At 42.6% G+C, this 57671-nt stretch carries 53 protein-coding genes and 1 riboswitch (2 of these 54 cut by a window edge); of the genes, 16 read left to right on the forward strand and 37 right to left on the reverse strand.

All coding sequences use genetic code 11. From position 1 onward, the window contains the following. The 23 genes from CUU64_RS01265 to CUU64_RS01375 form a co-directional block, all read right to left on the reverse strand. A protein-coding gene (locus CUU64_RS01265; protein ID WP_101631462.1) for a PRK06851 family protein crosses the window boundary here: on the reverse strand, positions 1–61 show its 5' end (the start). It extends 1043 nt beyond the left edge of the window; the window shows 61 of its 1104 coding nt (coding positions 1–61); it begins with the start codon at positions 59–61; its stop codon lies beyond the left edge, outside the window. Between the two features lie 210 nt (positions 62–271). Then, entirely contained in the window at positions 272–751 is a 480-nt protein-coding gene (gene ybaK, locus CUU64_RS01270; protein WP_101631463.1) for a Cys-tRNA(Pro) deacylase, read from the reverse strand. 59 nt (positions 752–810) lie between these two features. Continuing rightward, positions 811–1443 (reverse strand): ATP-binding protein, encoded by a 633-nt coding sequence (locus CUU64_RS01275; protein WP_257985348.1) that lies wholly within the window; start codon positions 1441–1443, stop codon positions 811–813. Positions 1444–1514: 71 nt separating this feature from the next. Next, the gene (locus CUU64_RS01280) at positions 1515–2009 is read right to left on the reverse strand and encodes an ECF transporter S component (protein ID WP_101631465.1); all 495 of its coding nucleotides are present in this window, start codon (positions 2007–2009) and stop codon (positions 1515–1517) included. Between the two features lie 4 nt (positions 2010–2013). Further along, positions 2014–2595 (reverse strand): cob(I)yrinic acid a,c-diamide adenosyltransferase, encoded by a 582-nt coding sequence (locus CUU64_RS01285; RefSeq protein WP_101631466.1) that lies wholly within the window; start codon positions 2593–2595, stop codon positions 2014–2016. A gap of 12 nt (positions 2596–2607) precedes the next feature. Beyond that, a complete protein-coding gene (locus CUU64_RS01290) occupies positions 2608–3048 on the reverse strand; it encodes a bifunctional adenosylcobinamide kinase/adenosylcobinamide-phosphate guanylyltransferase (RefSeq protein ID WP_101631467.1) in 441 nt (146 codons plus the stop codon). Further along, positions 2973–3617, reverse strand: coding sequence for a histidine phosphatase family protein (locus CUU64_RS01295; RefSeq protein ID WP_101631468.1), 645 nt, complete (start codon positions 3615–3617; stop codon positions 2973–2975). Before CUU64_RS01295 ends, CUU64_RS01290 begins: the two co-directional genes overlap by 76 nt. Then, positions 3575–4360 (reverse strand): adenosylcobinamide-GDP ribazoletransferase, encoded by a 786-nt coding sequence (gene cobS, locus CUU64_RS01300; protein WP_180954420.1) that lies wholly within the window; start codon positions 4358–4360, stop codon positions 3575–3577. The genes CUU64_RS01295 and cobS overlap by 43 nt, the downstream gene beginning before the upstream one ends. After that, complete coding sequence (locus CUU64_RS01305) at positions 4357–5871, reverse strand: cobyric acid synthase (RefSeq protein ID WP_101631469.1); 1515 nt, start codon at positions 5869–5871, stop codon at positions 4357–4359. The genes cobS and CUU64_RS01305 overlap by 4 nt, the downstream gene beginning before the upstream one ends. Then, a complete protein-coding gene (locus CUU64_RS01310; protein ID WP_257985349.1) occupies positions 5868–6452 on the reverse strand; it encodes a bifunctional adenosylcobinamide kinase/adenosylcobinamide-phosphate guanylyltransferase in 585 nt (194 codons plus the stop codon). The genes CUU64_RS01305 and CUU64_RS01310 overlap by 4 nt, the downstream gene beginning before the upstream one ends. Continuing rightward, positions 6413–7534 (reverse strand): threonine-phosphate decarboxylase CobD, encoded by a 1122-nt coding sequence (gene cobD / locus CUU64_RS01315; protein WP_101631470.1) that lies wholly within the window; start codon positions 7532–7534, stop codon positions 6413–6415. The genes CUU64_RS01310 and cobD overlap by 40 nt, the downstream gene beginning before the upstream one ends. After that, positions 7509–8474 carry an adenosylcobinamide-phosphate synthase CbiB gene (gene cbiB / locus CUU64_RS01320; protein ID WP_101631568.1) on the reverse strand — a complete coding sequence of 322 codons (966 nt, stop codon included), beginning with the start codon at positions 8472–8474 and terminating at the stop codon, positions 7509–7511. Before cbiB ends, cobD begins: the two co-directional genes overlap by 26 nt. Continuing rightward, entirely contained in the window at positions 8474–9952 is a 1479-nt protein-coding gene (locus tag CUU64_RS01325) for an adenosylcobinamide amidohydrolase (RefSeq protein ID WP_101631471.1), read from the reverse strand. Before CUU64_RS01325 ends, cbiB begins: the two co-directional genes overlap by 1 nt. After that, positions 9949–11007, reverse strand: coding sequence for a FecCD family ABC transporter permease (locus CUU64_RS01330; protein ID WP_101631472.1), 1059 nt, complete (start codon positions 11005–11007; stop codon positions 9949–9951). The genes CUU64_RS01325 and CUU64_RS01330 overlap by 4 nt, the downstream gene beginning before the upstream one ends. Continuing rightward, positions 10970–11938, reverse strand: a complete 969-nt coding sequence (locus CUU64_RS01335; protein WP_101631473.1) for an ABC transporter substrate-binding protein — start codon at positions 11936–11938, stop codon at positions 10970–10972. Before CUU64_RS01335 ends, CUU64_RS01330 begins: the two co-directional genes overlap by 38 nt. Before the next feature lie 183 nt (positions 11939–12121). Then, positions 12122–12304: riboswitch (cobalamin riboswitch) on the reverse strand. Positions 12305–12449: 145 nt separating this feature from the next. After that, positions 12450–13493: a 2,5-dihydroxypyridine 5,6-dioxygenase NicX family protein gene (locus CUU64_RS01340; RefSeq protein ID WP_101631474.1), complete on the reverse strand. Its 1044-nt coding sequence runs from the start codon at positions 13491–13493 to the stop codon at positions 12450–12452. Between the two features lie 14 nt (positions 13494–13507). Beyond that, on the reverse strand, positions 13508–14338 hold the full coding sequence (locus CUU64_RS01345; protein ID WP_101631475.1) for an alpha/beta fold hydrolase: 831 nt from the start codon (positions 14336–14338) through the stop codon (positions 13508–13510). Between the two features lie 230 nt (positions 14339–14568). After that, positions 14569–16074 (reverse strand): 4-hydroxyphenylacetate 3-hydroxylase N-terminal domain-containing protein, encoded by a 1506-nt coding sequence (locus tag CUU64_RS01350; RefSeq protein ID WP_101631476.1) that lies wholly within the window; start codon positions 16072–16074, stop codon positions 14569–14571. A gap of 753 nt (positions 16075–16827) precedes the next feature. Beyond that, complete coding sequence (locus CUU64_RS01355; RefSeq protein ID WP_101631477.1) at positions 16828–17487, reverse strand: isochorismatase family protein; 660 nt, start codon at positions 17485–17487, stop codon at positions 16828–16830. A gap of 63 nt (positions 17488–17550) precedes the next feature. Further along, positions 17551–18066, reverse strand: a complete 516-nt coding sequence (locus CUU64_RS01360) for a flavin reductase family protein (RefSeq protein WP_101631478.1) — start codon at positions 18064–18066, stop codon at positions 17551–17553. A 27-nt stretch (positions 18067–18093) separates the two neighbouring features. Then, positions 18094–18849 (reverse strand): maleate cis-trans isomerase family protein, encoded by a 756-nt coding sequence (locus CUU64_RS01365; RefSeq protein WP_101631479.1) that lies wholly within the window; start codon positions 18847–18849, stop codon positions 18094–18096. A gap of 58 nt (positions 18850–18907) precedes the next feature. Further along, positions 18908–20413 carry a 4-hydroxyphenylacetate 3-hydroxylase N-terminal domain-containing protein gene (locus CUU64_RS01370; RefSeq protein ID WP_101631480.1) on the reverse strand — a complete coding sequence of 502 codons (1506 nt, stop codon included), beginning with the start codon at positions 20411–20413 and terminating at the stop codon, positions 18908–18910. 212 nt (positions 20414–20625) lie between these two features. Then, the gene (locus CUU64_RS01375) at positions 20626–21411 is read right to left on the reverse strand and encodes an isochorismatase family protein (protein ID WP_101631481.1); all 786 of its coding nucleotides are present in this window, start codon (positions 21409–21411) and stop codon (positions 20626–20628) included. Positions 21412–21702: 291 nt separating this feature from the next. Here CUU64_RS01375 and CUU64_RS01380 point away from each other — a divergent pair, with 291 nt between their 5' ends. Then, a complete protein-coding gene (locus tag CUU64_RS01380; protein WP_101631482.1) occupies positions 21703–22191 on the forward strand; it encodes an SRPBCC family protein in 489 nt (162 codons plus the stop codon). A 129-nt stretch (positions 22192–22320) separates the two neighbouring features. On the opposite strand, the gene CUU64_RS01385 is transcribed toward CUU64_RS01380, so the two are convergent. Beyond that, positions 22321–24519 carry a DNA topoisomerase III gene (locus tag CUU64_RS01385; RefSeq protein WP_101631483.1) on the reverse strand — a complete coding sequence of 733 codons (2199 nt, stop codon included), beginning with the start codon at positions 24517–24519 and terminating at the stop codon, positions 22321–22323. A 379-nt stretch (positions 24520–24898) separates the two neighbouring features. On the opposite strand from CUU64_RS01385, the gene CUU64_RS01390 reads away from it, so the two are divergent. Both CUU64_RS01390 and CUU64_RS01395 read left to right on the forward strand, forming a co-directional pair. Continuing rightward, positions 24899–26455, forward strand: coding sequence for an ABC-F family ATP-binding cassette domain-containing protein (locus CUU64_RS01390; RefSeq protein WP_101631484.1), 1557 nt, complete (start codon positions 24899–24901; stop codon positions 26453–26455). 79 nt (positions 26456–26534) lie between these two features. Then, positions 26535–27893, forward strand: a complete 1359-nt coding sequence (locus CUU64_RS01395; RefSeq protein WP_101631485.1) for an IS1182 family transposase — start codon at positions 26535–26537, stop codon at positions 27891–27893. A gap of 201 nt (positions 27894–28094) precedes the next feature. Here the strand turns inward: CUU64_RS01395 and CUU64_RS01400 are convergent, their stop codons facing one another. The 7 genes from CUU64_RS01400 to CUU64_RS01430 form a co-directional block, all read right to left on the reverse strand. Beyond that, entirely contained in the window at positions 28095–29309 is a 1215-nt protein-coding gene (locus CUU64_RS01400) for a class I SAM-dependent methyltransferase (RefSeq protein WP_257985352.1), read from the reverse strand. Between the two features lie 273 nt (positions 29310–29582). After that, a complete protein-coding gene (locus CUU64_RS01405; protein WP_101631486.1) occupies positions 29583–30215 on the reverse strand; it encodes a response regulator transcription factor in 633 nt (210 codons plus the stop codon). Further along, complete coding sequence (locus CUU64_RS01410) at positions 30208–31251, reverse strand: sensor histidine kinase (RefSeq protein ID WP_101631487.1); 1044 nt, start codon at positions 31249–31251, stop codon at positions 30208–30210. The genes CUU64_RS01405 and CUU64_RS01410 overlap by 8 nt, the downstream gene beginning before the upstream one ends. Next, positions 31248–31991 (reverse strand): cell wall-active antibiotics response protein LiaF, encoded by a 744-nt coding sequence (gene liaF / locus CUU64_RS01415; protein WP_101631488.1) that lies wholly within the window; start codon positions 31989–31991, stop codon positions 31248–31250. Before liaF ends, CUU64_RS01410 begins: the two co-directional genes overlap by 4 nt. A 314-nt stretch (positions 31992–32305) precedes the next feature. Further along, positions 32306–32953: a PspA/IM30 family protein gene (locus tag CUU64_RS01420; RefSeq protein ID WP_101631489.1), complete on the reverse strand. Its 648-nt coding sequence runs from the start codon at positions 32951–32953 to the stop codon at positions 32306–32308. A gap of 19 nt (positions 32954–32972) precedes the next feature. Then, entirely contained in the window at positions 32973–33317 is a 345-nt protein-coding gene (locus CUU64_RS01425) for a lmo0954 family membrane protein (protein ID WP_101631490.1), read from the reverse strand. Between the two features lie 242 nt (positions 33318–33559). Further along, positions 33560–35005: a DEAD/DEAH box helicase gene (locus tag CUU64_RS01430; RefSeq protein ID WP_101631491.1), complete on the reverse strand. Its 1446-nt coding sequence runs from the start codon at positions 35003–35005 to the stop codon at positions 33560–33562. A gap of 245 nt (positions 35006–35250) precedes the next feature. On the opposite strand from CUU64_RS01430, the gene CUU64_RS01435 reads away from it, so the two are divergent. Further along, positions 35251–36549 carry an NCS2 family permease gene (locus CUU64_RS01435; RefSeq protein ID WP_101631492.1) on the forward strand — a complete coding sequence of 433 codons (1299 nt, stop codon included), beginning with the start codon at positions 35251–35253 and terminating at the stop codon, positions 36547–36549. Between the two features lie 110 nt (positions 36550–36659). Here the strand turns inward: CUU64_RS01435 and CUU64_RS01440 are convergent, their stop codons facing one another. Together CUU64_RS01440 and CUU64_RS01445 are read right to left on the reverse strand one after the other, a co-directional pair. Continuing rightward, positions 36660–37247, reverse strand: coding sequence for a hypothetical protein (locus CUU64_RS01440; protein ID WP_101631493.1), 588 nt, complete (start codon positions 37245–37247; stop codon positions 36660–36662). Positions 37248–37255: 8 nt separating this feature from the next. After that, positions 37256–38455 (reverse strand): ParM/StbA family protein, encoded by a 1200-nt coding sequence (locus CUU64_RS01445; RefSeq protein ID WP_101631494.1) that lies wholly within the window; start codon positions 38453–38455, stop codon positions 37256–37258. A gap of 492 nt (positions 38456–38947) precedes the next feature. Between CUU64_RS01445 and CUU64_RS01450 the strand changes: the two genes are divergently transcribed. The 9 genes from CUU64_RS01450 (at position 38948) to CUU64_RS01490 (ending at position 50397) form a co-directional block, all read left to right on the forward strand. Next, the gene (locus CUU64_RS01450) at positions 38948–40486 is read left to right on the forward strand and encodes an FAD-dependent oxidoreductase (RefSeq protein ID WP_101631495.1); all 1539 of its coding nucleotides are present in this window, start codon (positions 38948–38950) and stop codon (positions 40484–40486) included. 231 nt (positions 40487–40717) lie between these two features. Beyond that, positions 40718–41392, forward strand: coding sequence for an SIMPL domain-containing protein (locus CUU64_RS01455; RefSeq protein WP_101631496.1), 675 nt, complete (start codon positions 40718–40720; stop codon positions 41390–41392). 190 nt (positions 41393–41582) lie between these two features. Beyond that, a complete protein-coding gene (locus tag CUU64_RS01460) occupies positions 41583–42362 on the forward strand; it encodes a transporter substrate-binding domain-containing protein (protein WP_101631497.1) in 780 nt (259 codons plus the stop codon). Between the two features lie 31 nt (positions 42363–42393). Beyond that, complete coding sequence (locus CUU64_RS01465) at positions 42394–43056, forward strand: amino acid ABC transporter permease (RefSeq protein ID WP_101631498.1); 663 nt, start codon at positions 42394–42396, stop codon at positions 43054–43056. Between the two features lie 33 nt (positions 43057–43089). Next, the gene (locus CUU64_RS01470; RefSeq protein ID WP_101631570.1) at positions 43090–43818 is read left to right on the forward strand and encodes an amino acid ABC transporter ATP-binding protein; all 729 of its coding nucleotides are present in this window, start codon (positions 43090–43092) and stop codon (positions 43816–43818) included. 374 nt (positions 43819–44192) lie between these two features. Next, complete coding sequence (locus CUU64_RS01475; RefSeq protein WP_101631499.1) at positions 44193–45848, forward strand: glutamine--tRNA ligase/YqeY domain fusion protein; 1656 nt, start codon at positions 44193–44195, stop codon at positions 45846–45848. 85 nt (positions 45849–45933) lie between these two features. Beyond that, entirely contained in the window at positions 45934–47718 is a 1785-nt protein-coding gene (locus CUU64_RS01480) for a sensor histidine kinase (RefSeq protein ID WP_101631500.1), read from the forward strand. Beyond that, on the forward strand, positions 47693–48436 hold the full coding sequence (locus CUU64_RS01485) for a LytR/AlgR family response regulator transcription factor (RefSeq protein ID WP_101631501.1): 744 nt from the start codon (positions 47693–47695) through the stop codon (positions 48434–48436). Before CUU64_RS01480 ends, CUU64_RS01485 begins: the two co-directional genes overlap by 26 nt. A gap of 158 nt (positions 48437–48594) precedes the next feature. Beyond that, on the forward strand, positions 48595–50397 hold the full coding sequence (locus tag CUU64_RS01490; RefSeq protein WP_101631502.1) for a carbon starvation CstA family protein: 1803 nt from the start codon (positions 48595–48597) through the stop codon (positions 50395–50397). A 79-nt stretch (positions 50398–50476) separates the two neighbouring features. Here CUU64_RS01490 and msrB read toward each other — a convergent pair whose 3' ends face one another. The 3 genes from msrB to gnd form a co-directional block, all read right to left on the reverse strand. Further along, on the reverse strand, positions 50477–51445 hold the full coding sequence (msrB, locus tag CUU64_RS01495) for a peptide-methionine (R)-S-oxide reductase MsrB (protein ID WP_257985353.1): 969 nt from the start codon (positions 51443–51445) through the stop codon (positions 50477–50479). A 147-nt stretch (positions 51446–51592) separates the two neighbouring features. Beyond that, entirely contained in the window at positions 51593–52774 is a 1182-nt protein-coding gene (locus CUU64_RS01500) for a NupC/NupG family nucleoside CNT transporter (protein ID WP_101631504.1), read from the reverse strand. A 269-nt stretch (positions 52775–53043) separates the two neighbouring features. Continuing rightward, positions 53044–53937, reverse strand: coding sequence for a phosphogluconate dehydrogenase (NAD(+)-dependent, decarboxylating) (gene gnd / locus CUU64_RS01505; RefSeq protein ID WP_101631505.1), 894 nt, complete (start codon positions 53935–53937; stop codon positions 53044–53046). Positions 53938–54081: 144 nt separating this feature from the next. Here gnd and CUU64_RS01510 point away from each other — a divergent pair, with 144 nt between their 5' ends. From CUU64_RS01510 to CUU64_RS01520, 3 genes are all read left to right on the forward strand, one after another. Beyond that, the gene (locus CUU64_RS01510) at positions 54082–54927 is read left to right on the forward strand and encodes a MurR/RpiR family transcriptional regulator (protein WP_101631506.1); all 846 of its coding nucleotides are present in this window, start codon (positions 54082–54084) and stop codon (positions 54925–54927) included. Positions 54928–55177: 250 nt separating this feature from the next. Beyond that, positions 55178–55510 carry a DUF485 domain-containing protein gene (locus tag CUU64_RS01515; RefSeq protein ID WP_101631571.1) on the forward strand — a complete coding sequence of 111 codons (333 nt, stop codon included), beginning with the start codon at positions 55178–55180 and terminating at the stop codon, positions 55508–55510. 14 nt (positions 55511–55524) lie between these two features. Further along, positions 55525–57066, forward strand: coding sequence for a solute symporter family protein (locus CUU64_RS01520; protein ID WP_101631507.1), 1542 nt, complete (start codon positions 55525–55527; stop codon positions 57064–57066). Between the two features lie 277 nt (positions 57067–57343). Here the strand turns inward: CUU64_RS01520 and CUU64_RS01525 are convergent, their stop codons facing one another. Then, on the reverse strand, positions 57344–57671 hold the 3' portion of the coding sequence (locus tag CUU64_RS01525; RefSeq protein WP_101631508.1) for a threonine/serine exporter family protein. The gene runs 101 nt beyond the window's last position; 328 of the gene's 429 nt are visible here — the last part of the coding sequence; its start codon lies beyond the right edge, outside the window; the stop codon is at positions 57344–57346.

Below are 57671 nucleotides of genomic sequence, written 5' to 3' on the forward strand. Positions count from 1 at the left end.
AACTATAGAACCCCCGAGCTGTATTCCCGCCTGCATAATAATTTTTGATTTTACCCTTCACGTTGCCCACACTCCCTTTGCTCTTTAAGTATCCCTTCCCCGAATAGCTTATGCTTTGAGTCATTTATGGGTGATTGCCTAGTTGGGAAAATCGGCGCTAGGCTTAAATTAATTAAAAAGAGAAGGAAGTATATGTCTGGCGTCAGGATCGCATTGGCGGTTTCTAAATTTAAAAGCACAAAAAAAGAGCCTTTCTAAAAAAGTCCATAAATTATTTCGTTATTTCTGCAACCCTAGCTTCGGTTGCATCTATTATTGCACCGAGCTTCAGCTCAATTTGAATGCCAATTTTGCCGCCGCTTACAATGATTGTATCGGCAGTCCTCGCACTGGCATCTATAAATGTCGGATAAAGCTTTTTCATCCCGATTGGCGAACATCCTCCGCGAATATACCCTGTCCATTTTTGGAGGTCCTTGACAGGGAGCATTTCTATTTTTTTCTCGCCGGCTGCTTTCGCGGCCTTTTTTAAGTCAAGCTCCTCCTCTACCGGAATAACAAATACATAGATACTGGCAGCTTGTGTTCCATGGGTTACCAGTGTTTTAAATACTGATTCCGGGGCTCGGCCGATTTTCGCTGCCACCGAGACCCCATCTATCTTCCCGTCTTTATTATCATAGCTTATCGTGCTGTAATCGATCTGCTTTCCGTCCAAAATCCGCATTGCATTCGTTTTTCCGGCTGCCATGGCTATTACACCTCTAACGTATTTTCCCACTATTTTACCATATAGACCACAGCCAAAAGCTATGTAACGTACCACGAAATACTCTGAAATAAGGGATCGGTCATTTTTTTAATCAGCGCTTCCTTGCTTGCCGGATAAGAGATGATGAAGCATGTCGATGGCCCGGAAGACTTATCTAGATCCAGACTCGATTGGATATATTCTGTTTGGATTTCAGGTACTAACTGCCCGAGTTCATAACGGATTCCTTTGGAACCGACTGGAAGCACTATGATATCGGATTGCCCGCATAACCATTTAAACACCGAAAGTGGAGCGATCGAATCTCGTTGTTCAATAACCTCCTGCCCAACCAAGGGTTTTCCAATCACCGCAAATTTCAGTTGTTCGAGGTTCAATGATTGCAGTTTAGGTTCTCTACTGCTAATTCCGATTACATTTACCCCTAGTGCAGATTGGAGGAGATTAATATTGCTTTCCGTACTACCTGATACCGGAAGGCCCAACCCCAATTCCTCCAACCCTCGCTGTACTCCTTGATTTAACGCTGTCCACGCCGCTTCACCGCAAAAGTTCTGCAGGATGACGGAAACCGGCACAGCCCCGGAAGCCATACATTCCATAACAGCTACCCTAAACGAGTAATAACCGACAACGTCATAAGGAACTTTCACTGCATCATGTTCCTTCATACCGAACCCTCCACTATTGTCGCTAGCTATAACAAGATATTGGCCATTAAATGGAATAGACAACGGGTCTCTCATCGACTCACCCGAATATTAGGAAAAATCTTTTTAAATAGAGGCAATAGCCTTGGCGCCAGCACATATGCCAATGCTAGGTTAATAACCGTAGCCGCCAGAATTCCCGGGAGTATGGCTATATAAAATTCATGACTGATCAAAACGGCAAACGGAAGTGGAGCTACTACCGCGTTTCCTGCCAGAAAAAACAGGGCTCCGCCAAACCGTTTCCCTGCCAAGCAGAGTTTGCCGTATCCCCACGCCAGTACCGCCATTTCAAGCATGATTAGGAAATGAAATGTACCAAGAGGCATTCCCCCTGCAAGTGCAGATATGATATGTCCCGCTCCTCCAATGACGGCCCCAGTTACCGGCCCTAAAAAAACGGCACCCAGCAGAGCCGGAAAGCTGTCCAACGCGATACTGCCGATCATCGATGGTATTTTTATGAAAGCACCAACAGCCGAAAGAGCGATAAACATGGCGCTCCAGCTGAGCCTTCTTATAGCCATGTAATTAATCCCCTTTTCTCTTTCCATTTCGAAATACCTTCGCGCTTCTCACATATTCAACATCCTTGACACCAAGCCGAAAATTGACGACCCTCGCCAGCGCAAAGAAATAATCGGAAAGCCGGTTCAAAAATTGAAGCGCTACAGGCGAAACTGACTCGTCCTCTTTCATCAGCGATACGGTAAGCCGCTCTGCCCGTCGTGTTACAGTACGCGCAATATGAATGGATGCCGCAGGTTTCGTTCCTCCTGGTAAAATGAATCTTTCGAGCTCAGGGGCCTCCTCAATGAACGAATCGATTCTGCTTTCCAGATGAGATACTGCTTCTTCAGTCAGCTTAACAGGGCGCTTTGCAGAGACGGAAGCGAGGTCTCCTCCGCAATCGAACAGTTCATGCTGGATGCGCTCCAAATCTTCAAGTATATCCTTAAACAGTAATGGGTCAAGTTCAAGCATCGCCTGGCCGACAAAACAATTAATTTCATCAACGGTACCATAGGCTTCGACCCTGACGTCATCCTTATCGACCCTGCCTCCGATAATACTTGTTTTTCCTTTATCCCCTGTACGTGTATAAATTCTCATCCCAACTCCCCCTCATTTCATTTGCTTATTTAAACCGTACCAAATTAGATCGACCCTGTCAGCTTTTAGAGAGAGATCCTGGTAAACCCATCCTGTTATATCTCTCCACGTTCTATCCTCTTCCCCGATCGGAACGATGCCTCTCGTTATATCCGAACCGATAATAATCAATAAGCGATCTGGTTCCACACTTTCCCATTCCAACCAATTCTCTAGCCGACTGTTCCAAATGCTCCTGCATGTGGTAGTGTCCATATGTAAGCAATCCTTTTTTATAAATTGCTCCATTCCTTCTATCACAATGGCTTCAGAATCTGGAAAATGCCAATCATTATGATAAGAACCAGACTCATAGGCGGAGATCCACAAGTCAAGATCTACCTCTTGTGCCTTATAGTATTCTCTGACCCATCTGGATTTGCCGTTATAGGCGCCTCCTGTAACAAAGTGCAATGCCTTCCCCTCCTCAAATCCTCCTCTTTGAATGTCATCGTCCAGCCTCCGCCATGAGGGGCATTCCATTCCCAAAATGCTTTTTCAACCGGGGCATACTGTCTTAATAAGTATCTGATCACTCCACCATGCGTAACGATAGCAGTTTGCCTGATTCCCTTTGAAAATATATCCGCTTTTACTTGTTCCCAGCCTCTTTCTACCCGTTTACCAAACTCCTTAAAGCTTTCACCGCCTGGCGGAGATTCTGTAAACGGGGCATTCATCCAGTTCTTGTAATGGCGGTCACCCTTCAACTCCTCGTAGGTCTTGCCTTCCCAATCACCAAAGTGAATTTCTCTGAATTCCATTTTCTGAAAGGCTTTCTTTTCAGGAAACAACAAACCAGCTGTTTCCTTACATCGCTTCAAATCACTTGTATAGATGAGTTCCGGTTTAACAACGGGTGGGATTAGCTGTTTTTTGGCTCTACGTGTCAAAGGAGAATCGGACCAGCCCAGATAAGCCTGTCTCTCATTGGCTTCAGTCAGACCGTGACGCCATAATGTAATAACCAAATTGCCATCCACAGGATGATCTCAACTCCTTCAACAGAGGCACCGGCCACATCTCCTGTAATGCCGCCGAACCATTTGACAATTTTTCTTTTTAAGAAGAAGACAGAAACGATGAACGTGATAAATAACACTGCATATACGGAAGGATGTTTATAAAAAACAAAAGGAAGCATCCCGAGGACCAGATAAACATAATAAATAGATGTGCTCCCTTTACCAGCTGTGCTCTGAAAAAAGGCAGCCAGTCCCTCATTTTTCGCCAAATGCACTTGCATGAGCACAAAACCCATTGCTGTTTTCCCTAAAAACGGAACTAAGATGATAAGACTGTAGGACCAATCCTTTAGATGTTGAACGATTTCATATAGAAAAAACATCCGGCAAGATAAAAGAACAATCACAGATATTACACCAAAAGCGCCAGTCCTCGGATCCTGCATAATTTCCAGCCGCTTTTCCCTGTCCCTATAAGAGAAATAAGCATCGCTGGCATCAATCCAGCCATCAATGTGAAGGCCGCCTGTAATCATGATGGTAAGTAACCACAAAATAAAAGCAATAGCAAGCGGAGACAAAGGAGTCCATTCTACCATCGCATATAAGACGGTTATGTATAAGGCACCCTGCAGTAAACCCAGAAGAGGAAAGGTCTGGACCGCCCTTTTGATGTATACCTTTTCCATCGGAAGCTGCTTTTTGACCGGAACGACTGTAAAAAATTGAAGGTTAATCAGAAATCCGGTCCATATTTTCATGATTCCCGACCCCAACTATCCATGATATCTTTTACTTGGTCCCATTTTAAAAAAGGTCTGATTTCTTCTACAGCCTGATCTAGATTCTTAAATTTTTCCGTTTTCATTAAGGTGGGGTTTTGCGGTGGCAATTGCTTCTTTTCACGCAATCGATTTAACCAGATTGTCCGCCACTCATCGTTATGAAAAAGGTGATGCATATAAGTGCCGATCAGCCTTCCTTTTTCGGCATAATACCCATCCTCTTCCCCTGTTTCGAGCATTAAAAAAGGCAATTTTTTATTTTCGTTATTCCAGGTTGAATGGCCGAGATGGATTTCATATCCTTCTAGCTGTGTTTTCTCTGTCATTTCTATTTGGGAGTGTAACGTGCCTTTTGTGCGGACTGTCTTTTTTTTCGTTAAAAAAACCGTCTTTGCAGGTATTAGAGCTAATCCGTCTTCGTTGGTGCCTTTCTTACCTGTGTCTGCACCTTCCGGGTCTATTAATTCTTCACATAGCATCTGATACCCACCGCAAATCCCGATCACGGTTCCTCCACTTTGAAAATAGTCTTTTACTTTTTCTCCTAAACCTATTTTCTTTAAAAACTGCAAGTCGGAAATTGTGCTTTTGGTACCCGGAATAATGACAGCATCGGGATTTCCGAACGTTGACATATCCTCCACCCATCGTACCGTAACATCTTTTTCATACAAGAATGGTTCCATATCCGTATAATTTGATAGAAAAGGCAGCTTTATTATTGCCAGGTCAATGGATGCTTTTTTATCTGCCGAGAACCGGTCCGCCAACGAAAGGGAGTCTTCCCCCTCAATCATGTGGCCGTTGATATACGGAATCACCCCTAGCACAGGAATTCCTGTCCTCTGCTCAATCCAGGAAATACCGTCCTTAAAAAGACGGATATCTCCCCTAAATTTATTGACGATAATGCCTTTGACACGGTTTCTCTCTGAGGGCTCAAGCAGCTCCAGCGTCCCAATAATGCTGGCAAAAATCCCTCCTCTTTCAATATCAGCAACCAAAATGACCGGGACATCCGCTAGATCGGCTACCTTCATATTGACAAGCTCACGATCTTTTAAATTTATTTCCACTGGAGAACCAGCTCCCTCCAGGACCAAGACCTCATAGCTTGCCTCTAGTTTCGCAAGTGAGAGCCTAATAGCCTCCAGCCCTTTTTCATAAAAACTATCCCGATATGACACTCCAGACAATGTCTGGTATGACTTACCGAACAGAACAATTTCTGAGGAATGATCGGATCTTGGTTTTAATAAGATTGGGTTCATATAAACGGATGCCTCAGCATTAGCAGCTTCAGACTGTATGCCTTGAGCCCTCCCAATTTCACACCCATCCACAGTCACATATGAATTATTGGACATGTTTTGGGACTTGAAGGGAGCGACCTTCACTCCTTCATTCGCGAGTAGCCTGCAAAACACGGTCGTTATAAAGCTTTTTCCAGCATCCGAACAAGTACCCTGGATCATAACACCTTTCATGTCAGTTCCCCCTTCATGAGCCACGCACATCCGGCCTCAATTGAGTACGCCTGGTCTGATTTAGACACGATTTCCTGATGGAGGCCTCCGATCATTTTTGCATAAGCGCGAGGTACGCCCTGGTCTATTATCGGTTCGTGAAGCACCTCGTTGCTAACAATGATGAAGCACGCCGCTTGTTCCCTGATTTTCTGTATCCCACTCATGATTGCTCGCTTAACAGATACCAAAAAATCATCACTTTTCCACTCATCGAATCCTCCCCTAGCGGGAAACATTTCATTATTCAACAAGGTAGTTAAACAATCTAGTAAAACAACGCTTTTAGGATCTATATGCGGCACAGCATTTTCTATGGAGACTGGATACTCGAAAGTCGACCATTTGTGAAAGCCTGTTTCTCTATCACTTTTATGCCGGGCAATCCGCTCTTTCATTTCCGGGTCTCCGGATTTTCCGCAGGCAATATAAATAAGGCGTCCACCGATATTGGTTGAGTGAGAGATTGCCAGCTTTTCAGCAAAGCTGCTTTTTCCGCTCCTTACTCCTCCTGAGACAAAAATGAGGGGTGATTGCGCCATTGCTCCAGTACCTCCATCAATCTTTCATTATCCTGGCTGTTTTTTACTGCAAATCTCAGCCATCTTCCATCCAACCCTGGAAAATTATATGTATGCCGTGGCACAATTCCTTTCTCCATTAAAAATTTCAACAAAGACAGCGAGTCTCGATTCCTCTCGTCGCGAAGTAAATAAAAATTCACCTGGCTATCTGATATAGAGAAGTCGTATTTTTTGAAAAAACCAATCAACTTTGTCCGCTCTTGCCGGATGAGATTTCTGGTTGCCTCTATATGTTTTTCGTCCCTCAGACTCAACTCACCTGCCATGATAGCAAGACTATTCACGCTCCAGTGAGGACGAAATCTACTAATTTGGCCAACAATATCAGGGTCTCCAATCAAAAACCCCAGCCTCAAGCCTGGAATCGCATACATTTTTGTCAACGACCTCAAAATCAATAAGTTAGGAAAATACTTTATCGCTGTACCGTGTTGGGGGTCTGACCCCCGTGCATAGGTAAAGTCATGGTCAAGGAAGTCATGGAATGCTTCGTCAATAATTACTAAGCATTGACGACTTTTGCATTCTTCCAAGAGTTGTAGCACGGCCTCTTCCTTGAATGAGACACCGGTAGGATTATTCGGCGTACATAAAAACAGGGCATCCACCTTTTCGATCAGGGGGAGCAGCGGCTCGAGCTCTAGCTCCCAGCTCCCCTCCTTCAGGATATGGTAGCTCACCTCACAGCCCGAAGATATACATGCTTGTTCGTATTCGGAAAATGATGGTTGGAGAATCAGGACTTTCTTTCCTGACAAAAAACGTCCGATAAGCGTAATCAGCTCTGCCCCGCCATTTCCAATTAAAATCATGTCGGTTGTAAGCTTCTCCTTTGCAGCTAACAGCCGTAAAAGCCCCTCCGCCTGAGGGTCTGGATAATCTTTGACTAGATGAAACGAATCCAGCCACCTTTCCTCTAAGTTAGAAGACGGTCCAAGCGGATTAATGTTTGCACTAAAATCAATAATGGAAGACGGTTTTGCAATTTTTAAAGATTCATACAGATAATGGGAATTAGAACCATGAGAAGGCAAAAGCAAAAATGATTCCTCCTAACCATAATAGCAGCAGAAAAACTAAAGAAGACCGCTGCATTAAGATGATTGAATGTTTGATATGTTTGGATTGCAGGGGAACAACAGGCTCCCCCATCTTCGCCCTGTCAGAAACAAGCCCTTTGTAATAATTTATGCCGCCGAGTTGAACCCCCAGAATGGCAGCTGTGGCAGCTTCACACCAACCACTGTTTGGGCTAGGGTGCTTAGGCGCGTCACGCAGAGTGATTTGCCAACAGGCCTTAACGCTGCTTGCTTTTGGTTTCATGCTGAACAGCATGACCAACGCTGTAAGTCTGCTTGGTATCCAGTTGACCAGATCATCGAGCCTTGCCGAGGCCCAGCCAAAATCCCTATATATCTCGTTTCGATAGCCGACCATTGAATCACATGTGTTGATGGCCCTGTATGCAATTGCAAGAGGCGCTCCCGCTACTGTTCCCCAAAAAAGCGGGGCGGTCACACCATCACTAGTGTTTTCAGCGACTGTTTCTACCGTACCTCTGACGATTTCCGCTTCGTCTAAATGTTCCGTGTCTCGTCCGACTATATACGAAAGCTTTAACCGAGCTTCACCTAAATCTCCTTTACGTAAAGGATCGTAAACCTCCATTGCTGCTTCCTTTAAGCTCTTTTGGGCAAAAGTGGACGCGATCAAAATGGCTTCCCATATCACACCTGCAACTGGATGTAAGAAGTATGCCCCATACACTGTTACAGTTGAAATAAGGATCACTGTCAATATCACGGTCGCTGTCATGAGCATACCCTTGAGTTTTTTATGGCTCCCTTTATTCCACTTTTTATCCAAAGCCGCAATCAATGTACCCATCCATCTCACTGGATGCGGCCAGTTCTTAGGATCCCCCACGACAAAATCCACAATATAGGCTAGGGTTGCGGCTGCTAAGTGATAGAGTAGAATCATACGCGATACCTGCTCTTGTAGTTTTCAAGGCTGTTTCTTACACATTCGTAAATCCCTTTACCGATAAGCTGTCCCAATGGAGTAATGGACCCTGCATATTGAACGCTTTCGCCCCGTTGGGATGAAGCAATCAATAAACTGTCGGTAGAAGTCCCTGTTGCCAATGTGCCGGTAACTGGATCCTTAACACCCATATCGAACAACGCTTTCACTTTTGCTTCCGTTGCAGTAATCATGCTTTGGACAAAAGCTGTTTCTGACAGAAGCCCCGCGATAAATACCCATGCGTTAATCGTCCCAGGAGCTGGCTTATAACTGGTTCTCTTACTACTCGTAACATCGACGGCATTTCCGGTGCCTGCTGTGACGACAATAAAAACCTGTATACCGTCTTCCTCATAAAATTGGCAAGCGGCATCCTTCACGTTCACTGCCGTCATCATCCCTACTGTTTCCTCAGGAATAAAACCATTTGCTTTGAGATACTCCGTCATTTCTTCAATATGGTTCGTGCAATCATAGTTGTGGTCCACATGCCTGTTAATAAAGGTATGGTGCCAGCCAAATCCCGACCCGGTTATCCCAGACGACAACGTTTTTAAAAGAATAGGAGTTTGGACCTGTATAAAATGGTCGGTGACTTTTAGAAAGTTCTCATTGATGACGATTTTTTTACCAACAGGGTCCGTATCCTCCGGCATAAGCACCATTTGTGGTTTAGGAACGGCAGGATGGGTAAGTCTCTTAATGTTCGTTTGATAAACGGATTCGATTCTTTCTTGCTGCAGGACTTCAAGCGGGGTACCGATCCGGTTGATTCTTCCTTCTTCAAGCAACAGTAACCGGTCGCAAAAAAGGCCTGCCAAATTTAGGTCATGAAAGATAGAAACCACAGTTAATTGCCGTTCCACAGACCAGTGTTTTAATTGGTCAAGCAGTTCCTTTTGAAAGGAAAGATCGAGATGGTTGGTGGGTTCATCCAGCAGCAATATCTCAGGCTCCTGGGCGAGTGCCTGGGCGAGGAACACGCGCTGTCTTTCCCCGCCCGAAAGCTCATCCAGATGGTGATCTGCGAAAGAAGCGATTCCTGTTTGCTTCATTGCCGTTTGTACCATTTCTTCATCTCTGGCATTCCAGCTTTGGAGCCAGCTTCTTTGATGTGCGTAACGGCCGAGGGTAACAGTTTCCTTCACTGTATAGGAAAACGCCTGGGTGGAATGCTGAGGAAGCACAGCGATTGTCTTTGCCAAGTCTCTAGCGGAGTATTCCTCTATTCTCTTGCCTTTGAAGGATATTTCCCCCTGTTCAAATGGCTTGACGCCGCTTATCATCTTCAGCAGGGTTGTTTTGCCGCTTCCATTTGGTCCTAATACGCCAAACAACTCTCCCTTTTTTACTTCAAAGGAAACACGGTCCACAACTGTTTCCCCGCTATAGCCACCGGTTATGTTTTTTATTTTCAATAGTTCCGTCATCGGCGCGCACCCCGTTTTTGAATTAAAATCACCGCGAAAACTGGAGCACCTACAATGGCGGTAATCACTCCGATTGGTAATTCAGCAGGTGATATAACTGTCCTCGAGACTAAGTCTGCCAGGATCAAAAAAGCTGCTCCCGTCAAGATAGACAGGGGAAGAAGGTGTTTATGGTCTGGCCCCCACACTAATCTCACCAGGTGGGGAATGACTAATCCAACGAAACCGATGGTGCCTGAAATCGCAACTGCGGCACCCGTCAAAATGGATGCTGAAGCTAGTACCAGTAGCTTTCTTTTTTGTACGTCCACCCCCAAGTGCTGGGCCTGCTCTTCTCCAAAAGACATTGCGTTTAATTCGCGGGCGCTGAATAAAAGCAGCAAGGATCCAAGGATAAAGAATGGCAGCATGATTTTGATATACTCCCAGCCTCTCATCGACACACTGCCTAGAAGCCATCCAATAATCTGCCGTAATTCATCACCAGTCATTGCAATCATCAAGGAAATCAGGGCACCTAAAAAAGAACTGAAAACAATCCCGGTTAGAATAATGGTTTCCACCTTCATGGAACGGTCGATCTTTCTTGCGAAAAGAAGGACTAAAAAAATTGTAGCGAATGCAGCCACTATGCTTAAGAGAGGCAGAGTATACAGCCCAATGCCGGGCAATGAAAGATGAAAAAACAACGTTACCACCGCCCCAACCGATGCTCCCGATGAAACACCAAGTGTATACGGGTCAGCGAGCGGGTTCCTTAACAATCCTTGAAAAGCTGCCCCCGCAATCGCTAATGAAGCTCCGATAAGGCCAGCCAAAATGACCCTTGGTAAACGTATGTTCATGACAATGTTGGTATACATAGGGTCAACTGTTTGCCCAAGCGGGAAATGAAGGACCTCCCTAAAAATAATCTTGCATATATAGGAAATCGGAACAGAGACTGTTCCGATTGAAATCCCAATTACCATGGCACAAATTAGGAGAAGGACTGCCAAGAAATAGGCTAGCCATTTATTATTTTTTAAATGTGTCAGGGTATATCGCTCTTGCAAGTTCTTCTACTCCTTCAGCAAGCCTTGGGCCTGAACGGCTTACAATATCGGTGTTCACTTCATACACCTTCTTATTTTTTACGGCGCCTACTTGTTCCCATCCTTTTCTGGATAGGATTTGCTCAGTAGAGTTTGGCCCGTATAACGAAATAATCACGTCAGGATTCGTTTTTATGATCGCTTCCTGATCGATCTTGACCCAGCCTTCCTGGTCTCCAGCCGCATTCTTTGCATTGATAACCTGGAGCATTTCATCCATAAATGTATTCTTTCCAGTTGTATAGATCTCTGGAGCTGGTGAAACTTCGATATAGGCAGTCTTTCTGTCAGCTTCTGGAATTTGTGCAGCTTCCGCTTTAATGCCATCCATTTTTGCCTTCATATCCGAAATTACATTTTTTGCATCCTCTGTCTTTCCTGTTGCTTTACCGATCATTTCAATAGAATCATATACCTGCTGGAAGTTCTGTGCGTTATTAACAACCAGTACCTTAATGCCGGCATCAGTTATTTGTTGCAGCCCGTCTTTCATTGAATCTACATTTGAACCATGCGCCAGCACAAGGTCAGGCTTTAAGGAGATGATTTTCTCCACATTAAATTCAAGGCCGCCGATTTTTTCTTTTTTTGTTGCGGCTTCCGGATAATTATCGAAATCAGATACACCAACAATTTCTTTATCCAATCCTAAACTAAAAGCAATTTCCGTGTTACTTGGAATGACAGACACGATTTTTTCAGGCTTCTTATCGATCGTGACCTCTTCACCTGTAGCATCTTTGATTGTTACAGGGAAACCAGCTTGTTTACTTTGCTCTGTTTTCGGCTTATCCTGGTTATTCGCGTCTTTGCCCTCGTTATTGCCGCCACATCCAGTTAAAATGCCTGCTGCAACCAATAATAAAACAAATAAGGAGTAAAACTTTTTCATCCAATAAATCCTCCATGTAAGTATTGTGACTGTTATAAAAGCGGTAACATGAAAAAGTTTATCATCATAGAAATCAGTCCCTTTGAAGCAAAAAAATCTCCAATGATGATTGGAGATTGTGTATGGCCAGTCCATCCCTTGTTACAGTAAAGCTGCCACACACCTCCCCATCCTCGTAGGTTTACTGGTGTACGGATACAGGCAGGTCTCCTGGCTTATGGTCATCGTGTACGGCGCCTTCCCGTATTTATCAAATACAGTGGCAATTAGCCGTTTACTCCCATTTACAGTGGCGGGACCGCGTTGGAATTACACCAACTTCCCTATTAAGTCTTTTGGTAAGACACCCAGTTCCGTTTCTATGTATGAAAATTTTTCCGTTATGAATGATTATACACTAAATAAAAATGAAATAATAACAATTTGCGGCTTTTTATTACACCAATGCCGGTACACCTAAAAAACCCTGAGTTCGCGACCGAATCAGGGTTTAAGATTCATAAAATAAATTTTATACACTTAAGCTCTCAGTCTTAACAGGTTTCATCTCATCAATCACGATGTCACCGTCTTTAACAATCAACTTCCCATCAAGGTATAACGTACAATTTTTCATTGGTAAATCAAGATGGCAAGGCGTGTCATTGTTTCCGCCTAATTCAGAGTTAGGTCCCAGAGAGAATAGTACGTTTCCATAAAAGGCACGGCCATCCATTCCAAACACCTTGTCGTCAAATGCTAGGCTATGCCATTGCGCCCTCTCGTTAAGTCCCCAACCAATGTGGGATATTGCATAAGCTCTTGGATCATTAAAGCTCTCAATATACTCCTTCATCAGCATGGCGTCAAAACCGCCTTCGATATTCGTTACATAACCGTCCTTAATAGTTAAAGTGATCGGATCTTGCAAATACCGGTTAAACGGGAAGAAAATATCCCCTCTATCCATTACCACCACTCCGTCAACTCCACCGTCGTTGGAAGTGGCTGCCGAAAAACAGCTCGGCAAGTGGTCCCATCTTCCAGGCTCATCAGCAAAACCGTACTCTGTGAGAATTGGGTATTGACCCAACTGATATGTGACATCCGTGCCTGCTTTGTTTGTTACTCGTAGTTCCTTTGCATTTTTTAGAAGCTCGGTTGCATAAAGGACCCTTTCCTTGTCACTTTCTTTTGGAAACATTCTCTTAATGACATCGAAAGGCTCTACCACTAACAGAATTCTTACTCCTGCATCTTGAAGTTCCAATTGTTCCTTTGAAAACAGGAGGAGTACTAAATCGATGACCAGGTCTGCCTTTTTCAAGCATTCCACAGCCACTCTGTTATCTGTTAAAGGAGTAATACCAAAAGATCCTTGAGCGCCTCTTACTTCAGGCAATTTCAATTCGAAAGTATTTGCCCCAATTTCGGATGCAGCCTGCAAAAAGGCTTTTGCATAATCCGCTCTTACTTCCCCGGATGTTAATACAGCCATTGTTTCAGAAGGTTTTAACTGACATAGCTCAAGTTCCTTTTTAAATAAGGCAACCATTTCTTCAAATACAGCGCTCATTATACACACCCCTTTTAATTATTGGATAAGCCTGTAACTTCTTCAATAAACGATAGAATTAAATCTGTTGTTTGTTCAGGAGCTTCTTTGTAGACCATGTGTCCCACACCCTTAATCCGCTCCACCTGCATTTGCGGGTTAAGCCTTTTTAATACCTCTAACTCATTTTCACGAATTGTATCCCCAAGCTCGGCTGCCATTAGTAATGCTGGTGCAGTAACCATTTTTACGTAAACCTGAAAGGGCTCCTTTAAAAGGGAGTGATAGGACTCAACAATCGCTTGAATGCTGTTATTGCGATATTCCTCAGCTCTTTCGGCGATTTGTTCCTTCGTAAACGTTGGGAAAAAGCTACCGAATACATCCATTTCCCCCTGATCCACTGCCTCTTTTTGCTGAAGGAACATGGATAAAGGATTTGGATATACCTCGCGTTGACCCGGCCCGTTAATTGGAGGATCAATCAGAACCATTCCGGAAATTAGTGATGAATAGCGGCTTCCAAAAGCTGCAGCAATTCTGGCCCCCATTGAGTGTCCTACTAAGATCGGAGGATTCGGATTATTTACTAAAGCATTTACTACATTCAGCAGGTCATCCGTATAGTCTTTTAGCAAATAGCCTTCCTTTGGAGAATCTGAAAGTCCCCTGCCCCTGTTATCCATTGACAGTGAATAATATTTATCCGGTATTAAGCTCAGGACTTTTTTAAATGAAAGGCTATAGCTGCTGATTCCAGGTAAAAAAATGACAGGTATACCTGTGGGGTCACCCTTTGCAATAAGATGTATTTTCGCATTTATCCCATTGACCCATAAATGTTCAAACGTATTTTCTTCGTTCATCACTTTTCTTCCTTTCAACGAAAAAAACTAGGTGATCATATAAACGTGATTATATGACAGATCTTAACTGTAAATTTTTATCTTAATTTGTAAGTAAACCCAATGGAGGGTTGTCCCAAAAGCGGTAAGAACCTACACAACTATCTACATTCAGATCTTAAATTAAGGTTCAAATCTTACTATATGTTCTGGGTCTGATCCCTTTGCTTTGGGACAACCTCTTGTTTCGTCTATAAAGGAAGCCCGATAGATTGACGGATATGATTCATGAATGGTGTCCGGTCATACTCATGATAGAGGCGTTCACGAAGAAGTGGGGCCGGCAGGGCATTCACATTTTCAAATAGAGCAATGCGGCCTGCATGGGAATCTGTTGTAATATCCCAAATAAAGTTCATTAACAAGTTCTTCTGTTTGGATGTTAAGTCGCGGCCAAATAGCAGCTCTTCCAATTTCCCGCCAATGAACGGATGTTCATAGTCTTTCTCGGAAAATCTCATGACAAGTCCCTGGCCACATAATTCTTGGAGGTTATGAATGATTTGCGGGTAGTTGGTAATTCCGTGAAGACGGCCTGCTGTAAGCATGTTGACATCCGGCCACATGACCCCATCCTCGGTAGGTCTAGCTAATTCTTCGGATGCCAAAACATATGCCCTTAAGGTTTGTGCATATTGGATGACATCGGATACGATGGAGCGGACTCCCGGGATTTTGCCTGTACCAAGCGCATCCACGATCAGCTGTGCAGCCCCTGCATACAGTTCAGCTTTGGTAGCCAATCGAGACAGCACATGCCAGTGCACACCGAGAACCACTCCTCCATACAATTCGTTAAGCTCTGGAACCCCATAGTTGAAGATTCTCCATTTTTCTACAAACACGTTATCGAAAATCAAGAAGGAGTCCATTTCTTCCCCGCGTGATTTGATTGGATGATCATAAGAACTGGAAGAATCAGTAGAAACGGTTTCACGGCATACGATGTGGATGCCCGGTGCGTTAATTGGCACAGCCAGCCATAATGATTCTTCAGGCAATAGGCCCGGACGCATTAGATTGGAGAGGATCATTTCGTTTCCTTGGGAAGATATCGACCCCACAGCTTTTGCGCCGCTTATGTAAATCCCTTCCTCCGTCTCTTTCACCACTCGGAGCAAAGCAGGTGTGGAGTCTCCTCCTTTTAATTTGTTTCCTAATTCATTTTCAAACAAGCGGGCACCGGCTGCAGCTGCTTTGGAACGGTCATTTTGTGGATCGACGAGAACTTCAGGCCCCATCAGGTTATTTTTCTGTGCGTAGTCAATATAGTGAAGGACATTTTCTGCGTATTCTGGTCTTTTGTTGCGGAACTTGGATAGATGGGCAGCCATTCCCACTGGAACAAGCGGTGCGAGGTCGAAAGGACGTCCAAAAACTCCGAAGGTTTCTCTTGCGACATAATCAGTCAGTTCACGGCGGCTTTTTAAGTCTTCCTTCGTCCTTGGAATCATCCAGGCTTTACTGACTCGTTCCCCTAACTCTGTGTCGAAATAAGTCAGCGTATCCTCGGTTGCCGGATCATGCTGGGCGTCATAGATTTTCGCCATGAGATCAATGCCGCCTTTGGTAGCTGAGTGAGTAGTGACATCTGGAATTAATTCACCTTTGTAGTACACCTTGCGATCGTCACGGAGACTTTCTTTAAACATTTCTCCTGTTTTCAAATACTTAGATAATACCTGGGTTTTTTCCATGCTTACTCCTCCTTTGGCTAATTGAAAACTATACTCTATCTTAGTTGTTTTCAAACTTGCGGATTTAGCTAAAAACAATCCAAAGTAACAAAAGCTACAAAACTTACCATATGTATATAGTAAGCTATATCTAGAATTGAGTCAATATTCAAATTATTAAGAAACTAATGAAAATTCTGAATTAATAAAGGGAATTTAGTAAATTATTGTCAAATTAACTTGTTTTTTTGAAAATTATGTTGAAAAACGAAAAAGAGTTTTGAAGGGTAATCTGCTAGGTTAGTAAATATTTAATAGTTTCTGATTTAGAAAAACCACCTGATGATTCTGTGGAATGAGTGAGGAGTCATTGTTGTAGGCTAATCGAGAGTTTTATTCTGTGCTAATGTAAAACCATAGCATTAAAACTCCTGGAAGAGAAATTAAAGTACTTTCATACAATCCACAAAATATAAAGTGGTCTTATCCTTAGAGAAAGAGTAAACCATTCGATCATCTAAAATCATTTCCTTGCCGTGGTCCGTTTCAAATATTGATATTATATAAAAATGTTTATTACAACTCAGGTATCTCCAGGCTGAATAGATCCTTATAATATTTCATCTGATTCCCACCTAACATATTGCACTCAATTACTTAAAGCTAACAAATAGTTATCTCGGTTTCGACTTCTATAGGACAGCTAATAACTGTATTGCATTTTTATCAGCATAGGGGGATTATGAGCCTTCCCTATGCTGATAGTTTAATAGCTTATGCTTTTATTGCCGGAGAACCATATTTTGTTGAGATCGTTTCGATTACTTGATCCGTTTTTAATACATCTGCATATTTTTGGCGCAAATCAAAGAGACTTTGTTCATGAGATGCCACAGACCGATCCCCTACGCCGTCTTCGACTACGATTGGAATGTAGCCATACTGCAAGGCATCAACAGCTGTTGCCCGGACGCAGCCGCATGTAGTACAGCCAACTATTATGACTGTATCGACATTATTTGAATTGAGGCGTGCAATGATATCTGTACCGAAAAATGCTGAAGCATATTTTTTAATGATTAAACCATCACCTTTGCGAAAGTTTAACCGGGGATCGACCTTTACAGCCTCCGTTCCGGCTTTCAGTGTTTTTAGCCCCTCCATCTTCTTATACCATATTCCAGAATCAGCAAAGGAGTCGTCATCATATGAAATCGTGGTAAATAGGACCGGAAAATCATGGGCATGCATGGTATCTAATAGTTTATTGGCTTGTGTAATTTGAGACGATAAATCCGAACCCATTGGCATGGACGAGTCGGTGAATCCTTTAATCAAATCTACTACGATCAAGGCTGGTTTCTTACCAAATCCTAGTAACTTTCCAAATCCTCTTTCTTCAAAAAAAGCCTCATCATCATTCCCATGAATCATTATGCACTTCCTCCTTACTCCTCGATAATTGAATCAACTATTGTGGGAAAACTATTTCGTTTATTATTTATTTACTGTACTTGAACGAAACTCCCCAAATTGTCTATGGAAGTAAACGAGTGGGGCTCCTGAATCGCCAAGAACTACATTTTCTACTAACCCAATGAACATAGTATGATCGCCTGCAGGTATTACTTGGTCTACTTTGCAGTGAATATTTGCTAATGTATTTTTCACCTCATAATGTCCTTCACTTTCCGTATCGACAAAATCCTCAAAGAATTTTGGCGCACCTGCCTTTGCACCAGCTTTTGCGACTTCGATTTGATCTGCAGCCAGTAAGCTTACACTAAACCTATCATTATCAATGATGGCTTGCGTGCTGGCCGAATTTGTCGCAAGGCTTACCATAATAAGGGGTGGCTCCATTGAAATAGAACAACAAGCACTTACAGTTAGCCCCCATGGTCTGCCATCTATTTCAGTCATGACGATCGTTACACCGGCAGCTAACTGACTCATGGATTCACGAAATTTATCTTTTACATCACTCATGGTTTGTTCCCCTCTCATTTTCATATAATATCTTTTAAGAAAACGTCTGTCTTAAAATTCTCCCGAAAGCAGTTTTCCGGAATTAGGCACATAAGGCTTCAAGTTAAGCGACTTTAAAATCTTATAAACAGTAGCAACTGCTGCAGAAATCACCGGTTTGCCAATTTCATCTTCAACTTTCTGGATAGCTTCTAATGAAGGCATTTGAACGCAAGCAGACAGTACTACAGCATCCGCTTGGCTAACATCCAAGTCTTTCACAATATCAATTAAATTAAGAGGATCCTGGCGGCCAACCTCCAGATTATCCGGAATTTCCAAGCTTATAGAATCTGTAACTTGGATTTCACTTGACTCAATATAATCAATAACCTGATTGGTTAACGGCTTCATATAAGGAGTGATAATAGCCACTTTTTTGGCGCCTAATAATTTTATGCCGTCAACAAGTGCGCCTGCACTGCTAATGATCGGAGTTTCCGCTCCATTTTCCTTCGTCGCATTAAACAGACGTTGTTCAGACTCCATATGATACCCTGGACCCTGGCACATAATGGCAACCAAACATGCATAAGCAAGAACATCACATCTTGCATCTGAAAGTTCAACAGCACAGCGGTCACTTTCTATATCCATTGATTTGAGTTCTTCTTTTGTAACATTTTTCATTCGCATTCTGCTTGAGTGGAAAGTAAACGATACATCAGGATCAGCTTGCTCTCTCCATTTAAGCATGGCTGGAATTTCTGTTTCCATCGTTGTATTTGAACTAGGGACAATAAGCCCTATTCGGTAGTTCTTTTTCATCTTGATTCCTCCCTTATCATCACAGATCCTATTAATCTCCCTATTGTTTCAATGTGTTTTAAAACGGCAGCCCGATAGATTGACGAATATGGTTCATGAATGGTTTCCGGTCGTACTCGTGATAGAGGCGTTCACGAAGAAGCGGGGCCGGCAGGGCATTCACATTTTCAAATAGACCAATACGGCCTGCGTGGGAATCTGTAGTAATATCCCAAATAAAGTTCATTAATAAGTTCTTTTGCTTGGATGTTAAGTCGCGGCCAAATAGCAGCTCTTCTAGTTTTCCGCCAATGAACGGGTGTTCATAATCTTTTTCGGAAAATCTCATGACAAGTCCCTGTCCGCATAATTCTTGGAGGTTATGAATGATTTGTGGGTAGTTGATGATACCATGGAGGCGGCCCGCTGTGAGCATGTTGACATCTGGCCACATGACCTCATCCTCAGTAGGTCTAGCTAATTCTTCGGATGCCAAGACATATGCCCTTAAGGTTTGTGCATATTGGATGACGTCGGATACGATGGAGCGGACTCCCGGGATCTTGCCTGTGCCAAGTGCATCCACGATCAGCTGGGCAGCCCCTGCATACAATTCAGCTTTAACAGCTAAACGCGAGAGAATATGCCAGTGTGCTCCTAAAATGACGCTGCCGTATAATTCATTAAGCTCTGGAACTCCGTAGTTGAAGATTCTCCATTTTTCTACAAACACGTTATCGAAAATCAAGAAGGAGTCCATTTCTTCCCCACGTGATTTGATCGGATGGTCGTAGGAGTTGGCAGATTCAGTAGAAACAGTTTCACGGCATATGATGTGGATACCCGGTGCATTTATTGGTACAGACAGCCATAGTGATTCTTCAGGCAATAAACCTGGACGCATAAGGTTGGAGAGGATCATTTCATTACCTTGAGAAGAAATCGAGCCCACAGCCTTCGCTCCACTTATGTAAATCCCTTCCTCCGTCTCTTTCACTACTCGGAGCAAGGCAGGTGTGGAGTCTCCACCCCTCAATTTGTTTCCTAATTCATCATCAAACAAGCGGGCACCGGCTGCAGCTGCTTTGGAACGGTCATTTTGCGGATCGACGAGAACTTCAGGCCCCATGAGGTTATTTTTCTGTGCGTAGTCGATATAGTGAAGGACATTTTCTGCGTATTCGGGTCTTTTGTTGCGGAACTTGGATAGTTGGGCTGCCATTCCTACTGGTACAAGCGGTGCGAGGTCGAAAGGACGTCCAAAAACTCCGAAGGTTTCCCTTGCGATATAATCCGTCAGCTCTCGGCGGCTTTTTAAGTCTTCCTTCGTCCTTGGAATCATCCAGGCTTTGCTAACTCTTTCGCCTAAATCTGGCCGGATATAAGTAAGTGTGTCCTGTGTTTCCGCATTATGCTGGGCGTCAAAGATTTTCGCCATGAGATCAATACCCCCGCTTGTAGCTGAGTGAGTAGTGACATCTGGAATTAATTCACCTTTATAGTACACCTTTCGATCGTCACGGAGGCTTTCTTTAAACATATCTCCGGTTTTTAAAAACTTACTCAATACCTGGGTTGTTTCCATTTTTTCTCCTCCTTTGCTACTCAAGCTTTTCATCGGATTCAAGAACAATCCAATCTACTCTTAAAAATTAAAACATATTAAATATATCCAAACTTACCAAACCTTTCATAAAACCATTTTATATGATAAAAATAATAGTGTCAATATTCTAATTATTTAAACTATTAAAAAACCACCCATTATCTCTTAGATAACCGATGGTTCCATGTAAACTACTTAATCTTTTCTTCTGCTGGCTTCATACCTTTTAGTACTTTATCCAAACTTATGACATCTGCATACCTTGCATTGACGTCTATTAGTGTCGAGTTTTGTAAGTTTGGGTTTCGATCGCCTACCGCTTCCTTAGGGATAATAACCCTGTATCCCCTTTGCAGGGCGTCTACCGCTGTTGCTCTTATACTTCCACTTGTTGTTGCTCCGGCCAATATGATTGTATCAATCTGTTTTTCTTTCAGGAATTCATCAACGTTTTGGTTATGCAGATCGGTGATATATACTGTGTAGTTCATCATATCGTAAGGATAGTCCCTTAACTCGGGATGGATGTTTACCCATGAACTTTGACGATCCAATATTTGAATAGATGGGAATTTTTCACACCAAAGTCTCGAAACACGATTACTTGATTCATAGATTGTTATGCTGAAGATAATTGGTACGTTGAATTTAATGGCTTGTTCTATAAGGCTTTTTGTTGCAGAAATTTGTTCATCTATCTTAATAGCTAATTGTGAATGAGGGTCTGTAAACGCTACCGTTAAATCCCGAATTAAGAGAGCCGGCCTTTCACCAAAGCCTGTTTGCCCTGAAAAACCCTGTTTAGAATAAAGTTGTTTCAATTCATCCAATATATATCTTCTTTGCCCGCCCGGTGTATAGATAACTTTTAAACCATATTCTTCAATGCTTCCATTTTTCTCTAAACGTCTTAAGGTGCTAGGTGAAACTCCAAGCAGCTTGGCGACTTCCGATATATTTAACAGATTTTCATACATTGTGAATTCCTCTTTTCGCAGATATTCTTTCTAAATATAGAGTAAGTTACTAAAGCTACTAAAGGTCATCAAAAATCTCAAAACTTACCATCAGTATAACACATATCTGTACTAAGCAAATGGGATAATATTGCTTTTTTACGTAAAGCATTTTATCTTAAAAAGTGGAGTCTCAAAAGCTTATTTACCGACTGTACCGTTTAAAGATATTGATAATTGGCTTGAGCACTACCGCCAGTATTTGTTACAGGCTGGATGCACTTAAAGGATTTTCAGATGAGGAGGAGCAATGTGTTAGCTGTAATAGAAAAAGCCGAGGATGTAGGCTATATCGCCCGTTACGACCGTCCATTAAAACATTCCGTAGAGAAAGTGTGGGCTGCTTTAACCCAGAATGACAAGCTGGCAAAATGGATGTCAAACCTTCAAGTTGAGGATCTCCAAAAAGGTGGCACCATAAAATTCGATATGCAGGACGGTTCGGGGACATTTATGGTTATGGAAATTTTAGATTTTAAAGAAAACTCCGTACTGGAATTCGAATGGGGTAATGACCGTGTCCGGTTTGAATTGTACCCTACACCTGATGGTTGTCTGTTGGTATTGAAAGAATTCATCAATACGTTAACGGATCATACATCAAAAGATTTAGCAGGATGGCATGTATGCCTGGATATATTTTCTGCCCTGCTGGAAGGCCACTACATGGAATTCCCAAAAGAGGATTGGGAAAAATGGCATGATCAGTATATTGCCTCTGTTAAACAGTTGCAAGAGTAACCACTGGTAATGGATCACCAAAAGAAGGTCTTGCGCGTTTCTATCTTCAGGAAAAACTAAGAGCCCACGGAGAAATAATCATTTTCCCGTGGGCTTTTTATGATGTGCTGTTTAGACAGCCACTCTTATTTATTGATCAATTTTCAGCTTGGCAAGGGCATCTGCCAGCGCTGTATTGATCGGTTCCTCTTTTTTGTGTTGCTGCTTCAGATAAGCATTTACATCCCTTTTCGAAGCATTTTGGTTTTTGTCATTGCTTCTTCTTTGATTAAAAGCAGACAGTTTTTCACGATGGCCGCAGGTAGTGCAGACGAAGATTTGCCCTTCACCTTCACCACGAAGCTCAAGCTTTTTATGGCATTGCGGGCATCTTGCATTGGTTACCTTGGAGATACCTTTGCGGTAGCCGCATTCCCTGTCCTGGCATACGAGCATTTTCCCTTTTTTCCCGTTCACTTCAAGGAGCAGCTTGCCGCATTCCGGACATTTTTTTCCGGTCACGTTGTCATGCTTGAATTTCTTGCCGCTGTTTTTGATATCGGACACAATATGCTTCGTGTAATCCTTCATTTCCTGGATAAAGGCCTGTTTTTTGAGTTTTCCTTTTGAAATGGCTGTCAGCTTTTGTTCCCATTGAGCAGTCAACGCAGGGGAACGCAGCTCCTCAGGAGCCAAATCAAGCAGCTGCTTGCCTTTTGATGTAACAAAGATTCCTTTTCCCTTTTTCTCAATCAGGAACGTATTAAACAACTTCTCAATAATATCAGCCCGGGTAGCTACCGTACCGATTCCGCCTGTCTCCCCTAACGTCTTGATCAGGTCTTTGCTTTCCCCGTTCATGAACCGTGCTGGGTTTTCCATGGCAGAAAGGAGCGTTCCTTCATTGAAAGGTTCAGGCGGTTTGGTTTCCCCGTTCGTTAACGTGACGGAAGAAATATTCAACAAATCGCCCTTTTGGATTGCCGGGAGCACCTGTTCCGCCAGGCCATCCCCTTCATCCTCCTCATCATGCTGGTAGTCATAAACCTCTTTCCATCCAGCTTTAAGTATGACCTTCCCTTTGGCCACAAATATCTCGGAACCGAATTTCGCTTTGATGGTAGTCTGTTCATACTCAAACGGAGGCATGAGTACAGCAAGGAATCGTTTGACAACTAAATCATAGATTTTGCTTTCTTTGTCGCTCAGCTTGCCTGGGAGCGGCGTTTGTTCAGTCGGGATGATGGCATGGTGATCGGAAACCTTGCTGTCATCGACAAACGACTTGTTCACTTTAATCGGATTTCGCAGTATTTTTGAAGCAAACAGTGAATATGGCTTGATGCTTACAGCTTGGAGCCTTTCTTTTAATGTATCCACGATATCCGACGATAAATAACGGGAATCGGTGCGCGGATAAGTTAATACTTTATGGCTTTCATATAAACGCTGCATGATCGATAACGTTTCTTTTGCGGAATACCCAAAACGTTTGTTGGCTTCCCGCTGCAATTCCGTTAAATCATAAAGCTTGGGTGCATAGCTCTTTTTACGAGCTTTATCAACCTCGACCACTTCAGCCTTTTTACCGGTTGCAGACGAAACTATTTTATCTGCTTTTTCTTTATCAAATGTGCGGATATCCTTTGTTTTGCTATCCTGCCAGACGAGTCGGAGCTTGCCATCTGCAAGTGCCGTTGCCCCGTAATAAGGTTTCGGCTGGAAACTTTTGATTTCTTCCTCACGTTTCGCAATCATCGCAAGTGTCGGTGTCTGGACACGGCCACATGATAATTGGGCGTTATATTTTGTCGTCAGTGCCCTTGTCGCGTTCATGCCGACAATCCAGTCAGCCTCAGCTCTTGCAACGGCGGAAGCATACAGGTTTTCATATTCTTTTCCATCGCGGAGCTTCTTGAAGCCTTCTTTAATTGCTTTGTCTGTAACTGATGAAATCCAGAGACGTTTGATCGGTTTCTTCACATTTGCCTTCTCAATGATCCAACGGGCGACAAGCTCCCCTTCACGGCCGGCATCAGTCGCAATAACAATATCCTTTACATCATTCCGGTTCAGCTGGGATTTAACCGCCTGATATTGCTTGCCGGTCTGTTTGATTACCACTAGCTTGAGTGAAGACGGAAGCATTGGCAGGTCTTCCAGTCTCCATGCCTTGTATTTGTCATCATACGCTTCCGGATCAGCATGGGTAACAAGATGGCCGAGCGCCCAGGTAACAATATATTTATCGCCTTCAAAAAAGCCGTTTCCTTTTTTGTTACAATTCAAGACTTTTGCTATATCTCTTCCGACCGAAGGTTTTTCGGCCAGTACGACTGATTTGCTCATCATAACATCCTTTCAATATCGATGTTTCTTTGATAAAAATCGCTTTTCCTATTATCTCATAAATTGGCGGGAAAGGCATATTCATCGTTTCGCTTAAATGGCAGGGCCTTTCGCGTAAATATAGATTTTTTCGCTTAATTCTAGATTCTTTTCGCTTAAAAATCGACAATTTCGCTTAATTGTCCTGATATCCGTTTAATCCGGTAAATCCCGGTCCTCGGTTAAAAAAATTTCCCGAGAAATATGTCGAAATTTTTGCTTATGATTGCAGGACAGTTTCCAGTCTGTTTTTTCCCAGCAAGGATAGTAATCTAGTAAAGATTTTAGTATGATGGAACATAGATGTTTTTTAAATATAAGTGGAGGTTCAGACAATAACATGAGCTTACTTTCAATAGATAAATTAAGCCACAGCTTTGGCGACCGCACCCTTTTCAAAGATGTATCGTTCCGCCTGATGGCCGGCGAACATGTTGGTTTGGTCGGCGCCAATGGTGTCGGTAAATCTACATTAATGAATATTATCACAGGACAGCTAATTTATGATACAGGACGTGTTGAGTGGACGCCAGGTGTAACATATGGCTATCTTGACCAGCATACAGTCCTTACAAAAGGAAAAACGATCCGCGATGTACTGCGTGATGCATTTCTCCCTTTATTCGAACAAGAAAAAGCATTGAATGATGTGACAGAAAAAATGGGCACCGCCACTCCTGAGGAATTGGAAGAGCTGCTTGACCAAATGGGAAAAATTCAAGATGAACTGGAGGCTGGCGGCTTTTATAACCTGGATATCAAAGTCGAAGAAGCAGCACGTGGCCTTGGCTTAGATGCAATCGGTCTTGACCGGGATGTATCTGCCCTTTCCGGGGGCCAGCGCACGAAGGTCTTGCTTGCAAAATTATTGCTGGAGCAGCCGGAAGTCCTGCTATTGGACGAGCCAACCAACTATCTTGATGTAGAGCATATCCGTTGGCTAAGCAATTACCTGAAGGAATATCCGCATGCTTTCCTATTGATTTCCCATGATACAGAATTCATGAACGGTATCGTGGATGTTATTTTCCATCTTGAATTTTCCAAGCTGACCCGATATACGGCAACTTATGAAAAATTCCTGGAGCTCGCAGAAATCAACAAGAACCAGCATATCAATGCATATGAAAAGCAGAAGGAGTTCATTAAAAAGCAGGAGGACTTTATTGCTAAAAATAAAGCCCGTTATTCCACTACCGGGCGTGCGAAAAGCCGGCAGAAGCAGCTTGACCGGATGGAGCGAATTGACCGCCCGGAAACAGCGATGAAGCCGACATTTGACTTTAAGGAGTCAAGAGGAAGCAGCCGATATGTTTTTGAAGGAAAAGACTTGGAAATTGGCTATGACCGTCCGCTTCTCCCTAAACTAACTATGCAGATTGAACGTGGGGAGAAAATCGCCATAGTGGGTTGCAATGGCGTCGGAAAATCGACTTTACTTAAAACGATTCTTGGAAAAATCGAGCCGTTAAGCGGTTCTGTTGTTCTGGGTGATTTCCTGTACCCATCTTATTTCGAGCAGGAAGTGAAAGCCGGTGACATCACACCGATCGATGATGTTTGGAATGCCTTCCCGCATCTCGACCAGCCACAGGTCCGCGGTATACTTGCCAAGGTAGGATTGAAAAATGAGCATATTTCCCGGCCGCTTAACCAACTGAGCGGTGGTGAGCAAGCAAAGGTCCGCCTCTGTAAGCTAATGCTGAATGAAAGCAACTGGCTCCTATTCGATGAGCCGACAAACCATCTCGATGTTGTCGCCAAAGAAGAATTGAAGCGTGCGATGCAAGCATATAAGGGCACGATTGTACTCGTGTGCCATGAGCCCGATTTCTATGAGGATTGGGTTACAAAAGTATGGGACGTAGAGGAATGGAGCAACCAGATCCAAGCATAAAACAAAAGGCCATCTTCGTGTAGTGAAGATGGCCTTTTGTTTTAATATATAAATAGAACAAATGCTTGAGGTGATGAACATGCTTTCAAAATACAATTCAATCCAAAGGGATCAGCTTGAAATGGTTACTTTAGATCAATTGGTACCAGAGGATCACTTGGTCCGGAAAATGGAGGCCGCCATTGATTTTTCGTTCATTTATGATTTGGTCAAGGATGTGTATTCGGAAGTAGGTCGCCCAAGTATTGATCCGGTGATTTTAATCAAATTGACATTTATTCAATATACGTTCGGCATTCGCTCCATGCGTCAAACCATCAAGGAAACGGAAACGAATATGGCCTACCGCTGGTTTTTAGGATATGGCTTTCATGATAAAGTGCCTCACTTTTCTACCTTCGGCAAGAACTATGAGCGTCGCTTTAAAGATACAGACCTGTTCGAACAGATTTTCTATCGGATATTAAAAACAGCAGCTGAGAAAAAACTGATTAGTCCCGAACATGTCTTTGTCGATTCAACACACGTTAAGGCAAGCGCCAATAAACATAAATTCGAAAAGAAAGTCGTACGTAAAGAAACACGGGCTTATCAGGAACAACTTCAAAAAGAAATCAACCAGGACCGGGAAGACCACGGAAAAAAGCCGTTCCCCCCGGACAAGTTTGATAAAGAAGAATCAAAGGAAATCAAAGAAAGCACAACCGATCCGGAAAGTGGCTATTATGTAAAGGACGAACGTACCAAACAGTTCGCCTATTCTTTCCATGCGGCTTCTGACCGTAATGGATTTGTGTTGGGGACCATGGTCACACCGGGCAATACGCATGACAGCCATATGTTGGAACCTCTGGTTGAGCAAGTGATTGAGGTAGTTGGAAAGCCAAAAGCTGTGGCGGCAGACGCAGCTTATAAAACACCTGCCATTACGAAGTATTTGCTCGATAACGAAATGACACCGGCTATGCCTTATACGCGGCCACGCACAAAAGATGGATTTTTCCGAAAACACGAATATGTCTATGATGAACACTTCGACTGTTATATTTGCCCGGCTCATGAGATATTGGCTTACTCGACAACCAACAAGGAAGGCTATCGTGAGTACAAGTCACCGAAGCACAAATGCGCAGGCTGCCCTTTTTTATCGCAGTGTACCGAAAGTAAGGACCACCAAAAAGTGGTGACCCGGCATATATGGCAAGAGTATGTGGAGGAAACAGACCATCTTCGTCATCATGAGGATGTCAAACCGATCTATGCGAAACGCAAAGAAACCATTGAGCGCGTATTCGCAGATGCAAAAGAAAAGCATGGCATGCGTTGGACAACGTTAAGGGGACTTAAAAAATTGTCGATGCAGGCGATGCTTACTTTCGCTGCCATGAATTTGAAGAAGATGGCCAATTGGGCATGGCGAGCCCCAGAAATGGCATGAAAATGAGGCTGTAGAGGTCAACTCACACTGAAAATGGAGAAAAAAGAGAGAAAATTTAACAAAAGGGGTTCGGAATCAAACCATTCCGAACCCCTTTTGTCGACAATCTGAGGCCATCTTCGTGTAGTGAAGATGGCCTTTTTTGTAGTTTAAGAAAGATCTCGATCACTGACCATCAGCCCAACAAATTAGACGCACTGATCAACAACCATCGCTCATGCCATAAATTGACGGTTTCTCCGCCACCAGTGTATATGTCTTCGGCAAGCCGATGTCGTGCATTTTATGGTTTGGCTCTTCTTCCAATACCTTTATCATAAGACCGGACTGGCCAACTGAAGTAACGAGTTCCCCTAGCGTCCACTTTCTTTGAACCACATTAGCCAGTTTTTGTTGATCTTCTCCAGACATATGCTTGGAAAATGCCACGGTGTTGCTTTCGATCGCTGGGTCAAAATAATTGCCTGTTACCTTGTGCTTTTTCCCAGTGGAAGTGATCAGCTTTGTAGAAATTGGATGGAATTCGTGTAACACAAATATTCCTCCCGGCTTTAACAACTGTTTTATGATTTCCATTAATGGGTGTAAATCAATGAGGTAGTGCAGTACACCGAGTTCCATTAGCACGATATCCGCCTCCCCATTTAAGTGTTCTTTTGGGAGGGACAGTACATCCGATACAACATATTCAAATGATACCCCGGCTGCATCAGCCAGCTCCGTTGCAAAGGCAGCATTTTCCTGAGAAAAATCAACAATTTTAACTTCTGCACCTAATAGTGCAAGTGCCGTTCCTTTTACACCGTTGGATCCCATTAAATGAACCACTTTTTTTCCTGGTAGATCTCCCAGGTATTTATAAAAAGGCTGCAGTCTCCATTTAGGGTTTTGTTTAATTTTATCCGAAATTTCTTCAGGCTTTCCGTACCGGTTAATCAGCGCCTGATAATTATTCTGGTTCCATGCACGTTCGTTTTGCTCTTTAAATTCGGATTGCTTATGCAATAAATGATCATGAATTTCCGTGCGGTATGCTGCCATTACCTCTCCATACAAAAAGATGTACAGGGACTGGCACCACAATTCCCCGTCTTCCAACTGCACAGAAATGCGATAAGGGTCTGTTTTAATGGTTGTGTTAAATAGGCAGCTTACTGTTATATGTATTCCCTCTGCCTCAAAACAGAACGATGCACGCTCCTCACTTTTTTCTGGTTCTGAAGGAGAATAGGCAGAAAAAAGGGCAAAAGCATCTTGAAACAAATCCCATTGAATGGATACTTCTACACGATTGAGTTTTTTTATTGCTACTCCCTGCATAAAAAGAGCAGCCGCTCCCGTAAATTGATATGGAATGCCACCCTGTTCCAAGGCCTGGCCAACAGTCAGGATGGCATTTCGAAATTCTATATTCATGAAACCCTCCGAGAAAACATTATTTATTTTATTATAAAGGAATTTAAGATTTGCCGGAAATGCCGTTTGAGGCAATGTTTGAAGGATACGTCTGCAAATCGCTTAGCTTAAAAGACATAGCCATGTCATTAAACGAAAAAGAAGAGTAAAGGTTTTTAGAAATAACAGGAGGAAATCCCGCATGAGCGGTGTTCAAGTCTACTATTTATGAATGATCATAGATAACATACAGCACATATTCCTTTTAACTTTAGATTACGAAAAGGAAATCATCTATTTTACCAAGGAATGTTTAAATGCATAAATGACAGCCTGGGTCCTGTCCTGTACCTCAAGTTTGCTTAAAATATTGCTTACATGGACCTTGGCCGTTTTTAGGGCGATGAACAGTTCGTCCGCTATCTCCTGATTTGTTTTCCCTTCAGCCATTAATAGCAGGATCTCCATCTCCCGCTTCGTCAACTGCTCGTGGGGAAGTTGTTTATGCTGGTTCCGCATTTTGGCCATCATTTTCCCTGTTACTTCCGGTTCAAGAATGGACTGTCCATGATAGGTTGAACGGACAGCATCAGCAATATCGCCTGCCTTAGAGGTTTTTAACATATAGCTCGTAGCTCCCGCTTCAAGCGCAGGATAAACTTTTTCATCATCAAGGAAACTTGTGACAATAATAATTTTTGCCTCCGGCCACTTTTCAATGATCGCACGCGTCGCTTCAATGCCGTCCATTTCATTCATGACCAAGTCCATCAGAATGATATCAGGTCGCAGTTTTAGGGCAAGCTCGACAGCCGCCCCTCCATCCTCAGCCTCACCAATTACCTCAATATCCGGCTGTACCGATAGATAAGCTGACACACCGATTCGTACCATTTCATGATCATCTACTAGTAAAACTTTAATCATTCTCTTCCACCTCAACCGTCATCGGGACTTTTACTTCCAGCCTCGTGCCTTTATTCGGAACACTGACGATCTTCATGGTCCCGCCTATTTCCATAGCACGCTCATGCATATTTTGCAAACCATAGGAACCAGTTTTTGAATCCTCTATGTTAAAACCGAGTCCATTATCCACGATTCGCATGATAATCAAATCGTCACGCCCGATCAGTAAAACCTCAAGATTTGTTGCTTTAGCATGCCTCAATGTGTTGGAGACAGATTCCTGCAGGATGCGAAATAGATGATCCTCTATTCCCCGGTCTAATAGGATCGGCTCAATTTTCCAGGTAATGTTTATCGGTACCTTTTGGGATAATTCGGTCAAAAGCTCCTGAATTCCTTCCTGTAATGACTTATCACGCAACGGAACAGGTCGGAGATGCAATAACAAGGCTCTCATTTCAAGCTGCGATTGATGGATCATCCCTTCTACCATTTTTAACTGTTTTGCCTCAGCGCTTTTAAGATCAGGCTTTGATTCCGTGATCGCTGACATAAGCATAGATGCAGCAAAGAGCTGCTGGCTCACTGAATCGTGCAGCTCCCTTGCCAGGCGGTTTCGCTCTTGGGAGACGATTTCTTCGATAATTTTTTCCTGCTCCACCACTTTTTCTGCGGTAAGTTTTTGCGAAATTTTTGCCTGCTCGGATAAATGGTTGTGGACTTTCTTCATTCTAGACGATATCGTCTTGAATTCCTGAATGCTATAGGATTCTATCGGCGAAGGGGCGTTTCCGTGTTCAAGCTGGTATAAAGCATCTCCTAAGCCTTGAAGCTGCCTTCTCCAAAACAGTCCGGTGCTAACCCCGAAAATAAGTCCCCCCACCAAGCTTAAAATAGGAACAAAAAGAATAAACGGCATACCCATGATTTTTTTATGCCACAGGAGGTGCCAGTCTTCTGGGGGAAATGCAAAGAAAACCACCGCTGATAGTGAGAACGAAATAATCAATGCAGCGACCATTCCGCTTACAATTTGCCTGGCTAAAATACTCATATCCGTTTCACCTCTAGATTTCCCGTCAAATGCGAGGTGATGATTTTTACTTTCTCGCCTGCATTTTGATAGTCAGCAGTCTGATATGAGATGATTTGGTTGAATGCCATGTTCTCTTGATGCTGAAAAATATGGGCTTTACCGGAAAATACCGAGTGGTGGATGCTTACCTCGATATCATAAGGAACCAGGATCTTTATATTTCCTATCAAGTTTCTAATGGAAATGACAGCTTCCCCTTTAGGAAGTATCGTATTGCTTAAATCAACAATTGTATCGCCTATTCCTCCCTGTATGTTTATATCATTCCACTCGTAGATGTGATCAGGCGTTGTTTGCCTGCCAAATAATTTATTCTCAAATAATTGGCTCTTTTTAAGCAATGGCTCATTCTCACGGTTATCAACGAGAGGTTGAGGTTCAACCAGCAAAGGCTTGATTATTTCAGGATTTTTTTTGGACCGGTAAAAAACTACAATTACATAAACGATTAGAGCAAGAAGGAAAAATTTGAAGATCATCATATTGAGCACAGTTATTACCGTGGCGAATAAACCCGCCCAGAACATGAATCTTCCCCGTTTACGGGCGTAAGACTTCCGGCCATAATAGGCAATTGCAATCGTAAACACAAGGGAGAATAATAAACCCCCGTCAAAAAACACGATTTCTAGAAGCAGCAAAGCCACTCCTACCAATACCATCCAGCTAACATAATCTGTTTTTAGTTGTTTGAACATGGGGTACCTCCCTTCGTAAACTGTTTGTGAATTACAGGTTTGAAATGCACCGTTCAATTATTAAATGAAGATTAATCTTATGAAATAGCTTTAATTATGATAAAATTCCAGATTATTGATATAACCTGAATGACCGATATAACCACTGACATTGTTGATATATTTTCTAAAATATGGATTCAACCTCATCAATTGTTGATTTGATATCATGCCTAAATATTGTTAGAACCCCTGCAATTCAGATATTGCCCCGAATTGTCGATAAACCTAAAAGGCGTAGTAACCTACGCCTTTTTTAGAATACCATGACATCATTAGGAAATAGAATGCGTTTCTTTATTTTTCCTATCTTTTTCAAGTTGTGCAATACGGGCATCAATGGTATTGCAGTGGTGGGCTGAATTAACTTGGTGTTCCAGCCTGTCGAGATAGGACTCCATTTCTTCAAATCGGGCGAATGGTTTGTTTACATAGGCGTCAGATTGTATCACCTGATTGATCCGGTAGCTAGCGCGTGCCATGTTTTCACGGCCCATTAGTTCCATACGTTTAATGTTCATATCCTTCAGCTTATGATTCATTTCTTCGTATTTGCGCTCTAACTCTTGAAGCTGCGTTTCAGCCTTTCGAAGTGCCTCTTTTAGCTTTTGTGCACGCTCTTCATAATGGACACTCTCTTCGACCGCTAATGACTGCAATTCTGCTTCCCCTGCTTGGGCAGCAATTTTCGCCTGGTGACGGCGTTTTTCTTCAAGGCTAGAGGCGTGGTGATATTCCCGGTTGAATTCTTCCTTCAGGAGGAATTGTCGTTCTACCAATTTACGTACCTTTTCCGTTTCCTGCTCACATTGGCGAAGATACTGGTTCAACAAGGCAATCGGATTTTTTTGTTCCTTTTCATCAAGCATTTCATGAAAATCCGCAGCAATTGCGTTTTTAATTCTTGTGAATAAATTACTCATGATCAATCTCTCCTTTTTGTTATCGTTTTAATTCCGCCCATTGTTTTTCAAAATTGATAAAGGGATCTTGCTCTTGTTCCTTGCTGCTTTTTTTCGTTTCATTCCACTTTTTGTAGATCAGGTAAAGCACATAAGCCGCTGCAAGGCCGATGAGGGAAGGTACATTTGCAAGCGATGCCGATATTGCTACCAGGCCGACTAGCCCCCAAAGGATTTTCCCCATTGTGGAGTCTGATTTCACAAATTGTTTAAACACAAAGTATAGGATCACCAGGCTAAGGGCAAGGCCGGCCATTGGCCCAACATTTGCGAGCAGCACGCAGGCCGCTATTCCTCCTGCAAGTAATAAACCGAATTTCTTCATTTTCGACTTCCTCCTTTCATGTCTCTAGCTTATCTGTTTTTCTTTTTTTCCATAATGAACCAGAGCTATATTTTCCTATAAGACTGGAGGCGTAGTAGCCTATGGGCACAAGCAGCACCTCATTGAAAGTTGCGTTGAAGGAGGCCAAATAGCAATATTTTTTTGTTAATAGCAGGATTCTATAAAAAAGAAAAACCCAGTTCTTTACCAGGTTTTTACGTCAATCAGGCTCAAAGCCTGCCTCATTTGTAATTATCGTGTCCTCTTTTACGTGAATCCGCCCTTCGTTTGTTCTTTCGTTTTGAATTCGGTTGGCTAACGGAGCGCCCTTTTCTTCTGTCTCTTTGTGGGGAGTCCCCTCTCTGTTTCCTTCCATTCCCCTTTTTATCTTGTTCATCTTCGCTGCCATTTCGTTTTTCCGGTGATTTGCCAAGGCCTTTCCTATCATGTTTGATTTTGAGATTTTCCGATAATCCGCCCTTACCTTTACGTGCTTCCTTTTTAGCTGCATTGTGATTTTCTTGCGGCCTACGCTGGCCTTTATGTATGGTGCTGGTTTGCGAGTCTCTATTGGGTTTGACTCCCTCTATCACTTTTCGTTCCAGTGTTAGCTTTATCTCCTTTTCAATCGACGCTAATTGCAGCCGATCTTTCGGAGCAATGAACGTGATGGCAATACCTTGTTCGCCAGCTCTGCCCGTCCGCCCAATGCGATGAATATAGCTTTCCGCATCTTCTGGGACATCATAGTTAAATACATGGGTGACACCTTCGACATCTAGTCCTCGTGCTGCCACATCTGTTGCAACCAGTAGTTGGATCGCTGCTTCCCTAAAGCGTTTCATTACTTGCTCCCGTTTTGATTGGGATAAGTCTCCGTGAAGTTCATCTGAAAGGAAACCAGCATTCTTTAGAGCTTCATTCAGTTTGCTGACCCGCCGTTTAGTTCTGCAGAAAATAATCGCCATAAACGGCTGTTCTTCCTTTATTGATTTAAACAAAGTCGCTTGTTTTGCTCTGTCGGTTGTCTCGATCACAGTCTGCTTGATTTGCTCCAATGTAGCGGTTTTATTTTCGATGGAAACCGTAACAGGAGAAATCATAAAACGTTTGGCAATTGACCTTACCTGCTCAGGCATCGTCGCTGAGAAAAGCAGCATTTGTCTTTCTGCCGGGACGATTCCAATAATTTGTTCGACTTCTGGCAAAAAACCGATATGGAGCATTTGATCCGCTTCGTCTAATACAAGAGTGGAAACATAACTCAAATCAAGAGTGCCACGCCTTACATGGTCCAGAAGCCTGCCGGGGGTCGCGACGACTATTGCTGGATTGTTCTTCAATTCTCTAATTTGCCTGTCTACGTCCTGCCCCCCGTAAATGGAAGCAATCCGCATACCATTAACAGTCACCAGTTTACGTAATTCTGTGCTTATTTGAAGAGCAAGCTCCCTTGTTGGGGACACAATAAGAGCCTGGACCTGATTCCATTCTGGTTTCACGTTTTCTATAATGGGAAGTAAAAAAGCAAGTGTTTTACCTGTACCGGTCTGTGCTTGGGCAATAACATCGCTTCCCGCCATAATTTTCGGTATGGACTTCTGTTGTATAGGGGTTGGCTTGGCAATTCCATTATCCTTAAGAATCTTTTGAAGTTCCGAATTTATTCCAAGTTGTATAAACTCCATTTTTTCACCTGCTTCTAGTTAGCTTCGCCTAGTATATCATGAAGTTCTGTATGTAAGTGACGAAAGGCAACCGATTTCAATTTTTGCATTATTTTTAACTCTCCTTATTTGTTGTATTCCACTTAGCGTTTCAAATATAATTTTCATTTAGGAAAATACTAATGGAAGTCTCTTTCACTTTTTCGTGAAATTGTTATGCCTCCAATTAAACTACAGGTGGTTTTTCAGTAAAAAGGAGTGGCAAAATGTTTAACTTAAGAACACGGAACACCAGTGTAAAAACGGAGATCTTAGCAGGTCTCACAACTTTTTTGACTTTAGCTTATATCATAATAGTTAATCCGATGATTTTGTCGGATGCCGGGGTGCCTTTTGACCAGGGTTTTACAGCTACGATCATTGCAACTGTAGTCGGGACGCTCTGTATGGCCTTTTTTGCAAACTACCCCATTATTATCGCCCCGGCGATGGGATTAAATGCTTACTTTGCTTATTCAGTGCTTGGGAATAATGATATCCCTTTTACGATTGCTTTTTCCGCTGTATTTATTACAGGGATCCTTTTTTTAATTCTTTCGCTGACTCGATTCCGCAGTAAACTCATTGAAGCGATCCCTAATAACCTTAAACATGCTATCAGTGCAGGTATCGGTCTTTTTATTACCTTTATTGGACTAAGGCTATCCGGGATCGTCGCTGATCATCCAACGAATCTCGTTACACTGGGCAATTTTAAAGATCCTAAGGTGGCTCTCACTTTAATCGGCATTGTTATTACCATTACTTTAATGACATTAAATATGCAGGGAGCCCTGTTTATTGGCATGATTATTACCGGGGCAATAGCCTATTTTGCAGGACAACTCCATTTTACCAAGGGGATTGTGGCTGCCCCTCATCTTCCTGAAGGATTGGTTGTGTTCAACCCGATCTCTTCAATAAACGATGTGATTGAATACGGTTTGTATGGGGTAGTTTTCTCTTTCTTACTTGTTATGTTATTCGATACAACCGGGGCTTTACTCGGAATCGTAAGGCAGGCTGGTTTATTACAAAATGGGAAGCTCGAGCGGGCGGGCAGCGCCTTTTTTGCCGATTCTATAGGAACAACTGTAGGTGCTATGTTTGGGACAAGCCCTACTGCTGCTTCAGTTGAGTCATCAGCTGGTGTAGGAGCAGGTGGTAAAACCGGATTGACCGGTCTGACGGTAGCTGTCCTGTTTTTCATATCCGCCTTTTTTAGTCCGCTAGTAGGTGCTGTTTCTAACGTTACTGCCATCACAGCTCCTAGTTTAATTATTGTTGGCAGCTTTATGATTAAAAGTATTTCAGAAATTAATTGGCAGGATTTTGATGAAGCTTTCCCAGCATTTTTAGTTATCGTCAGCATGCCTCTTACTTCTAGTATTGCGAATGGAATTGCGCTTGGCTTTATCTCTTATCCAATTATGAAAATAGCCAAACGGAAGTTCCGCGAAGTGCACCCGCTTGTTTATATTTTCGCCATTCTTTTCTTGTACCAGCTTATCTTTCTTGCCAGTTAGTCTTCTTGCAATTTCAAACAGACAGACACAGAAAACCGTTTACTTTGATAGGTAAACGGTTTTCTTAGGCCTAAAAAAGATGCCTGTAGCTACAGACATCCTTCCCCATTTCATTTATTCATTTGCGCGAGAAAATCCCCTAGCAAATCATCTAAGCTTTCTTCTTTGGCGGGTTCCGGTTCATTGTCTTCATCTGAATGTACGGTGGTCACCTGACTCCAATCAAAGTCATCTAGATCGTTATCCTCGACTGAGGTAACGGTCGCTTCACTTGGAGCATCCTTGTGGTCATTTAAGATTCCAGGCATTGTATTTACTTCTTCTTGCAAATACAATGCCTGATCTATTTCCGTAGCATTGCTGTTCATTGATGCCAGCAAGGCGGTAGCTCTTAATGGATCTGATAAAAGCTGATAAACAATGCTTCCTAGCAATGCCTCTGAATGGGCATGTTTGAGCCAATCACGCTGAGTTTTGCTCAATTTATGAGGCAATGGAATCGAGATCATTTCCCTTTCCCTGATGGAACTATTTCCTACCCCTTCCATCACGAACTCTGCTATTTTACTGGAAAAGTTCCTTTTTTCAGTTTCCTTAAGATGTTGAAGCTGCCTTATGATATGGTCAGGAGTATCAGAGGGAAGGCGAAACGTAATTGCCTGCCCTCGTTGTATCCCTGCACCGGTTGACTTTTTCATTTAATCACCTATTTAGTTGTGCCGGCTTTTTGTTCTTCCTTTTTGTTTTCAGGTTTTACCGGTGTTTCTTTAGCATTTCTTCTTATGAAGTCCGAAATTAGCTTATAATAGGCATTGGCCATCATCCAGATGCTTTCCTTTTCATCTTCAAAAAAATCGATATTATAGCCATCAAGGTTATTATTTAGCGTTTTTAAATAATCCTTTAACACAATGGCTCCGCCGCCGATAAAGTAACAGATTTCTGATTGGGAGTTCTTCTGCCAAATATTGCGTAAGTGGCGGTATTGCTTCTTGGCCAGTTCTCCTAGAATCCGGTCCGTAATGTCATGCACGCTCGTGCGGCTTCCTCGGACCATAATGTGGTTCCTGTCATTTTTCTTGGTAATGATTTCAACAACATCCCGCCTGCTGTCCAATTCCACCCCGTGCTTCTTACGGATTTCCTCTCTTATAGCTTCCAGTGCTTCAGCCACACCAAGATTAAATCCCTGCGATTTATCGTCGTCTACCTTTCGATTTTGAATTACAGCAATATCAGTAGATAAACCGCCGATGTCCTGGATCAGAATACGCTTATCAATTAAATCACGGTTAATAATATTTAAATCATTATCCATGACAAGGTTGATATATGCCGCAAAGCCCTCTGGATATACTTTCACTTCGTCAAACTTAATATTGACCTTTAAGCCCTGGTATTTAGGGGTGACCAAGAATTCCACTTGGTGGACAGAGCCAAGTAGACGTGAACGATAGCCGACATCCTTTCCTTCTTTTACTTCACGGAGCGGAAGGCCTGTCCCTAAAGTATAAGTTGCATCCACTACATTATTTGTTTTCCTAAATATCTTAGAGTTTTCCTCTTTCACCGCATCCAATGCCAAAGCCGTGAACAGCATGACCAGGGTTTGATCCTCTTCTGATTTGCTGCTGCCCGGATCCAATTCGGATGGGTTATCACCTTTCGTGGCTAGGCTGCCCACACGGTATATTGCATTATTATCTTGAAGAGCGGGGGAGTGGACCCTGATGTGAATCCCTTCAAGTGGGTTCTGATCATTTAACTCCTCGATTCCGATAACAGGTCTATCCTCTATATCTCTTGCAATTACGTTAGGTATGTATAGTTCAGAATCCAACTTTCCAAACAAAGCTTTGATGGAATCATTTCCAACATCAACAGCTGCAATTCGTGAATTACTCATAAAACCATTCCTTCCTATTTTTAGAGAGTAAACAAAAATTGTGGAAACCACATTACTTTAAGAATATGAAAGTTTCATAGAATGGTCAATACACCTTTAGAAGGATAATAGATTTGTTATTTTGTACACAGTTTTGTAAACAACGAATACAAAGTTGTACACATCCCGTCATAGCCGCATGTATACAACTTTGTTTACTTGTGTACATTTTATGTGTACATTGTATACATTTTTGTTTACTTGTGTACAAAATTTGTATACAAAGATTTTTTTACTAAATTGCAGTTTAATTCTCTTCGTGATCTTCTTTTTTAAACCTAGGTTATATCCATAATCCAGGTGTATAACAAGACATTCTGGGTATGGTAATAAATGGACAGATTGTGTGAATGATGTTCTTTATGTCTCGCAGCACTTATAGAAGCAGAAAATTCCCTAACTACCGTTTAGGAATAGTTTGTACTTTCCTAGAATTAAAAAGGAGGTATTAGAATGAATGGCCGAAATAAAAAAAAACAATTACCACAATTTCCTGAGCCATATTGGAGGGACTTTGTCGCATTACCGGCTTTTCCAAAACTAAAACAAGATATTGAAACTGATGTAGCAATTGTTGGTGGAGGAATAACCGGGATAACTGCTGCCTATCTTCTTTCCAAGGAAGGAATAAATGTCGTTCTAATAGATGCCGGGGAAATTCTAAACGGAACTACCGGCCACACTACAGCAAAGGTTACAGCACAGCACAGCCTGATATATGACGAGCTGATAAAAGATATCGGCGAAGAAAAAGCAAGATTGTATTATGAAGCCAATAAAGAGGCAATGGAATTTGTGGTGAAAACAGCATCTGAGCTACATATAGATTGCGATCTATCATATGAAGATGCGTACGTTTATGCAGGAACAGAAAAGTATGTGAAAAAAATTCAGGACGAATTGAAAGCCTACCAAAGACTGGGTATTCCTGGTGAATATGTCGAAACGATTCCCTTCCCTATTTCATGCAAGGCAGCTCTGATTATGAAAAATCAAGTACAGTTTCATCCGATAAAATATTTGACCGGGATAATTCCTGAAATTATGAATGCAGGCGGAAAAATATTTGAGCATACAACGGCAACAAAAATTGAGGATGGCGAATCACCCCAGATTCAAACAAGCAATGGCAAGACGATCAGCTGTAAATATGTGATTAGTGCCTCCCACTTCCCTTTTAATGATGAAATGGGCTTTTACTTTGCAAGAATGCATGTAGAAAGATCATATGCCCTTGGTATAAAGACAGAAACTGAATTTCCAGGCGGAATGTATATCAGTGCTGACAGCCCTACACGCTCGCTCCGTTATACAAACATGGATGGCGAAAAGCTGATTATAGTCGGTGGTGAAAGACATAAAACAGGACAAGGCATTTCCATGTTCGAACATTATGAAGCGCTTCAGGATTTCAGTGAACAGGTTTTAGGAATTAAAGAAATATTATATCGTTGGTCAGCCCAGGATATGAACACCGTAGATAAGGTTCCATATATAGGCCAAGCTACAGATAACCATCCAAATATTTTTGTGGCAACTGGCTACAGAAAATGGGGCATGACAAACGGTACAGCTGCCGCCTTGTTGTTAAGAGATTTGATTTTGAATAGGGACAATCCATATAAAAATCTATATTCCCCATCCCGATTTTACGCGCAGCCTGGTGTAAAAAATATAGTGAAAGATAACCTCGATGTAGCAAAACATTTTATATCAGGGAAATTTTCCATGGTACAACAAAATCCTGAGGATATTGGGAATGACGAAGCAGGAATTGTCAAAATAAATGGCAATAAAGCCGGCTGTTACCGGGATAAGGACGGTCAGCTGCATATTGTTGATTCAACTTGTACCCACATGGGGTGTGAAGTGGAATGGAACAGCGGTGAAAGGACTTGGGACTGCCCATGCCACGGCTCCCGTTTCTCATTTGACGGAGAGGTTTTGGAAGGCCCTGCAGTAAAACCTTTAAAGAAAGTTGACTTAGAATAGCCCCCAGCTTGGGGGTTTTTGTATTGTAGCCAAGAAATTAACACGTTATCTAATAGTTCAAATATTTAACCTGCTTATTTCCCAAGACCCCCCCGTCAGTAACTTCAAACACATGTCAAATAACAGCCTATCAAACTTCCAATCAAAATATTGATGTAATAACAGGGAATTTTCCACTTGTTTTGCCGTACATTGATTAGTAAATAGTATTTCTGGAAAGCTGGTGGAAAAATGATCAATTCCCCGCCCTATCCCATTGCTCCAACTGCTGCTCCTCATTACATTAAAAAAAAAATGTTAACAGTTTCAGGAGAAGAAACGGTTCAGGCTGCGCCGGATCAGGCTGTTATCACGATAGGAGCGACAACAGAGAATAAGGATCCCGCTAGAGCCCAACAGGATAACGCAGAAATTATTTCCAGAGTAATCAATTTAATCAAGGCTCTAAGCATTCCTGAAAGTCAAATGAAAACCGTTGAATATCGCATCGATCCTCAATATGACCATCCTGAAGGAACACAAATCTTTAAAGGCTACAAGGTTACCCACCTGATTCAAATTACAACCAGTGATATAGGTCAGGTTGGGGAAATAGTGGATACTGCCGTAAAAAACGGCGCAAATACAGTATCGAGTGTCCGATTTACCGTCTCAAACCAGAAGGCCTATTATAACCGTGCCCTTTCATATGCTCTGGAAAATGCAAGGCAAAAGGCCGTTTCAATGGCAAAGACACTAGGCGTCACACTGAATGATAAGCCAGAACAAGTCCAGGAAACCAGCATAGGTCAACCCCTTCCATTTCAAATAGATGCGTATTCAAAAATTGCCGCGGCCTACACTCCAATACAACCTGGAGAACTTAACATATCAGCAGCAGTAAAAGTAGAATACTCTTATACGTAACCTTGAAAGGGACCAGCTTATTAAAGGGGTCCCTTTTCGTCTTCGCCAAAAATATATTCATATACCCTTTAAAAACTCCATTTACCCTACTTATTCACAAAGTTTTCGGACAAAAAGATTACAAGACTATAAAAAGGGTAACTAACTAACTAGACTATTCATTTTATTCGAAGGGGGAAAATGAACAAGCATGAAGATGAAAATCAAGCTGGCTCTCTCATCCCTTTTCCTGCTTATACTGCTTTCAGGCTGTGCAGAAAAAGACGAACTGGATGACGGCTCCAAGCTCATAGATAAGGACACCTTTGTATTTGCAGCTTCCGGAGAATTCAAGCCGTTCAGTTATGTAGAGAATGATATGACATTGACAGGCTTCGATATCGAAGTGGGACGGGCTGTTGCGAAAGAATTAGGCCTTAAGCCGGCACCGAAGCGGATTAAGTTTAAGGGAATTGTAGAGGGAGTTAAGACCGGACGAGCTGATGCAGCCGTTGCCTCTCATACAATCAACCCTCAGCGAAGCAAGCAAGTTGCTTTTTCAACCCCTTACTACTACTCAGGTCCACAAATTTTTGTAAGACCAGACAGCAGCATTAAGACGGTAGAAGATTTGAAAGGACAAGAAGTAGCGGCAGCGAAAGGGTCGACTTATGCATCAGTAGCGGAAAGGTATACAAACAATATCAAAATGTATGACAGCGATATCACTGCCTTAAAAGCATTGAGCGGCGGACGGCATGATGCTGTGATAACAGACTTTGTCACCGGAAAAACCGCCGCCAAGGAAGGCTTCAAAATTGAAGGGCGCCAGCTGATTGAACGAAGCGAGCAGGCCATTGTCCTGCCCAAGGATAACCCACAGCTTTTAAAGCGGGTAAATCAAGCCTTGGAAAACCTCCGCAAAAATGGGACGCTAGCGAAGATCAGCAAGAAATATTTCGGTGAAGATATCACTACCAAGCCTGAATAAATAATAAGAATTTAGAAAGGAAGTTGTGTCCTTGCCTAGTTTTTCACATTTTTATCAAACATTTACGGGCTCTACAAACGTTTTTTTCGACGCTATGATCCTCACCTTGGAGTTGACCGTAGTATCTATTTTAGTAGGAATCATTATTGGCCTTTTCTTTGCCCTTTTAAAAATTTCAAATATTAAGGTCCTCGGTTATATTTCGGATGTTTATATTTATCTTGTACGAGGCACCCCTCTTATTGTGCAAATCTTCATTTTATATTTTGGAATTAGCGGAATTTTTCTCCTCCCTGATTTCTGGGCTGCCTCTCTTGCACTTGCCTTTCATAACGGAGCCTATATTGCAGAAATATTCCGCGGAACCATCCAATCAATCGATAAAGGTCAAATGGAAGCTGCCCGTTCGCTCGGCATGACCAAATCACTCGCACTACGCAGGATCATCATGCCGCAGGCGTTCCGCCGCGCCCTGCCTCCATTGGGTAATCAATTCATTATAGGTTTGAAGGATTCCTCACTCGCAGCCTTCATTTCCATGAATGAACTATTTAATGTTGCGACTACTCTAGGCTCCAACAACTTTGATGAAATGACGTATCTGCTTATCGTTGCCGTTTATTATTTAATTCTCGTAGCCATCCTCACGATCATTGTGAACATGATTGAAAAGAAACTTGCCGTAAGTGACTAATAGGAGGTTCTTCAAGTGGAAGAAAAACAAACCATGATTCGAATAAAAGACTTAAATAAATCCTTCGGAGACCTGCACGTCCTAAAAGATATAAATATAGAAGTTTTCGAGAGCGATGTGGTTTGCTTGATCGGCTCCAGCGGATCCGGAAAAAGCACTCTGCTCCGATGCATAAATTTCCTTGAAACAAAGGATAGCGGCCAAATTTTCATAGGGAGCGACGAAATAAATCCCGAATCTCAGGATATGAATAAGGTGCGGGAAAAAGTTGGTATGGTATTCCAGCATTTTCAGCTTTTCCCGCATATGACGGTACTGGAAAATATCATAGAAGCGCCTGTACACGTTAAGAAGGTTCCGAAAAAACAGGCCATCCAAGAAGCCAAGGAGCTGCTGGCTAAAGTCGGCCTACAGGATAAAGCAGATGTGTACCCAAGCAAGCTTTCCGGCGGTCAAAAACAACGGGTGGCCATCGCGCGGGCCTTGGCTATGAGGCCGGACATCCTGTTATTTGACGAGCCTACGTCAGCGCTCGATCCGGAGCTCGTTGGCGAGGTGTTAGCGACAATGAAAGAGCTTGCGGAAGAAGGCATGACCATGGTTGTCGTCACACATGAAATGGGCTTTGCCCGTGAAGTTGGGGACTGGATTGTGTTTATGCACGGAGGCAGGATCATCGAAAGCGCCTCATCAGAAACCTTCTTCAATAATCCGAAAGAAGAGCGTACAAAGGAATTCCTAAGGACTACGGCTTTAAAATAATAACCATAGGCATGGAAATGACCAAACGTCCATGCCTGTTTCTTATTTTTGCCTGCCTCCCCATTTTCGTTTAATAAAACGTATGAAGGACAAAATCAAGGAATCGGGCATAGTACTCAGCCAAATATTGTTAGATTTCTACAAGTATGCTCTTATAGCAAAATATCAGTACGGATATGACTTTTATCCCAATGTCCAACTTTAACCGGTATCTCGAAGCTTTAAATAACGTCCCCCCCCCCGATTATTATAAAAGGAATGTCTTCCCCTTCCCCTTGCTGACACATTCTTGGAACATGGAAAAATGTCTGTATTTATGATATATATACAGGTAAACTTAAATGAATAGAAACCATGAAAGAGGTTGAACGTAGTTGGAAAATAACTCTCCAAATTTCATTCGCAATATCATAAAAGAAGACCTTGCGAGCGGAAAGCATGATCAGATCATTACCCGTTTCCCTCCAGAACCGAACGGGTATCTCCATATTGGCCATGCGAAATCCATCATTCTGAATTTTGGCGTAGCCGACGAATTTCGCGGAAAGACCAATCTTCGCTTCGATGATACGAACCCTCTTAAAGAGGATGTAGAATATGTCAATTCCATCAAAGAAGATGTGAAATGGCTCGGCTATGAATGGGATAATCTGTTTTTTGCCTCCGATTATTTTAAAGATATGTATGACCGGGCAGTCTTGTTGATTAAAAAAGGTCTTGCATACGTGGACGACCTCTCCGCAGATGAAATTCGTGAATATCGCGGAACGTTGACCGAACCAGGAAAGGATAGCCCTTACAGAAATCGGTCTATCGAAGAAAACCTGGACTTATTTGAACGGATGCGTAATGGTGAATTCAGAAACGGTGAAAAAGTGCTTCGCGCAAAAATTGACATGTCATCTCCTAATATCAATTTGCGTGATCCGGTCATTTACCGTATAGCGCACGCTACGCACCATAATACGGGTGATAAATGGTGCATTTACCCTATGTATGCCTTCGCACACCCGCTTGAGGATGCGATTGAAGGCGTAACCCATTCCCTCTGTACTCTTGAGTTTGAGGATCAGCGCCCGCTATATGATTGGGTAGTTGCTAATTGTGAAATGGAAAGCACGCCCCGCCAATACGAATTTGGCCGTTTGAACCTTTCAAATACTGTAATGAGCAAGCGGAAGCTTAAGCAATTAGTGGACGAAGGCTTTGTCGATGGCTGGAATGACCCGCGCATGCCGACGATTTCGGGTTTAAGAAGACGTGGATATACACCTGAGGCAATCCGGAACTTCTGCCATGAAATCGGTGTATCAAAAGCTGACGGTACTGTGGATTCTATGATGCTGGAGCACTTTGTCCGTGAGGATTTAAAACTTAAGGTACCTCGGACGATGGCAGTTATTAGGCCTCTTAAGGTTGTCATTACTAACTATCCTGAAGGTCAGGTTGAAATGCTGGAGGCAGAAATTAATCCTGAAAATCCAGAGATGGGAACTAGGCAAATTCCTTTTTCACGGGAGATATATATCGAACAAGATGACTTTATGGAGAACCCTCCGAAAAAGTACTTCCGTCTTTTCCCGGGCAATGAAGTCCGATTAAAACATGCTTACTTCATCAAATGTGAAGAAGTCATCAAAGATGAGAATGGCAATGTGGTAGAGCTTCGTTGTACCTATGATCCTGAGACAAAAAGCGGAACAGGCTTCACCGGCCGCAAGGTAAAAGGGACACTCCACTGGGTGGAAGCGAGCAATGCTGTACCTGCGGAAGTTCGACTATACCAGCCGCTAATCCTGGATGAAGAAGAAAATGAAGAGAACGCGGAAAAAACGTTCCTTGAACGGGTAAATCCAAACTCAATCGAGATCCTTCAAGGCTTTGTCGAGCCAAACATGAAAGCTGTACAGCCTCAAGATAAATTCCAGTTCTTCAGACACGGTTATTTTAATGTTGATCCTAAGCTTACTGGTGATGGACAGATCGTCTTTAACCAAATTGTCGAGCTTAAAAGCTCCTTTAAGTTATAATAGGTAAAAGCCTGGTATCCCTAGGGTTCCAGGTTTTTTTGAATTCACACAGCAACTTTCATACACTTCATAAAGGATGGAGCAAATGATTCACTTATTGCCCTTAATGCTGGAACGGGTTGGAGTAATTCTGATAGCCGCTTTTCTTCTTTCCCAAATCAAATCGTTTAGGCGTATCATTCACCATGATGAACAACGGATTATTGAAAAAACCCTGTTAATAGCGGTTTTCGGTATGATTGGCGTAATCAGCAATTATACCGGTATTGAAATTCGCCAAAATTCCGTCTCTGAGAATGCATGGCTTATTCAAATTGAACCTGACAGCGCAATAGCCAATACCAGGATTATGGGGATTGCTATTGGGTCGATACTAGGAGGGCCGCTTGTAGGTTTTGGAATCGGCCTTATTGCAGGGGCACACCGATATATGCTGGGGGGATTTACTGCAGCAGCATGTGCCATCTCTGCTGTTCTTGCTGGCATTGCTGCTGGCTATTTTGGAAAACGCAGAAAGAAAAAGGCACCTATTTCTGCCGGTTTTGCGGTCATGACCGGTGTTCTGATGGAAATTATCCAGATGATGATTATCCTTTTGTTAACGAAGCCATTTCCATTGGCATGGGACCTGGTAAAGGTCATCGGACTCCCGATGATCCTAATAAACGGGTTTGGAACTCTTTTATTTATGTTAATTATTCAGTCCATTCTTAGGGAAGAAGAACGTACCAGAGCCCTGCAGACCAATTTAGCCTTTCATATTGCTGATCGCACACTTCCCTATTTTCGCCAGGGTTTAAACCCGGAATCGTGCAAACAAGTCGCAGATATCATGCATAACCTTACACATGCAGACGCGATTTCCATCACGGATGAAAATAGGGTGTTAGCCCATGTAGGCGCGGCATCTGATCATCATATTCCACTGCAAGGCTTTGCCACAGGACTGACAAAGAAAGTCCTTAAACAAGGAAGGGTCATTACTGCAAAAAGCAAGGAGGAAATCGTTTGCTATCAGTCTTCCTGTCCCCTCCGCGCGGCAGTCGTTCTGCCGTTGAAGGTCCATCAGAATACGGTTGGCACTTTAAAGCTATACTTTGAAAAACCCGACGATCTGAATGAAGTGGAAAAAGAACTGGCTGAAGGATTGGCAAAGCTTTTTTCGACACAGCTTGAACTTGCCGAAGCGGAGAACCAAAGCAAGTTACTGAAGGATGCTGAGATTAAAGCCCTGCAAGCCCAGGTTCACCCCCACTTTTTGTTTAATGCAATCAATACTATCTCCGTCCTTTGCCGGACAGATGCTGAAAAAGCGAGAAAGCTATTGTTGGAGCTTAGCTATTTTTTTCGAAGCAATATACAGGGTGCACGCCACACCCTAATTCCTCTTGAAAAAGAATTGGAGCATGTACAGGCTTATTTATCACTGGAACAAGCCCGCTTTCCGGATAAGTATCATATTACGTTTGAAATCCAGCCCGGACTTGAAGGAAAACTACTTCCTCCCTTTACGTTGCAGCCTTTGGTGGAGAATGCAATTTGCCACGGCTTTCCTCAAGCGAAAAGTAAGGGCGAGGTGAACATTGCCGTATATCAGGAAGACCAATATATGTGTATATGTGTTAAGGACAACGGGAAAGGAATTTCCCCTAAACAATTTGATTCACTCGGGAAACAAGCAGTTTATTCCATGCATGGAACCGGGACTGCGCTCGTAAATATCCGGGAACGGCTAGAAGGTATCTATAATGGAAATGCCTTATTTAAAATAAAAAGTACGGAAGGCTCCGGAACAGAAGTTACAGTCACCATACCTATAGACAGAAAAGGAGTGAATGAGGACCATGTTGCAGGCATTTTTAGTAGATGATGAGCCTTTGGCGCGTGATGAATTGAAATATTTACTGCTCCGTACAAAACAAGTGGAAATAGTTGGAGAAGCAAGCAGCATGGACGAAGCAATGGCCCAAATTCCCTCGATTGCCCCCGATCTTGTTTTTCTCGATATTCAGCTTGCAGAGGACAGTGGACTTCACCTCGCGGAGCAGCTTCACAGATTGGACCAGCCGCCTGCTGTTATTTTTGCTACCGCTTATGATGAATATGCACTTGAGGCATTTGAGTTACATGCAGTAGACTACATTCTAAAACCATTTGATGAGGCTCGCCTTCAAAACACATTAGAAAAAATTTCTAGAATTCGGGCTTTAGGAGACCGAGAAACATTGCCAGAGCGCGAAACCAAAGCAGTAGTGGAGCAAACCGGGAAACTGGCTGTAATGGCGGAAGAAAGGATTATCTTGGTGGATATATCCTCCATTGTTTACATTGGCTCAACAGAAGGGAAAACACTCATTAAAACTACCGAGACTGAGTATAAAATCTCCGATCCGCTTGTACTGCTAGAAAAAAAATTACCATCCGGCTCCTTTGTAAGGGTGCATCGCAGTTTTCTTGTAAACATAAATGCCATTTCAGAAATAGAGCCATGGTTTCATTCAACATATAATTTACTGATGAAAGACGGTTCTAAGGTCCCGGTCAGCCGCACATATGTGAAAGAACTAAAGCAGGTTCTCGGATTCTAACAACCTAAAACCGGCTGATTACAGAAAACCGCTTGCATTTCAGCCTTGGATTTTAGCATTTCATGTCGAATATTCTGTCAATTAACTTGAAAACGCTCCCATACCTCTTTTCATAGGGTATATTCATCTATGAACAAAGGGTATGGGAGGTCTTATAAATGAATGCAATTACAATGGTAATCGGTGCTATCTGTATATTAATGATAGCTTACCGTTTATATGGTACGTTTATGGCCGCTAAAGTTATGAAACTAAAAGCTTTAGATGAGGCCAAAAAAACGCCGGCCCACTCTATGGAGGACGGCAAAGATTATGTTCCAACTAATAAATGGGTGGCTTTCGGGCACCATTTTGCAGCGATTGCCGCAGCCGGTCCGCTTGTAGGACCAATTCTTGCAGCACAATTCGGTTATCTGCCAGGATTGCTGTGGTTGTTGATCGGTGCAGTCATCGGCGGTGCAGTTCATGATGCAGTAGTATTATTCGCATCCATGCGCCAGAACGGTGAATCTGTAGCTGAAATCGCTAAAAAGGAATTAGGCCCGGTAGCAGGATTCTGTGCGGGTTTAGCAATGTTATTCATCATCACCATTACGATGGCCGGTTTATCCATGGTTGTTCTGCATGCTTTAGAACACAACCCATGGGGAACTTTTGCTGTAGGCAGTACCATTCCGATTGCAATGGGAGTAGGTTTATACCATAGAAAGACTGGAAACCTAAAAGGGGCTACCATTGTCGGATTTGCTCTTATCATGGCTGCTGTATTCGTTGGTCCTTATATCCAAGGTACCTTCCTAGGTGAATTGCTAAGTTTTGACGTCAAGGAATTATCTATTATTCTACCAATCTATGCTTTCTTTGCCGCAGCGTTGCCGGTATGGTTATTGCTTGCACCGCGCGATTATTTAAGCAGCTTCATGAAAATTGGCGTGTTCGTTGCATTGATTGCAGGGGTTTTCGTTGTAAATCCAGATATTCAGTTCCCTGCTTTAACAGAATTCATCCATGGTGGCGGCCCGATCCTTGCTGGACCAGTTTGGCCGTTTATCTCAATTACTATCGCTTGTGGTGCGATTTCCGGATTCCATGCCTTTGTAGGCTCTGGTACAACGCCAAAAATGCTGGACCGCTGGCAAGACATTAAGGTAGTTGGTTTTGGTGCGATGCTGGTGGAATGTGTGGTTGCAATTATGGCACTTGTAGCAGCTACAGCTCTTCAACCTGCCGATTATTTTGCCATTAACTCCACTCCTGAAGTTTTTAAAACACTGGGTATGGAAACAGTACACCTTGCCCAACTAAGCCAAGAAATTGGTTTGGATTTAGAAGGACGCACAGGCGGCGCTGTTACTCTTGCTGTCGGAATGACATATATTTTCACAGAAATTCCTTGGTTCAGCAATCTAGCCTCTTTCTTCTTCCAATTTGTTATCATGTTTGAGGCATTATTCATTTTGACTGCCATCGATTCAGGTACCCGTGTCGCACGCTATTTGATTCAAGACTTTGGCGGTACTTTCTATAAACCGCTTAAACGAGTGGATTGGGTCCCGGGAAATATTTTTGCAAGTGCTTTAGCCTGCTTCCTTTGGGGATACCTGTTATTCTCAGGGGATATCGGATCTGTGTGGGCGCTGTTCGGCGTATCCAACCAGTTAATGGCTTCAATCGGTTTAATTGTCGGAGCTACCGTTATTCTGAAGGTAGCCGACAAACGACGTTATATGCTGACTTGTCTCATTCCACTTTCCTACCTCTATGTAACAGTAAACTATGCTGGTTACTGGATGGTGAAAAATGTTTATCTCAACTCAGCAGCAGCTGGATATAGTGTCCTGAATGCAATCCTATCCATAACCATGCTTGTATTAGGTTTAGTGATTATCATTACAGCCGTGAAAAACTGGATGGAAAACTGGAATAGGCCGGCAACGAAGTTAAATAAGAGAACTGCTTAACACCTTTTAGGGATTGAACATAGAATGTTCGATCCCTTTTTATTTATCTAAAAGAATGTGCACGTTTCCGCTCATTTTTTCATTTTATGGCGAATAATAATAACAAATCCTCATATCCCTGTTGCTCCATTTCCTCCTTTGGAATAAAACGTAGAGCAGCAGAATTAATGCAATAACGTAATCCTTTAGGTCCGGGTCCATCCGGAAATACATGGCCAAGATGTGAATCAGCTTCCCTGCTTCTCACCTCGGTACGGGTCATGCGGTGACTTAAATCAACCTTTTCTTTGACGCTTGCTGACATAATTGGTTTAGTGAAGCTTGGCCACCCGCAGCTGCTGTCATACTTGTCACGTGAACTGAAAAGCGGTTCCCCTGAGACAATATCTACATAAATGCCTTCCTGTTCATTATTATAATATTCATTTTCGAATGGCGGCTCTGTCCCATTTTCCTGGGTAACGTAAAATTGCATGTCCGTTAGTCTCTCCCTTAGATGGGTATTATCCTTCGGCCAATGATCCTTCAGAAATGAATCACGACCAGAACCCTTCCAGTATAGCTCGTAACGAAAGGCATTTTTCTTATAGAAATCCTGGTGATATTCTTCAGCAGGGTAAAACTTTTTGGCCGGAAGAATTGGTGTCACAATTGGTTTTGCAAAGCGTCCACTCTTCTCTAGATCTTCTTTGGATGCAAGCGCCACTGACTTTTGATCGTCGTTATGATAAAAGATCGCAGTCCGGTATGACGGACCCCGATCTGAAAACTGGCCGCTTTCATCGGTTGGATCAATTTGTTGCCAATACAGGCTTAGCAGCCCTTCAAACGAGATAACAGCAGAATCGAATGTAATCTGTACCGCTTCATAGTGACCAGTGGTTTCTGAACAAACTTCCTTGTAAGACGGGTATTCTTTATGGCCGCCCGTATATCCAGACACGACTTTTATGATCCCTTCCCGTTCATCAAATGGCGACACCATACACCAAAAGCATCCACCGGCAAAGGTTGCCCTCTCGTATTTTTCCCTTTTATTTTCTTCCAATTGGATCATCACCACTTTTCTTGATTATGCAAGTTAATAAGGTCTATATACAAATATTATTCGTTCATTCCTCAAATATCAATTTACGTAAAAACGGGATTCAGACCCTTCATCGCTTAAACGCGATGGGGTCTGAATCCCCATGTGTTAAAGCACAAAGGAGACAATGATCCCGGAAAGGACACTGACCAAGGTGGCTCCATATAGTAGTTTCAACCCGAAACGGGCAACCGTGTTTCCTTGCTTTTCATTTAGTCCTTTGACAGCTCCAGCAATGATTCCAATGGAGGAGAAGTTTGCGAAGGATACTAGAAATACAGATATGATGCCAAGCGTCCTTGTACTCATCTCAGAGGAAACCTTGCCTAAATCCATCATAGCCACAAATTCATTTGTGACCAGCTTTGTCGCCATTATTCCCCCAGCAACAACGGATTCTCCTGCAGGTACTCCCATAAGCATGGCAACAGGAGCGAAAAGATATCCGATGATTTCCTGGAAACTCCTTCCGAATACAAGGTCGAATAAATTATTGATCATTGCAATCAAAGCGACGAAACCGATCAGCATCGCTGCCACTATGACGGCTACCTTAAACCCGTCCATAATATATTCACCAATCATCTCAAAAAATGTTTGTTTCGCTTCATCCTGCACAAGGAGAATATCTTCTTTTTCATCCACAGTATAGGGGTTAATAATCGATGCGATGATAAAGCCCCCAAACAGGTTAAGGACAATGGCTGTCACTACATACCTCGGTTCAATCATGGTCATATAAGCACCAACGATAGACATAGAAACCGTGGACATCGCGGATGCACATAAAGTATAAAGACGGTGCTCTGGAAGATGGCCTAGCTGTTTCTTAACGGTGATAAACACTTCCGATTGTCCAACGATGGCTGAAGCTACGGCATTATAAGATTCTAATTTACCCATTCCGTTTACTTTATGGAGAAGGACTCCAATTCCCCTCATAATAAAAGGAAGGATTTTAAAATGCTGTAGGATTCCAATCAATACGGAGATGAACACAATTGGAAGGAGCACATTCATAAAGAAAGGAGCTTGCCCTTCATTGGCCAGCCCGCCGAAAACAAAGTTGATACCTTCGGACGCGTACTCAAGCAGTTTACCGAACCCTGTTGCGACTGCTTGAATGATGACAAGGCCAAACTTAGTGTTCAACAAAAGAAAAGCTAGGATCAATTGAATGATGACCATTACGATAACTGGTCTGATTTTGACGTGTTTCCGGTGACTGCTTGCTAGCATGGCTAAAACAAAAACAACTAGAAGACCGATTATAGCAATTATATATTTCATCGTTGCCTCCACTTGGTGTAATTTTTCTTTGGTGGTTGGTGTTTACGTAGTTACTTACAAAGGCTTAGCATATGTAAATAAATACCTTATCTTCCCTCCTTATTGTAAATAAAGGAGGGTGTTTCATATTTTTGTTGCGAATTTTCGTTAAAACAGGAACTAGAGCTTGTGCATCTGCAAAAAACAAGCCGGAAGCTTGTCCGGCTTAACATAACTCGTAGTAAATCTGTTCTTCATGAATTCTGCCATATTGTTATTTTACATGCCTTTTATTTTTTTACGACGCCGTGCCCTCCAAATTCATTTCTTAGTGCGGCTACCACTTTCCCCGAGAATGTATCTTCGTCAAGAGAACGATAGCGCATCATTAACGACATTGCAATTACCGGAGTGGCTGCCTGGAGGTCAAGTGCGGTTTCAACTGTCCATTTTCCTTCACCGGACGACTGCATGATACCTTTTATCCCGTCAAGGCGCGCATCTTTTGAGAACGCATTTTCTGTAAGTTCCATAAGCCATGAACGAATGACGGACCCATTGTTCCAGACACGTGCAACCTTTTCATAATCAAAGTTGAAGTTGCTTTTTTCAAGAACCTCAAAGCCTTCTGCAATCGATTGCATCATTCCATATTCAACTCCGTTATGTACCATTTTCAGAAAATGTCCACTTCCGATTTCACCTGCATATAGATAGCCGTTTTCGACGGAAATATCACGGAACAGATCTTCCACAGAATCAAATATGTCTTTATCTCCACCAATCATTACGCACACACCGTTTCTGGCACCTTCTGTCCCCCCGCTAGTGCCTACATCAAGAAAATGGATCCCGAGTTCCTTTAATTCTTCTCCCCGTCTGATAGAGTCCTTATAATTCGAGTTACCACCATCAATAACGATATCCCCTGCTGACAACATTCCTTTCAATTCACTAAGCACATTTTCCGTAATAGACCCGGCAGGAACCATTAACCAAACAACACGGGGTCTTCCAAGGGTTTCTACTAGCTCTTTAAGCGAATGTACCCCTGTTCCTCCAGCTGCGGACAATTTCTCTACATTTGAAGCATCGACATCATAAGCAGCGACTTGATGTTTATTCATTACATTTAGCGACAGGTTATAACCCATCTTTCCAAGACCTACTATTCCGACTTTCATATTTACTCACCTATTTTCGAATTTTTGTCATTACCGGCTATATTATATGAAATTTTTTTCTCCAAAGAAACAGTTGGAAGAAAATTTTTTTCACAACCGCTTTATGTTATAATTTTTCCAGGATAAACGAAAGGAATCTTTTTTATGACACAAAACTGCTTGGGAAAAATACGTTCTTATTATGCACGGTTTAGTGAAAAAGAAAAGAAGATTGCAGATTATATTCTTAAAAACCCAGAAGCTATTATCCACAGTACTATTAATGAGGTTGCAGAAGACTTACAGGTTGCGGATGCAACCGTTTTCCGTTTTTGTAAACGCATTGGGTTTAAGGGCTATCAGGCGATGAAAATTACACTTGCCTCTGAAATTATGACACCAATTCAGCAAATCCATGAACAAATTACTGAACAGGATAGCGAGAAAACAGTTGCGGAAAAAATCTTTAAATCAAACAGCAGATCGTTGGAGAATACCCTGCAAATTCTCAATCCCGAATCGTTAAAAAAAGCAGTGTCCATGCTTATCAATGCGAACAGGGTCGAATTCTATGGTACTGGCGGATCCTCGGTGATTGCAATGGATGCCTATCATAAATTCTTGCGGACAGGAATCCATACCTTTGCATTTATAGACTCCCATTTCCAATTGATGGCCGCTTCGCAGCTGACATCCCGTGATGTTGCTGTTGTCATTTCACATTCAGGCACCAATAAAGATACAATCCAGATTCTTGACCAGGTGATCGAAACTGGCGCGAAAACCATTGGCATTACAAGCTTTCCAAAATCCCCGCTGAGCCAAAAAGTGGATGTTTCCTTAATTACAAGCTCCGAAGAGACAGAATACCGGTCTGAAGCCCTTGCATCAAGGATAAGCCAATTAAGCCTTATTGATGCGCTCTATGTAAATGTTATGGTGAAAAATAAAGAAGACGGCAACCATTCCCTTGAAAAAATCAGGGATGCCATCTCAGAAACAAGAATCTAACCATTTTCAAAAAGAATGCGGACTTTAATGTGAGTCCGCTTTTTCTTGCCGAAAAACTATACTCGTATAGTTGCATGTCATACCCGTAAACGCCAAATTTAGATATTTCTTCAATTTGTCGAACGATGACATAAGTTCTGAATTTACTTTTTTTTCTGACAATTATATAATGTAGCTTATATGGGACAATTGCTTACATTTATACTGCAATGACCCAAAACCAAAATCAAAAGGGGGAATTATATTGGCAATGAATGAAACAGCAGTAAAAAACAAATCGGAAGCTTCTTCATTGGATTACGAAAAGATTGTCCATTCATCATCCTTTAAGGAATTGATGCAGCAAAAAAGGAACTTCATCATTCCTATGTCCGTCTTCTTTATGGTATTTTATTTCGCTCTTCCCGTCTTAACTGCCTACTCCACCGTCCTTAACCAACCTGCTATCGGGGATATAAGCTGGGCTTGGATCTTCGCATTCGCCCAATTTGTGATGACCGTATCTTTATGTATGATCTATACCCGAAAAGCACGAAAATTTGATGAAATCGTAGATCAAATAACGAAAGAAGCACCAAGGTAAAGGGGGACGACCACATGAATATGTTAGCATTTTCTTTATTTGTCGCCATCGTGGCAATTACACTCATCATTACTTATTTCGCTTCAAAACGCACGAAAACTGCAAGCGATTTCTATACGGCCGATGGAAGCCTAACCGGCTGGCAAAATGGGCTGGCCATTGCAGGAGATTACATGTCCGCTGCTTCATTTTTAGGTATCGCAGGAATGGTAGCGCTTTCAGGATTTGATGGTTTCTTCTACAGTATTGGCTTTCTAGTGGCCTACCTTGTCGTGTTGTTTATTGTAGCAGAGCCATTACGAAATTTAGGTAAGTATACATTGGCTGATATGATTGCCGCCCGTTTTGACGAGAAAAAAGTGCGCGGGGTGGCAGCATTAAATACGATTACGATTTCCACCTTCTATATGATTGCCCAACTTGTAGGGGCAGGAGCACTCATTAAATTATTATTAGGCATTGATTATGTTTATTCTGTTTTAATTGTAGGCGTCTTGATGACATTATATGTAGTTTTCGGGGGCATGATGGCCACAAGTTGGGTTCAGATCGTCAAAGCTGTCCTGCTAATGGGAGGAACCTTACTGATTTCGATTATGGTTTTTGCCAAGTTCGATTTCAGCGTTACCCAAATGTTCAATGAGATGAAAAACGCGACACCACTAGGTGGGGATTACCTGAACCCAGGAAATAAATTCAAGAACCCAATTGATACAATTTCCCTTAACCTTGCACTAGTGCTGGGAACCGCGGGACTTCCACATATCCTAATCCGTTTCTTCACTGTAAAGGATGCGATTACAGCCCGTAAATCTGTAGTTTATGCTACGTGGATTCTTGCCTTTTTCTATATTATGACGATCTTTTTAGGCTTCGGGGCAGCAGCATTTGTCGGGTATGATAAGATCGTTGAAGCAAACGCCGCAGGAAATATGGCGGCACCATTACTTGCCCAGGCACTTGGCGGAGATTTCCTGTTTGCTTTTGTCTCTGCAGTCGCCTTTGCCACGATTCTCGCTGTGGTGGCAGGTCTTGTACTATCGGCAGCATCTGCATTTGCGCATGATTTTTACAGCCATATCTTACGCCGTGGCCAAGCGACAGAAAAAGAGCAGGTCGTCGCTGCAAGATGGGCTTCGATTGGCGTTTCAGTTATTTCGATAATTCTGGCTTTATTCGCCCAAACCATGAACGTTGCCTTCCTGGTGGCTCTTGCTTTTGCAGTAGCAGCCAGTGCGAACCTGCCAATCATCATGCTGACAATATTTTGGAAGCGATTTAACACAACAGGGGCTATCTCCGGCATGTTGGTTGGATTATTCAGCGCCTTATTCCTTGTGGCAATAAGCCCTAACGTTTGGAATCCTGAAAAGGGTGTAGCCATCTTAGTTGGCGACCCTCTTATTTCACTGACAAACCCAGGGATCATCTCAATTCCACTCGGTTTCCTAGCAGCTATCGTAGGTACTCTCGTTTCTAGCAAAAAAGCAGATGCGAAGAAATTCGACGAAATTCTTGTAAAGGCCAACACTGGAATCAAGGAGCCTGTAAGTTAAGAAAGCACGAAAGACCGCAGTTTCCAATTATAGAAGCTGCGGTCTTTTTTCGCTCCACTTCCGCTTCAACGAGGCGGGGCAATAATCCCGTTGTGAACCTTGATATTTCCATGCCGAAGGATATCAAAACCTCCTTCATACATATACTGATCCATTTGCTGTATATCCATTAATTCCCTGCACGTATAGCTCATGATATGTGCCATTATCATATAAAACAGTTTAAATTGAATAGATAGACGTAAAAAACAGGCGGATTTTCCACCGCCCGTCCGTATTACTTGTTATTGTATTTCCTAGAAAGCTGGTTCATAACTTCTGAAAAAATCAGTCCCATGGCTATAGCGCCGGATAGCATTAACGCTTTTGCGGCGAGTTGGACAGCCATGCTGTAATCATTGCTTACAAAATGCCTCGTCGCATCATATGCTAAACCACCGGGAACCAATGGAATAATGCCTGATACACTAAAAATTATAATCGGCGTTTTATACATTTTCGCAAATACCTGGCTGATGATAGCTACCAGGAAAGCTGCAGCAAGAGTCGCAATGATGCTGTCAACCGACTGCCAAACGAGCCAGAAATATAATAGCCAGCCTGCC

The organism is Bacillus sp. V5-8f (assembly GCF_002863565.1).
Lineage (GTDB): Bacteria > Bacillota > Bacilli > Bacillales > DSM-1321 > Peribacillus.

Excerpts from the sequence above, each read along its gene's own strand:
- CUU64_RS01450 (WP_101631495.1), top strand. The coding sequence starts at position 38,948 with ATGAATGGCCGAAATAAAAAAAAACAATTACCACAATTTCCTGAGCCA.
- liaF (WP_101631488.1), bottom strand. The coding sequence starts at position 31,991 with ATGTTCAAACAACTAAAAACAGATTATGTTAGCTGGATGGTATTGGTA.
- CUU64_RS01500 (WP_101631504.1), bottom strand. The coding sequence starts at position 52,774 with ATGAAATATATAATTGCTATAATCGGTCTTCTAGTTGTTTTTGTTTTA.
- CUU64_RS01435 (WP_101631492.1), top strand. The coding sequence starts at position 35,251 with ATGTTTAACTTAAGAACACGGAACACCAGTGTAAAAACGGAGATCTTA.
- CUU64_RS01365 (WP_101631479.1), bottom strand. The coding sequence starts at position 18,849 with ATGAAAAAGAACTACCGAATAGGGCTTATTGTCCCTAGTTCAAATACA.
- CUU64_RS01515 (WP_101631571.1), top strand. The coding sequence starts at position 55,178 with ATGAATGAAACAGCAGTAAAAAACAAATCGGAAGCTTCTTCATTGGAT.
- CUU64_RS01395 (WP_101631485.1), top strand. The coding sequence starts at position 26,535 with ATGCTTTCAAAATACAATTCAATCCAAAGGGATCAGCTTGAAATGGTT.
- CUU64_RS01405 (WP_101631486.1), bottom strand. The coding sequence starts at position 30,215 with ATGATTAAAGTTTTACTAGTAGATGATCATGAAATGGTACGAATCGGT.
- CUU64_RS01335 (WP_101631473.1), bottom strand. The coding sequence starts at position 11,938 with ATGAAAAAGTTTTACTCCTTATTTGTTTTATTATTGGTTGCAGCAGGC.
- CUU64_RS01440 (WP_101631493.1), bottom strand. The coding sequence starts at position 37,247 with ATGAAAAAGTCAACCGGTGCAGGGATACAACGAGGGCAGGCAATTACG.
- CUU64_RS01485 (WP_101631501.1), top strand. The coding sequence starts at position 47,693 with ATGTTGCAGGCATTTTTAGTAGATGATGAGCCTTTGGCGCGTGATGAA.
- CUU64_RS01385 (WP_101631483.1), bottom strand. The coding sequence starts at position 24,519 with ATGAGCAAATCAGTCGTACTGGCCGAAAAACCTTCGGTCGGAAGAGAT.
- CUU64_RS01480 (WP_101631500.1), top strand. The coding sequence starts at position 45,934 with ATGATTCACTTATTGCCCTTAATGCTGGAACGGGTTGGAGTAATTCTG.
- CUU64_RS01305 (WP_101631469.1), bottom strand. The coding sequence starts at position 5,871 with ATGAAAGGTGTTATGATCCAGGGTACTTGTTCGGATGCTGGAAAAAGC.
- CUU64_RS01420 (WP_101631489.1), bottom strand. The coding sequence starts at position 32,953 with ATGAGTAATTTATTCACAAGAATTAAAAACGCAATTGCTGCGGATTTT.
- CUU64_RS01445 (WP_101631494.1), bottom strand. The coding sequence starts at position 38,455 with ATGAGTAATTCACGAATTGCAGCTGTTGATGTTGGAAATGATTCCATC.
- CUU64_RS01470 (WP_101631570.1), top strand. The coding sequence starts at position 43,090 with ATGATTCGAATAAAAGACTTAAATAAATCCTTCGGAGACCTGCACGTC.
- cobS (WP_180954420.1), bottom strand. The coding sequence starts at position 4,360 with ATGAAAATATGGACCGGATTTCTGATTAACCTTCAATTTTTTACAGTC.
- CUU64_RS01350 (WP_101631476.1), bottom strand. The coding sequence starts at position 16,074 with ATGGAAAAAACCCAGGTATTATCTAAGTATTTGAAAACAGGAGAAATG.
- CUU64_RS01370 (WP_101631480.1), bottom strand. The coding sequence starts at position 20,413 with ATGGAAACAACCCAGGTATTGAGTAAGTTTTTAAAAACCGGAGATATG.
- CUU64_RS01345 (WP_101631475.1), bottom strand. The coding sequence starts at position 14,338 with ATGAACGAAGAAAATACGTTTGAACATTTATGGGTCAATGGGATAAAT.
- CUU64_RS01425 (WP_101631490.1), bottom strand. The coding sequence starts at position 33,317 with ATGAAGAAATTCGGTTTATTACTTGCAGGAGGAATAGCGGCCTGCGTG.
- CUU64_RS01460 (WP_101631497.1), top strand. The coding sequence starts at position 41,583 with ATGAAGATGAAAATCAAGCTGGCTCTCTCATCCCTTTTCCTGCTTATA.
- CUU64_RS01410 (WP_101631487.1), bottom strand. The coding sequence starts at position 31,251 with ATGAGTATTTTAGCCAGGCAAATTGTAAGCGGAATGGTCGCTGCATTG.
- CUU64_RS01400 (WP_257985352.1), bottom strand. The coding sequence starts at position 29,309 with ATGAATATAGAATTTCGAAATGCCATCCTGACTGTTGGCCAGGCCTTG.
- CUU64_RS01280 (WP_101631465.1), bottom strand. The coding sequence starts at position 2,009 with ATGGCTATAAGAAGGCTCAGCTGGAGCGCCATGTTTATCGCTCTTTCG.
- CUU64_RS01310 (WP_257985349.1), bottom strand. The coding sequence starts at position 6,452 with ATGGCGCAATCACCCCTCATTTTTGTCTCAGGAGGAGTAAGGAGCGGA.
- CUU64_RS01520 (WP_101631507.1), top strand. The coding sequence starts at position 55,525 with ATGAATATGTTAGCATTTTCTTTATTTGTCGCCATCGTGGCAATTACA.
- CUU64_RS01360 (WP_101631478.1), bottom strand. The coding sequence starts at position 18,066 with ATGAAAATGAGAGGGGAACAAACCATGAGTGATGTAAAAGATAAATTT.
- CUU64_RS01285 (WP_101631466.1), bottom strand. The coding sequence starts at position 2,595 with ATGAGAATTTATACACGTACAGGGGATAAAGGAAAAACAAGTATTATC.
- gnd (WP_101631505.1), bottom strand. The coding sequence starts at position 53,937 with ATGAAAGTCGGAATAGTAGGTCTTGGAAAGATGGGTTATAACCTGTCG.
- CUU64_RS01455 (WP_101631496.1), top strand. The coding sequence starts at position 40,718 with ATGATCAATTCCCCGCCCTATCCCATTGCTCCAACTGCTGCTCCTCAT.
- ybaK (WP_101631463.1), bottom strand. The coding sequence starts at position 751 with ATGGCAGCCGGAAAAACGAATGCAATGCGGATTTTGGACGGAAAGCAG.
- CUU64_RS01275 (WP_257985348.1), bottom strand. The coding sequence starts at position 1,443 with ATGAAGGAACATGATGCAGTGAAAGTTCCTTATGACGTTGTCGGTTAT.
- CUU64_RS01375 (WP_101631481.1), bottom strand. The coding sequence starts at position 21,411 with ATGTATGAAAATCTGTTAAATATATCGGAAGTCGCCAAGCTGCTTGGA.
- CUU64_RS01325 (WP_101631471.1), bottom strand. The coding sequence starts at position 9,952 with ATGACGGAACTATTGAAAATAAAAAACATAACCGGTGGCTATAGCGGG.
- CUU64_RS01510 (WP_101631506.1), top strand. The coding sequence starts at position 54,082 with ATGACACAAAACTGCTTGGGAAAAATACGTTCTTATTATGCACGGTTT.
- CUU64_RS01355 (WP_101631477.1), bottom strand. The coding sequence starts at position 17,487 with ATGATTCATGGGAATGATGATGAGGCTTTTTTTGAAGAAAGAGGATTT.
- CUU64_RS01390 (WP_101631484.1), top strand. The coding sequence starts at position 24,899 with ATGAGCTTACTTTCAATAGATAAATTAAGCCACAGCTTTGGCGACCGC.
- CUU64_RS01430 (WP_101631491.1), bottom strand. The coding sequence starts at position 35,005 with ATGGAGTTTATACAACTTGGAATAAATTCGGAACTTCAAAAGATTCTT.
- CUU64_RS01490 (WP_101631502.1), top strand. The coding sequence starts at position 48,595 with ATGAATGCAATTACAATGGTAATCGGTGCTATCTGTATATTAATGATA.
- CUU64_RS01340 (WP_101631474.1), bottom strand. The coding sequence starts at position 13,493 with ATGAGCGCTGTATTTGAAGAAATGGTTGCCTTATTTAAAAAGGAACTT.